Source organism: Mesorhizobium sp. M0029, assembly GCF_040323735.1.
Lineage (GTDB): Bacteria > Pseudomonadota > Alphaproteobacteria > Rhizobiales > Rhizobiaceae > Mesorhizobium.
This window is the reverse complement of sequence record NZ_JAMYVF010000003.1, coordinates 54,517-109,021: the sequence shown is the minus strand read 5'-3', so window position 1 is coordinate 109,021 and position 54,505 is coordinate 54,517. Positions and strand designations below refer to the sequence as shown.

The 54,505-nt window shown below is 64.0% G+C and carries 56 protein-coding genes, 1 tRNA gene and 2 pseudogenes (2 of these 59 running past the window's edge); 33 read left to right on the top strand and 26 right to left on the bottom strand.

Annotation, left to right across the window (positions count from 1 at the left end; translation table 11 throughout):
• Positions 1-30, bottom strand: a pseudogene (locus tag NKJ76_RS06590) (DMT family transporter); it reaches 860 nt to the left of the window's first position.
• 91 nt (positions 31-121) lie between these two features.
• On the opposite strand from NKJ76_RS06590, the gene NKJ76_RS06585 reads away from it, so the two are divergent.
• Positions 122-607 carry a MarR family winged helix-turn-helix transcriptional regulator gene (locus NKJ76_RS06585; protein WP_023672979.1) on the top strand — a complete coding sequence of 162 codons (486 nt, stop codon included), beginning with the start codon at positions 122-124 and terminating at the stop codon, positions 605-607.
• A gap of 4 nt (positions 608-611) precedes the next feature.
• On the opposite strand, the gene NKJ76_RS06580 is transcribed toward NKJ76_RS06585, so the two are convergent.
• The 4 genes from NKJ76_RS06580 to NKJ76_RS06565 form a co-directional block, all read right to left on the bottom strand.
• On the bottom strand, positions 612-1,037 hold the full coding sequence (locus NKJ76_RS06580) for a DUF1178 family protein (protein WP_023672980.1): 426 nt from the start codon (positions 1,035-1,037) through the stop codon (positions 612-614).
• Complete coding sequence (locus tag NKJ76_RS06575) at positions 1,034-1,900, bottom strand: carbon-nitrogen hydrolase family protein (protein ID WP_352537046.1); 867 nt, start codon at positions 1,898-1,900, stop codon at positions 1,034-1,036. Before NKJ76_RS06575 ends, NKJ76_RS06580 begins: the two co-directional genes overlap by 4 nt.
• Positions 1,901-1,986: 86 nt before the next feature.
• Complete coding sequence (gene grxC / locus NKJ76_RS06570) at positions 1,987-2,268, bottom strand: glutaredoxin 3 (protein WP_023672982.1); 282 nt, start codon at positions 2,266-2,268, stop codon at positions 1,987-1,989.
• Between the two features lie 22 nt (positions 2,269-2,290).
• Positions 2,291-3,076: a ComF family protein gene (locus NKJ76_RS06565; protein WP_196814130.1), complete on the bottom strand. Its 786-nt coding sequence runs from the start codon at positions 3,074-3,076 to the stop codon at positions 2,291-2,293.
• A 72-nt stretch (positions 3,077-3,148) separates the two neighbouring features.
• On the opposite strand from NKJ76_RS06565, the gene NKJ76_RS06560 reads away from it, so the two are divergent.
• Positions 3,149-4,021: a methyltransferase domain-containing protein gene (locus tag NKJ76_RS06560; protein ID WP_352537045.1), complete on the top strand. Its 873-nt coding sequence runs from the start codon at positions 3,149-3,151 to the stop codon at positions 4,019-4,021.
• A gap of 12 nt (positions 4,022-4,033) precedes the next feature.
• Here NKJ76_RS06560 and NKJ76_RS06555 read toward each other — a convergent pair whose 3' ends face one another.
• The 5 genes from NKJ76_RS06555 to argJ form a co-directional block, all read right to left on the bottom strand.
• A complete protein-coding gene (locus tag NKJ76_RS06555; RefSeq protein ID WP_023672984.1) occupies positions 4,034-4,216 on the bottom strand; it encodes a Flp family type IVb pilin in 183 nt (60 codons plus the stop codon).
• A 127-nt stretch (positions 4,217-4,343) separates the two neighbouring features.
• The gene (locus tag NKJ76_RS06550; RefSeq protein ID WP_023694000.1) at positions 4,344-4,652 is read right to left on the bottom strand and encodes a hypothetical protein; all 309 of its coding nucleotides are present in this window, start codon (positions 4,650-4,652) and stop codon (positions 4,344-4,346) included.
• A 97-nt stretch (positions 4,653-4,749) separates the two neighbouring features.
• Positions 4,750-5,166: an 8-oxo-dGTP diphosphatase MutT gene (gene mutT, locus NKJ76_RS06545; protein ID WP_023685791.1), complete on the bottom strand. Its 417-nt coding sequence runs from the start codon at positions 5,164-5,166 to the stop codon at positions 4,750-4,752.
• Complete coding sequence (locus tag NKJ76_RS06540; RefSeq protein ID WP_023713717.1) at positions 5,163-5,912, bottom strand: GNAT family N-acetyltransferase; 750 nt, start codon at positions 5,910-5,912, stop codon at positions 5,163-5,165. The genes mutT and NKJ76_RS06540 overlap by 4 nt, the downstream gene beginning before the upstream one ends.
• A gap of 29 nt (positions 5,913-5,941) precedes the next feature.
• The gene (gene argJ / locus NKJ76_RS06535; RefSeq protein ID WP_352537044.1) at positions 5,942-7,183 is read right to left on the bottom strand and encodes a bifunctional glutamate N-acetyltransferase/amino-acid acetyltransferase ArgJ; all 1,242 of its coding nucleotides are present in this window, start codon (positions 7,181-7,183) and stop codon (positions 5,942-5,944) included.
• Between the two features lie 169 nt (positions 7,184-7,352).
• Here argJ and NKJ76_RS06530 point away from each other — a divergent pair, with 169 nt between their 5' ends.
• Together NKJ76_RS06530 and NKJ76_RS06525 are read left to right on the top strand one after the other, a co-directional pair.
• Positions 7,353-8,582 (top strand): caspase family protein, encoded by a 1,230-nt coding sequence (locus tag NKJ76_RS06530; RefSeq protein ID WP_352537043.1) that lies wholly within the window; start codon positions 7,353-7,355, stop codon positions 8,580-8,582.
• Between the two features lie 114 nt (positions 8,583-8,696).
• The gene (locus NKJ76_RS06525) at positions 8,697-9,284 is read left to right on the top strand and encodes a TetR/AcrR family transcriptional regulator (protein ID WP_023704295.1); all 588 of its coding nucleotides are present in this window, start codon (positions 8,697-8,699) and stop codon (positions 9,282-9,284) included.
• 46 nt (positions 9,285-9,330) lie between these two features.
• On the opposite strand, the gene NKJ76_RS06520 is transcribed toward NKJ76_RS06525, so the two are convergent.
• Complete coding sequence (locus tag NKJ76_RS06520) at positions 9,331-10,251, bottom strand: peptidylprolyl isomerase (protein WP_352537042.1); 921 nt, start codon at positions 10,249-10,251, stop codon at positions 9,331-9,333.
• Between the two features lie 244 nt (positions 10,252-10,495).
• Between NKJ76_RS06520 and secA the strand changes: the two genes are divergently transcribed.
• Positions 10,496-13,228: a preprotein translocase subunit SecA gene (gene secA / locus NKJ76_RS06515; RefSeq protein ID WP_023714961.1), complete on the top strand. Its 2,733-nt coding sequence runs from the start codon at positions 10,496-10,498 to the stop codon at positions 13,226-13,228.
• A gap of 222 nt (positions 13,229-13,450) precedes the next feature.
• Here secA and NKJ76_RS06510 read toward each other — a convergent pair whose 3' ends face one another.
• Positions 13,451-16,039, bottom strand: coding sequence for a helix-turn-helix transcriptional regulator (locus NKJ76_RS06510; RefSeq protein ID WP_352537041.1), 2,589 nt, complete (start codon positions 16,037-16,039; stop codon positions 13,451-13,453).
• A gap of 244 nt (positions 16,040-16,283) precedes the next feature.
• Here NKJ76_RS06510 and NKJ76_RS06505 point away from each other — a divergent pair, with 244 nt between their 5' ends.
• The 7 genes and pseudogenes from NKJ76_RS06505 to NKJ76_RS06475 all read left to right on the top strand — a co-directional run bounded on the left by NKJ76_RS06505 (position 16,284) and on the right by NKJ76_RS06475 (position 22,385).
• Positions 16,284-16,556, top strand: a complete 273-nt coding sequence (locus NKJ76_RS06505; protein WP_023685308.1) for a DUF4242 domain-containing protein — start codon at positions 16,284-16,286, stop codon at positions 16,554-16,556.
• Positions 16,534-16,839 (top strand): hypothetical protein, encoded by a 306-nt coding sequence (locus NKJ76_RS06500; RefSeq protein ID WP_084630995.1) that lies wholly within the window; start codon positions 16,534-16,536, stop codon positions 16,837-16,839. Before NKJ76_RS06505 ends, NKJ76_RS06500 begins: the two co-directional genes overlap by 23 nt.
• Before the next feature lie 159 nt (positions 16,840-16,998).
• Positions 16,999-17,502, top strand: a complete 504-nt coding sequence (locus NKJ76_RS06495; RefSeq protein ID WP_023694007.1) for a hypothetical protein — start codon at positions 16,999-17,001, stop codon at positions 17,500-17,502.
• A gap of 258 nt (positions 17,503-17,760) precedes the next feature.
• Entirely contained in the window at positions 17,761-19,164 is a 1,404-nt protein-coding gene (locus tag NKJ76_RS06490; RefSeq protein WP_352537040.1) for a lipopolysaccharide biosynthesis protein, read from the top strand.
• Positions 19,164-20,444 carry a GNAT family N-acetyltransferase gene (locus tag NKJ76_RS06485; protein ID WP_023714964.1) on the top strand — a complete coding sequence of 427 codons (1,281 nt, stop codon included), beginning with the start codon at positions 19,164-19,166 and terminating at the stop codon, positions 20,442-20,444. The genes NKJ76_RS06490 and NKJ76_RS06485 overlap by 1 nt, the downstream gene beginning before the upstream one ends.
• A 75-nt stretch (positions 20,445-20,519) precedes the next feature.
• On the top strand, positions 20,520-21,671 hold the full coding sequence (locus NKJ76_RS06480; RefSeq protein ID WP_352537039.1) for a YncE family protein: 1,152 nt from the start codon (positions 20,520-20,522) through the stop codon (positions 21,669-21,671).
• A 139-nt stretch (positions 21,672-21,810) separates the two neighbouring features.
• A pseudogene (locus tag NKJ76_RS06475) lies at positions 21,811-22,385 on the top strand (cation efflux transmembrane domain-containing protein).
• A 188-nt stretch (positions 22,386-22,573) separates the two neighbouring features.
• On the opposite strand, the gene NKJ76_RS06470 reads toward NKJ76_RS06475, so the two are convergent.
• Positions 22,574-22,658, bottom strand: a tRNA-Leu gene (locus tag NKJ76_RS06470).
• Between the two features lie 206 nt (positions 22,659-22,864).
• Between NKJ76_RS06470 and NKJ76_RS06465 the strand changes: the two genes are divergently transcribed.
• A complete protein-coding gene (locus NKJ76_RS06465; RefSeq protein ID WP_023685316.1) occupies positions 22,865-23,449 on the top strand; it encodes a YqaA family protein in 585 nt (194 codons plus the stop codon).
• Between the two features lie 62 nt (positions 23,450-23,511).
• Complete coding sequence (locus NKJ76_RS06460) at positions 23,512-24,030, top strand: disulfide bond formation protein B (protein ID WP_023731053.1); 519 nt, start codon at positions 23,512-23,514, stop codon at positions 24,028-24,030.
• A gap of 266 nt (positions 24,031-24,296) precedes the next feature.
• Here NKJ76_RS06460 and NKJ76_RS06455 read toward each other — a convergent pair whose 3' ends face one another.
• Both NKJ76_RS06455 and NKJ76_RS06450 read right to left on the bottom strand, forming a co-directional pair.
• Positions 24,297-24,854: an HNH endonuclease gene (locus NKJ76_RS06455; protein ID WP_008874122.1), complete on the bottom strand. Its 558-nt coding sequence runs from the start codon at positions 24,852-24,854 to the stop codon at positions 24,297-24,299.
• A gap of 127 nt (positions 24,855-24,981) precedes the next feature.
• Positions 24,982-25,623, bottom strand: coding sequence for a DNA-3-methyladenine glycosylase family protein (locus tag NKJ76_RS06450; RefSeq protein ID WP_023685318.1), 642 nt, complete (start codon positions 25,621-25,623; stop codon positions 24,982-24,984).
• A gap of 74 nt (positions 25,624-25,697) precedes the next feature.
• Between NKJ76_RS06450 and gluQRS the strand changes: the two genes are divergently transcribed.
• Positions 25,698-26,573, top strand: coding sequence for a tRNA glutamyl-Q(34) synthetase GluQRS (gene gluQRS / locus NKJ76_RS06445; RefSeq protein ID WP_352533932.1), 876 nt, complete (start codon positions 25,698-25,700; stop codon positions 26,571-26,573).
• Here the strand turns inward: gluQRS and NKJ76_RS06440 are convergent, their stop codons facing one another.
• Entirely contained in the window at positions 26,574-26,861 is a 288-nt protein-coding gene (locus NKJ76_RS06440) for a hypothetical protein (protein ID WP_023671677.1), read from the bottom strand.
• Positions 26,862-27,079: 218 nt separating this feature from the next.
• Here NKJ76_RS06440 and NKJ76_RS06435 point away from each other — a divergent pair, with 218 nt between their 5' ends.
• Complete coding sequence (locus tag NKJ76_RS06435; RefSeq protein WP_352537038.1) at positions 27,080-27,955, top strand: DMT family transporter; 876 nt, start codon at positions 27,080-27,082, stop codon at positions 27,953-27,955.
• On the opposite strand, the gene NKJ76_RS06430 is transcribed toward NKJ76_RS06435, so the two are convergent.
• Complete coding sequence (locus tag NKJ76_RS06430; RefSeq protein ID WP_023671675.1) at positions 27,952-28,803, bottom strand: YihY/virulence factor BrkB family protein; 852 nt, start codon at positions 28,801-28,803, stop codon at positions 27,952-27,954. The genes NKJ76_RS06435 and NKJ76_RS06430 overlap by 4 nt on opposite strands.
• Positions 28,804-28,863: 60 nt before the next feature.
• Here NKJ76_RS06430 and NKJ76_RS06425 point away from each other — a divergent pair, with 60 nt between their 5' ends.
• The 7 genes from NKJ76_RS06425 (at position 28,864) to NKJ76_RS06395 (ending at position 34,292) form a co-directional block, all read left to right on the top strand.
• The gene (locus NKJ76_RS06425) at positions 28,864-29,730 is read left to right on the top strand and encodes an SDR family oxidoreductase (RefSeq protein ID WP_352537037.1); all 867 of its coding nucleotides are present in this window, start codon (positions 28,864-28,866) and stop codon (positions 29,728-29,730) included.
• A 24-nt stretch (positions 29,731-29,754) separates the two neighbouring features.
• Entirely contained in the window at positions 29,755-29,946 is a 192-nt protein-coding gene (locus NKJ76_RS06420; protein WP_023671673.1) for a twin transmembrane helix small protein, read from the top strand.
• A gap of 19 nt (positions 29,947-29,965) precedes the next feature.
• On the top strand, positions 29,966-30,547 hold the full coding sequence (locus tag NKJ76_RS06415) for a cob(I)yrinic acid a,c-diamide adenosyltransferase (protein WP_352537036.1): 582 nt from the start codon (positions 29,966-29,968) through the stop codon (positions 30,545-30,547).
• Positions 30,548-30,578: 31 nt separating this feature from the next.
• The gene (locus NKJ76_RS06410) at positions 30,579-31,379 is read left to right on the top strand and encodes a rhomboid family intramembrane serine protease (RefSeq protein ID WP_352537035.1); all 801 of its coding nucleotides are present in this window, start codon (positions 30,579-30,581) and stop codon (positions 31,377-31,379) included.
• A gap of 214 nt (positions 31,380-31,593) precedes the next feature.
• Positions 31,594-32,343 carry an electron transfer flavoprotein subunit beta/FixA family protein gene (locus NKJ76_RS06405; RefSeq protein WP_352537034.1) on the top strand — a complete coding sequence of 250 codons (750 nt, stop codon included), beginning with the start codon at positions 31,594-31,596 and terminating at the stop codon, positions 32,341-32,343.
• 20 nt (positions 32,344-32,363) lie between these two features.
• Positions 32,364-33,293, top strand: a complete 930-nt coding sequence (locus NKJ76_RS06400) for an electron transfer flavoprotein subunit alpha/FixB family protein (protein ID WP_352537033.1) — start codon at positions 32,364-32,366, stop codon at positions 33,291-33,293.
• Between the two features lie 120 nt (positions 33,294-33,413).
• Positions 33,414-34,292, top strand: a complete 879-nt coding sequence (locus NKJ76_RS06395; RefSeq protein ID WP_023671668.1) for a 3-hydroxybutyryl-CoA dehydrogenase — start codon at positions 33,414-33,416, stop codon at positions 34,290-34,292.
• 27 nt (positions 34,293-34,319) lie between these two features.
• Here NKJ76_RS06395 and NKJ76_RS06390 read toward each other — a convergent pair whose 3' ends face one another.
• The 3 genes from NKJ76_RS06390 to NKJ76_RS06380 form a co-directional block, all read right to left on the bottom strand.
• A complete protein-coding gene (locus NKJ76_RS06390; protein ID WP_352537032.1) occupies positions 34,320-36,254 on the bottom strand; it encodes a PAS domain S-box protein in 1,935 nt (644 codons plus the stop codon).
• A 202-nt stretch (positions 36,255-36,456) separates the two neighbouring features.
• The gene (locus NKJ76_RS06385; protein ID WP_023671666.1) at positions 36,457-37,095 is read right to left on the bottom strand and encodes an NrsF family protein; all 639 of its coding nucleotides are present in this window, start codon (positions 37,093-37,095) and stop codon (positions 36,457-36,459) included.
• A gap of 1 nt (position 37,096) precedes the next feature.
• Entirely contained in the window at positions 37,097-37,648 is a 552-nt protein-coding gene (locus NKJ76_RS06380; RefSeq protein WP_023671665.1) for a sigma-70 family RNA polymerase sigma factor, read from the bottom strand.
• Between the two features lie 204 nt (positions 37,649-37,852).
• Here NKJ76_RS06380 and NKJ76_RS06375 point away from each other — a divergent pair, with 204 nt between their 5' ends.
• The 3 genes from NKJ76_RS06375 to NKJ76_RS06365 all read left to right on the top strand — a co-directional run bounded on the left by NKJ76_RS06375 (position 37,853) and on the right by NKJ76_RS06365 (position 41,665).
• On the top strand, positions 37,853-38,860 hold the full coding sequence (locus tag NKJ76_RS06375; protein WP_023711730.1) for an iron ABC transporter substrate-binding protein: 1,008 nt from the start codon (positions 37,853-37,855) through the stop codon (positions 38,858-38,860).
• Positions 38,861-39,014: 154 nt separating this feature from the next.
• The gene (locus NKJ76_RS06370; protein WP_023818492.1) at positions 39,015-40,586 is read left to right on the top strand and encodes an ABC transporter permease; all 1,572 of its coding nucleotides are present in this window, start codon (positions 39,015-39,017) and stop codon (positions 40,584-40,586) included.
• Complete coding sequence (locus NKJ76_RS06365) at positions 40,583-41,665, top strand: ABC transporter ATP-binding protein (protein ID WP_023701410.1); 1,083 nt, start codon at positions 40,583-40,585, stop codon at positions 41,663-41,665. The genes NKJ76_RS06370 and NKJ76_RS06365 overlap by 4 nt, the downstream gene beginning before the upstream one ends.
• Positions 41,666-41,700: 35 nt before the next feature.
• On the opposite strand, the gene NKJ76_RS06360 is transcribed toward NKJ76_RS06365, so the two are convergent.
• The 4 genes from NKJ76_RS06360 to ugpB all read right to left on the bottom strand — a co-directional run bounded on the left by NKJ76_RS06360 (position 41,701) and on the right by ugpB (position 45,894).
• Positions 41,701-42,762, bottom strand: a complete 1,062-nt coding sequence (locus NKJ76_RS06360) for a sn-glycerol-3-phosphate import ATP-binding protein UgpC (protein WP_023726979.1) — start codon at positions 42,760-42,762, stop codon at positions 41,701-41,703.
• A gap of 7 nt (positions 42,763-42,769) precedes the next feature.
• A complete protein-coding gene (gene ugpE / locus NKJ76_RS06355) occupies positions 42,770-43,618 on the bottom strand; it encodes a sn-glycerol-3-phosphate ABC transporter permease UgpE (protein WP_023698704.1) in 849 nt (282 codons plus the stop codon).
• 9 nt (positions 43,619-43,627) lie between these two features.
• Positions 43,628-44,512 (bottom strand): sn-glycerol-3-phosphate ABC transporter permease UgpA, encoded by an 885-nt coding sequence (gene ugpA / locus NKJ76_RS06350; RefSeq protein ID WP_352537173.1) that lies wholly within the window; start codon positions 44,510-44,512, stop codon positions 43,628-43,630.
• Positions 44,513-44,583: 71 nt separating this feature from the next.
• The gene (gene ugpB, locus NKJ76_RS06345) at positions 44,584-45,894 is read right to left on the bottom strand and encodes a sn-glycerol-3-phosphate ABC transporter substrate-binding protein UgpB (RefSeq protein ID WP_023698705.1); all 1,311 of its coding nucleotides are present in this window, start codon (positions 45,892-45,894) and stop codon (positions 44,584-44,586) included.
• A gap of 185 nt (positions 45,895-46,079) precedes the next feature.
• On the opposite strand from ugpB, the gene NKJ76_RS06340 reads away from it, so the two are divergent.
• Together NKJ76_RS06340 and NKJ76_RS06335 are read left to right on the top strand one after the other, a co-directional pair.
• Positions 46,080-46,226 carry a hypothetical protein gene (locus tag NKJ76_RS06340; RefSeq protein ID WP_023685332.1) on the top strand — a complete coding sequence of 49 codons (147 nt, stop codon included), beginning with the start codon at positions 46,080-46,082 and terminating at the stop codon, positions 46,224-46,226.
• Positions 46,227-46,374: 148 nt separating this feature from the next.
• A complete protein-coding gene (locus NKJ76_RS06335; protein ID WP_352537031.1) occupies positions 46,375-48,822 on the top strand; it encodes a bifunctional diguanylate cyclase/phosphodiesterase in 2,448 nt (815 codons plus the stop codon).
• Here NKJ76_RS06335 and tlpA read toward each other — a convergent pair.
• The gene (gene tlpA / locus NKJ76_RS06330) at positions 48,819-49,511 is read right to left on the bottom strand and encodes a thiol:disulfide interchange protein TlpA (RefSeq protein WP_352537030.1); all 693 of its coding nucleotides are present in this window, start codon (positions 49,509-49,511) and stop codon (positions 48,819-48,821) included. The genes NKJ76_RS06335 and tlpA overlap by 4 nt on opposite strands.
• 35 nt (positions 49,512-49,546) lie before the next feature.
• On the opposite strand from tlpA, the gene argH reads away from it, so the two are divergent.
• The 3 genes from argH to lysA all read left to right on the top strand — a co-directional run bounded on the left by argH (position 49,547) and on the right by lysA (position 52,571).
• Entirely contained in the window at positions 49,547-50,947 is a 1,401-nt protein-coding gene (argH, locus tag NKJ76_RS06325; protein WP_352537029.1) for an argininosuccinate lyase, read from the top strand.
• Between the two features lie 68 nt (positions 50,948-51,015).
• Positions 51,016-51,222 carry a hypothetical protein gene (locus tag NKJ76_RS06320; protein WP_023673325.1) on the top strand — a complete coding sequence of 69 codons (207 nt, stop codon included), beginning with the start codon at positions 51,016-51,018 and terminating at the stop codon, positions 51,220-51,222.
• An 80-nt stretch (positions 51,223-51,302) separates the two neighbouring features.
• Entirely contained in the window at positions 51,303-52,571 is a 1,269-nt protein-coding gene (gene lysA, locus NKJ76_RS06315) for a diaminopimelate decarboxylase (RefSeq protein ID WP_352537028.1), read from the top strand.
• Positions 52,572-52,591: 20 nt separating this feature from the next.
• Here lysA and NKJ76_RS06310 read toward each other — a convergent pair whose 3' ends face one another.
• A complete protein-coding gene (locus NKJ76_RS06310; protein ID WP_023694025.1) occupies positions 52,592-52,894 on the bottom strand; it encodes an ArsR/SmtB family transcription factor in 303 nt (100 codons plus the stop codon).
• A 50-nt stretch (positions 52,895-52,944) separates the two neighbouring features.
• On the opposite strand from NKJ76_RS06310, the gene NKJ76_RS06305 reads away from it, so the two are divergent.
• Together NKJ76_RS06305 and NKJ76_RS06300 are read left to right on the top strand one after the other, a co-directional pair.
• Positions 52,945-53,886, top strand: coding sequence for a threonine/serine dehydratase (locus NKJ76_RS06305; protein ID WP_352537027.1), 942 nt, complete (start codon positions 52,945-52,947; stop codon positions 53,884-53,886).
• A 136-nt stretch (positions 53,887-54,022) separates the two neighbouring features.
• Positions 54,023-54,505: the 5' end (the start) of a TIGR02302 family protein gene (locus tag NKJ76_RS06300; RefSeq protein ID WP_352537026.1), read on the top strand. It continues 2,106 nt past the right edge of the window; only the first 483 of its 2,589 coding nucleotides appear in the window; the start codon lies at positions 54,023-54,025; its stop codon lies beyond the right edge, outside the window.

Genomic DNA, 54,505 nt, shown 5'->3' with positions numbered 1-54,505 from the left:
GCCAAGCGCCGATTCCCAGAGAAATTTCATCGGATGGTCCCGTCACTCACTTGCGGCACTGGGTCGAAACTGTATCTTGAGGTAGCATATCTTAACGTCAAGATACTTAGCGGTGAGACAAATGGATCGCGCGGCAAAGGCGGTGGAGCAATGGAAGCGGGAACGGCCGGACCTGGAGGTGTCGCCAATGCTGGTGCTTGGGCGGCTGAACGAAGCCTCGTCGCTAATCGCCCGCGAGCGCCTCGCCCCGCTGTTTGCCCGTTTCGGACTGCAGGCCGGCGAATTCGATGTGCTGGCGACGCTGCGCCGCTCCGGCCAGCCCTACGCGCTGACACCGACCGCTCTATACGAGGCGACGATGGTGACCTCTGGGGCCATGACCAACCGGCTCGACCGGCTTGAGAAGGCCGGACTGATCCTGCGCGGCCCGCACCCCAACGACCGGCGTGGCATTGTCGTGCAACTGACCGAAAAAGGTCTGGCCTTGATCGACGAAGCCCTGACCGCCCACGTCGCCAACGAGCATGAAATCCTCGCCGGGCTCACCGGCACGGAGCGGGGGGCACTGGCTCAGTTGCTTGGCAAATTGATCGATAGCGCCAGCTGATCGCTCAATTGCGCTCCTCGGGAAAACTCGGGATCGGCATGAAATCGATGCCATCCTCGGCCAAGCTCTTGGCTTCGTCCAACGTCGCCTCGCCATAGATGCCGCGCGCATCGCTCTCGCCGAAATGGATCTTGCGCGCTTCCTCGGCAAACTTGTCGCCGACATAGTCGGCATTCTCGCGCACCTTCTCGGCCATCGCCTTCAGTTGCGCCAAAGCCTGCTTCTGGGTTTCGCCCATGGCCAGCGCAATTGTTTCCTGCTTCCGCGCGGTGGAGACGGCTGGCGCCATCAGCGCCTTTTGCACCTTGTGCGAGCCGCAGCTCGGGCAATCGACGAAGCCGCGCTTCTTCTGCGTGTCGAAATCGTCATTGCTGCGAAACCAGCCCTCGAATTCGTGCTCGTGCTCGCAGATCAGGGCAAAGCGGATCACGAAGCCGCGCCCCTGAGCCGCGGCGCTTCCACTGCGCCGGCATTGACGGCAAAATCACGCGCGTTCTTGAGATTGGGGATTTTCTTACGCGCGGCCGACGACTGCGCCGTGTCGATCTCGGCGATGATCACCTCCGGATCGTCATGGTCGGCCTCGGCGAGAATTCGACCCCATGGGTCGACGATCAGCGAATGGCCATAGGTTTCGCGGCCATCCTCATGCAGGCCACCTTGTGCTGCAGCAACCACATAGGCGCCGTTCTCGATGGCACGGGCTCGCAGCAGCACATGCCAGTGCGCTTCGCCGGTCTGGCGAGTGAAGGCGGCAGGCACCGACAAGAGGTCGGCGCCGGCCATCGCCTCGGCGCGGAACAGCTGTGGAAAGCGTAGATCGTAGCAGACGGCAAAGCCCAGCCTGGCGCCGTCGATCTCGGTGACGACCGCTTCGGTGCCCGGCTCATAGGCGGCGGATTCGCGCCAGCTTTCGCCATTGTCGAGATCGACGTCGAACATGTGGATCTTGTCGTAGGTGGCGAGCGTCGCGCCGTCCGGCCCAAACAGCAGCGCCCGGTTGGCGAGCTTGCCGTCGGCGCGCAGGATGGCGGTAGAGCCAATATGCAAGAAGACGCCGAGTTCGCTGGCGAGCTTGCGCGCGGTCGCCACGACGATGTCCTTGTCTTCCGAGGTGAAGGAAGCAGCCCCGGCTTCCTTGTCGCGGATCAGCGCACCGGTCATTTCCGGGGTCTGGATGTAGGTTGCACCGAGGCCTGCCGCCTCGCGCACCAGCCGTTCGAGATCGATCGCGTTGCGCTCAGGGCTCTCGCCCGAACGCATCTGGATCGCCGCCGCCTTGAAAACACCCATCGTCACGTCCTCTTTGAGCAATTCCAGGAAAAGTGTGTAACGGTTTTCCGTCCGGAATTGCGTAAAAACAAAGACATAGAGCGGCGCTACGAACCGCTCTTTGTCGTCGAGCCGTTGGCAAGCAGCCTATCCAGCTGCCCCCGTGCCTCCAATTCGTGGAGGTCGTCGGAGCCGCCGACATGCGTGTCGCCGATGAAAATCTGCGGAAAGGTCGAGCGGCCATGCGCCCGCGAAATCATTTCCTGGCGCAATTCCGGCGAAAACGAAGCGTCATGCTCGGTGTAGGCGACGCCCTTGCGGTCGAGCAACCGCTTGGCCGCCGCGCAATAGCCGCACATCATACGGGTGTAAATCGTCACATCGAGCATCGGTCCGTGCCTTTCCTTGACCTTATATAGTCGCGGACTCGTCGGCCCGAAAGTCCCCCGGCAGGACACGCGCAAAGGTCAGCACATCGACCGCTCCGGCGCCGCCCTTCTTCAGCGCCTTGGCGACCGAGCGCACGGTAGCGCCGGTGGTGTAGACATCGTCGACCAGAAGCACGCGGCGCCCAGTGATCTCGATTTCGGCTTCCGCAGGCACACGGAAGGCGGCGCGCACATTGTCCTCTCGCTCCTGCCGCTCCAGCCCGACCTGCTGGCGCGTGAGCTTGACGCGCCGGACCGCCGAGGGCGAGAAAGGCAGCCCGCTAAGCTGCGCAACCGCCCTTGCCAACTCCGCCGACTGGTTGAACTGCCGTCGAAAGAAGCGCCGCCAGTGCAGCGGCACCGGCACGACGACATCGGCGTCTGCAACTAGCTCGGCCCCGGCGCGGAGCATCCAGCGCGCCATCCATGGCGCCAGATCGGTGCGGTCCTGGTATTTCAGCCCTTGCACCATCTGGCGGGCGACACCGGAATAGGCCACAGCCGCCCGCGCCCGCTCGAACGGCGGCGGATCGGCGATCGCCTCGGCCGACAGGAACCCCTCGCCCATATCGTGGGTGAATGGCGTGCCCATCACCGCGCACCATGGCCGCTCCAGCAGCCTCAGCTTCGGCCAGCAGGCACCGCACAAAACGCCGGGTTGCGAGACGTGCCTGCGACAGCCGGCACAGACCGGCGGGAACAGCATCCGCGCCGGCCAGTCCAACATGGCCAGTTTCAACATGATTTGAGCGAGGCTCTTGATCTCCATCACCGGATCGGCCACGTGGTTTTGTCGTCCGCGCCAGGATATCACTAGACAGACAAACAGGGATGTCTACCGTTGCAGCCGATCATCGATACTGAACTTTGGCTGGTGCGCAAGCGCAGGGCGCTGGCCCACCCCGTAGCCGGCGCGGATTTTCTGATGCGGCGGGCGGGGGAAGACCTTGCCGACCGGCTCGGCGCGGTCGAGCGGAAATTCGGCAAGGCCGCGGTGCTGTTTTGCCAGACGCCGGACGCAACGGACGTGGTCGCTGCAAGCGGCAAGGCAGCGGAGATCGTGCGCGTCGAGGCAGATCCAGCGTTTCTGGACGGCCGGCCAGGGCTGATAGCACCGCTGGAAACAGTGCCGTTCCAGCCGGAAAGCCTCGACCTCGTCGTTTCACTTCTGTCGTTGCAGGCGATGAACGACATTCCCGGCATGCTGGTGCAGATCCGCCGCGCTCTGCGGCCCGACGGGCTTTTCCTCGGCGCCTTTGCCGGCGCCGGCACGCTTTCCGAATTGCGCGAAAGCCTGCTCGCCGCCGAGACCGAACTCTATGGCGGCGCCAGCCCGCGTGTCATCCCCTTCACCGATGTTCGCGACGCCGGCGCACTGCTGCAGCGCGCCGGACTGGCGCTGCCGGTGGCCGACGTCGAAACGGTGACCGTCCGCTACGATACCCTCTTCGACCTCATTGCCGATCTCAGGGCGATGGGCGAAACCAGCGCGCTGACTGATCGCAGCCGGCGACCGGGAGCGCGAAAGCTTTTTACCCGTGCCGCCGAAATCTATGCCGAACGCTTTTCGGACGCTGATGGCCGCATCAGGGCAAGCTTTTCCATCGTCTGGATGTCGGGCTGGGCGCCCGATGCCTCGCAGCAAAAGCCCTTGAAACCGGGTTCGGCGAAGGTCTCGCTGAAGACGATACTGGAAAACCCCGGCGGGCGGTGACGGCGCTCCGGATCAGTGCTCGGCGAAGGCGTTTGCGAGCCTGCTGTTGTTGTCGCTGAACAGAAACTGGATCGCATTGCTGGCCTTGCCGACACCCCCGACGATGGCAAGCGACAGCACCGCAACGATCAGGCCATATTCAATGGCCGTGGCGCCTGTTTCGTCCTGCAAAAATCGGCGCAGCAATGGCTTCATGATCGTCGATCCCTCTCATCCCCGACCATATCGCCGACCTGTTAAGAAAGGTTAACGGCACAAGCTTAACAGGCTGTGAAATGGGCCTGCGTTGAGGAAGTTCTCAAGCTGGTGTCGACCTTGTTGGTCAGCAGTCGCCGCTGCGTTGGCCGTCGGCGCGGATGATGCAGACTGAGCTCGGTGAGGGCTGCAGCACGCTTCTGCGCAGCGTATAGGTGGCCCGCGAGCCGATCGAACCCGTGCTCATCGGGTCGAGACCGCCTGCAAGAGCATCGCGGCTGGATGATCGCGTCTGGTTGTCCAGCACGGGGACCGCGATCAGCGCCAGCGCCACTGCGGCAGAGCCGAACAACAGCGTGACGCGCAATAAGCCGACGCCGGCGGCGCGAAAGCTGCGATCTGGCCGGATCGAGTCCCATTCCCTGTCGAGGCTCATGCAATCGCTCCCCGCGAACCCGCTTTGCCGCAATTTTTCACGACGAGATAAATCTTCCATTAACGCTGGCTAGATCAGACCGCGAAATGGCTTTGTATCACAACAGGTCGATGAGGAACTGGATTAGCGGCGCGTCGGCCGGCGGCATGGGATAGTCGCGCATCTGCTTTGGCCGCACCCATTTCAACGCCTGCCCTTCCCTGGGCTGCGCGATGCCGCGGAAGCGGCGGCAGACGAACAGGGGCATCAGGAGATGGAAATCATCATAGGAATGGCTGGCGAAGGTGAGCGGCGCCAGGCAAGGAATGTCAGTCTCGATGCCGATTTCTTCCTGCAGTTCGCGGATCAGGCATTGTTCCGGCGTCTCGCCTGGCTCTACCTTGCCGCCGGGAAATTCCCACAGGCCGGCAAGCTGTTTGCCCTCGGGCCGCTGCGCCAGAAGCACCCGCCCATCGGTATCGACCAGCGCGCACGCGGCGACCAGCAGCAGGCGTTTGCCGGTGATCTCGCTCATGCGCCCGGCGGCCGGCGATAGTGGTAGCGATAGACTTCGTCGAAGCCCAGCGAGCGATAGAGCGCCAGCGCCGGCGCATTGCCGGCCTCGACCTGCAGCCAGGCTTCGCGAGCGCCACGCAGCCTCGCCCACTTCAGCGCCGACAGGATCAGGTTGCGGCCATGGCCCTGATTGCGCGCCGACTTGGCGGTGGCGATCTCGAACAGACCGGCAAGATCGCCGTCATGGACGCAGATCAGCACCGCCAGAGGGTCGGCCCCTTCCTCCAGCGCAAACAGCCCGACTTCGGGTTGGATAGCGCCGATGATTTCCGAAAGACCGGGCCGCAGCGATGCATCCGAGCCGCTGACCTTGAGCGACGCGCCGAGAAAGCGGCTGATATCCTTCAGCGGAATCTGGTCCATGGCCGGCGCCAGTTGCGCGTCCGCCAGCGGCAGCCGCATCACCAGGGATTCGTCGAATGTGCTCCAGCCCTCATTGTCGAGATGCTTGGCTAGGTCCGGCCCCGACAGCGGCGAGATGCGGAAGGTCAGCGGCCTGCCATAGGCGTCGAAGCGCCGGCTGGCGCGGCCGATGCGCTCGGCAATGTGCTGGGTGTCGCCGGGATCGAGCGGGTTGACCGAGTTCAGCCGCTTGGCCGGATGGCCGGCTGTCAGCCGCACCACCCAGGTGCCGTCATAATGCACGGCCGCCGCCGGCCAGGCGCGAAACCCCGCAGCCTCGTAGCGGCGCACGATGGCGAGCATGCTTGCCGGATGCCTGGAAGCCAACTCCATCAGCTCCGGTAATCGCCATTGATGGCGACATATTCCTTGGTGAGGTCGCAGGTCCACACCGTCGCCTTGCCGCGGCCGATACCGATATCGGCGCGGATGCGAATGTCGTCGCGCTTCATATAGGCCGAGGTCGCTTCCTCGGAGTAGCCCGGGTCGCGTTCGCCCTCATGCGCCAGACGGTTGTCGCCGAACCAGATCGACAGCCGGTCGCGATCGGCCGGCTCGCCGGCCTTGCCGACGGCCATGACGACGCGGCCCCAATTGGCGTCCTCGCCGGCAACCGCCGTCTTGACCAGCGGCGAATTGGCGATGGACAGGGCGATGCGCTTGGCCGAGCGCGCCGATTTGGCGCCGGTAACGGTGACTTCGACCTGCTTGCGGGCGCCCTCGCCGTCGCGCACCACTTGCAGCGCCAGCGATTTGAGCACCTTGCCCAGCGCCCGGCGGAACGCGCCGAGACGCGCATCCTTGGGATCGCTGATGGCGGGCGCGCCGCGCTTGGCAGCGGCTCCGGTGGCGAACAACAGCAGCGTGTCGCTGGTCGAGGTGTCGCTGTCGACGGTGACGGCGTTGAAGGTCTTGGCCGTGCCGCGCGACAACAAGTCCTGCAGCACGGGGGCGGCGATCGGCGCATCGGTGGCGATGAAGGACAGCATAGTCGCCATATCGGGCGCGATCATGCCGGCGCCCTTGGAGATGCCATTGATGATGACGTCGGTGTCGCCGAGCTTGACCGTCGCTGTCGCCACTTTCGGATAGGTGTCGGTGGTCATGATGGCCTTTGCCGCCTCGGCCCACAGATCCGGCTTGCCGTCCTTGACCAGTCCGGCGAGCAAATGGCTGAATTTGGTGGTGTCGAGCGGCTCGCCGATTACCCCGGTAGAAGCGAGGAACACTTCGCCTGGCGTGCAACCTGCGGCCTTGGCCGCGGCCTCGCCGGTCAGTTGGGTGGAGGCGCGGCCCTTCTTGCCGGTGAAGGCGTTGGCGTTGCCGGAATTGACGACCAGCACCCGCGCCTTGCCGGCGCCAAGGTTCTCGCGGCAGAAGTCGACCGGCGCCGAGGGGCATTTCGACTTCGTGAACACGCCGGCAACCGCTGTGCCGGCATCGAAGACCATGGCCAAGAGGTCGGTACGGTTCTTGTACTTGATCCCGGCCTCTGCGGTGGCGATGCGCACGCCCTCAATGGCAGGCATTTTGGGATATTTCTTCGGCGCGAGCGGCGAAATCGTTGCGGACATTGGAGACCTCGGGCGAGGGAAAAACGCTGTGCGAAGGCCGGTTTGCCCGATAGCACGGCCCGGCGCAAGGGCGTTTTCTTGGCCGCCGCTGTCGGCAAGCCACCAGGGATTAAGCTTGCATTTCAAATCCGTTGGCGTCACCGGGGCCTCTGGCGTTATGATATCGGCCATGGGCAGGCTGGTGATCTTGGCGGTGGCGTTTATGGGGCTTTTGCTCCTGAGCGCCGATGCGCAGCCGGAACGGCGCGTGGCGCTGGTCATCGGCAATGGCACCTATGCCGAAGCCGGCACGCTCACCAATCCGGTCAACGATGCGCTCGATATTGCCGGCAAGCTGCGCTCGATCGGCTTCGACGTCATCGAGGGCAACGATCTCGGCAAGCGCGAACTCGAGCGCAAGATCGGCGAATTTTCCGATGCGCTGGAAGGTGCGGGCGTCGGGCTTTTCTATTACGCCGGCCACGGCCTGCAGGTGGAAGGGCGCAACTACATCGTGCCGGTCGACGCCCGGCTCGACATGCCGGTCAAGCTGCAGCTCGAAGCCGTGCCGATTGACGAAGTCCTCGACATCATGGAGCAGCAGACCAAGGTCAGCCTGGTTTTCCTTGACGCCTGCCGCAACAATCCCTTTGCCCGCAGCCTGAGCCGCACCGCCACCACCCGCTCGGCAACGGCACTTGCCGGTCTGGCGCAGTTCGATTCGAAGCGCGGCTCCTTCATCGCCTTCTCGACGGCGCCAGGCGCTGTCGCCATGGACGGCACCGGACGCAATTCGCCGTTCGCCGCCGCCCTGCTGCGGCACATGGCCGAGCCCGGCCAGAGCATCAACGACATGATGATCGCGGTGCGCCGCGACGTGGTCTCCGAAACCCGCGAGGGACAGCGCCCATGGGAACAGGGTTCGCTGCTCGAACGGTTTGAGTTTGTGCCCGGCGGCGAAACGGTTGCACAGCCGAAGCCCGCCGTCCCCCCGGCGCCCGAAACAAAGGTTGCGGCACTCGAACGGTCTGTAGGCGACGACAAGACCGCAATCGAGAAATTCCTGCGCGACGACTATCTTGCGCCCGATGCCGCGGCCATCGGCGAGACCGTCAAGCGGCTCTATGCGCCTTCCGCCACCATCTTCGGCACGCGCTATGACAGCGACGCCGTCGTCAAGCTCAAGACCGACTGGTTCGCGCAATTTGCATCCTGGTCGTTCAGTCTCGAGCCCGGCAGCCTCGAGGTGACGCCGCAGGGCGAGAACCGCGCCGAAGCCGTGTTCGCGATGAGCTACGACTATGTGTCGAAAGACAAATCGGCGGCGCGCATGACCGGCAAGGCACGCGTCACGCTTGGGCTGGTGAAGAGCGACGGCCAGTGGCGGATCGCCTCGGAAACCTCGCAAGCGATGAACTGAAAATCCACGCGAAGGGCGAATGTGAGACCTGCTTCTACAAGCGCTGGAAACGGGCCGTTTCGTTTGCCTGCCAGCTCACCTATATTGCCGGCGAGATTGTTGGCGAGGACAGACATGGGCGAGGATCCGGCGCGCAGATCGATCGGGGCGCGGCGCAACCCAGACAGCGCCGAGGCCATTCTCGAGGCCGCGGAGGCGGTGCTGGTCGAGGCCGGCTATGCCGGCTTCTCCATAGAGGCCGTGGCGCGGCGGGCGCGCGCCGGCAAACCCACGATCTATCGCTGGTGGCCGAGCAAGGCGGCCCTGCTGTTAGAGGTCTACAAGCGGCAAAAGCGTGTCGACGTCCCCGATACCGGCAGTCTCGAAGACGACCTCGTCGGTTTCCTGAGGAACCTCTTCGCGCATTGGCGCGACACATCCTCGGGCAGCGTATTCCGCTCGCTGATCGCCGAGGCCCAGTCGGACGAAGCGGCGGCCGCGGCCCTGACTGGCTATGCCGATGGGCGCGTGTCCCACACCGCTCGGATCATCGAGCGCGCCAAGGCGCGCGGCGAGGTTGCGGCCGATGTCGACGCAGCGCTGGTCGCCGACCTCATCGCTTCCTATGCCTGGAAACACCTTTTGACCAACCGGCTGGACGAAGATGAGGCGACAATCCGTGCCACTGTCCGCTATGTGATGTCAGGCATCTCCCGCAATTGAAAAGGGCGCCGAACGGCGCCCTTTGCATGTTTTTTCGGTGCCGGCCTTACTTGCCGGCTTCCATCGTGTCGACGGCCTTCTTCAGATTGGCGTCGGGGATTTCAACCTTTGCGCCGCCGCGCAGCTGCTTGACCAGTGCGAAATACTTGTCGCGGATCACCGCCTGCTTGGCCTGGTCCTTGACGTCGTCGAAGGCCGGCGGCTGTTTGGTGCGCTTGTCCTCGAGCTTGATGACATGCCAGCCGAATTGCGTTTGCACCGGCTCCTTGGTGTATTTGCCGATTTCGAGCGCAACTGCCGCCTTGTCGAATTCCGGCACCATCTGCCCCGGGCCGAACCAGCCGAGATCGCCGCCATTGGTCTTGCCCGAGGGATCGCTGGTATGCTCGTTGGCGAGCTTCTGGAAGTCTGCACCGCCATCGAGCTGCTTGATGATCGCCTCGGCCTCTTCCTTCGTCTTCACGAGGATGTGACGGGCATGAATCTCATTGACCGGCGGCGTGCTGGCGATTTCCTGGTCGTAGCGGGCGCGCACCTCGGCATCGGTAACCTTGTCAACGACGCCCTTCTCGACCATCTCGCCATGCAGCGCGCGCTGCTGCAGGAACGCCATGCGGCGCTGGAATTCGGGATCCTTGTCGAGCCCAGTAGCGACCGCCTGGGCGGCCATGACGCGGATTTCGATGGCCGCCGAAAGGGCGGCGGCGCGGCGCTGCTCGGGTGGCAACTGCGAGAACTGCTGCGACAGCTCGCCCTCGGCAAGCCCAAGGTCCGCCTCGGTCAGCTTCTGGCCATTGACGGTAGCGATAACGGCGTCCGGATCGACGGGGGCTGCCGCCGGCGCTGCTGCGGCATCGGCCGGGGCGGGAGCGGCTTCCTGGGCCATCAGCGGAGACAGCGACAGGGCCAACAGGCCGAAAGCCAAGCCAAGGCTGGCGAGCGACGCACGGCGAAACAGTAAGGACATCAAGATTAACTCCAAGGGGGGATTGGTAGGGCTTGCAGATCAGCCGGATTGTGGCGGAATTTGGCGCTGCCCATAGGGCTAACGCGGCGTTGACATCAGTTGAGCCCCCTCTTATCTGTCCAACGACTTTGCGTCCAGAACCGTTTTCCGGGCGCTTTTTGTGTTTGTCCGCGTTTCACGCGGAATTGATGGGGCCGGCCGGCGCTCATCTCAAAATTGAGAATTCTATCGAAAGGACCATCGGATGGTCAGTCTCGGCGGTCTCGCCCGTAAGGTTTTCGGTTCCTCCAACGATCGTCGCGTAAAATCGACCCGGCCGCGTGTCGAGGCGATCAACGCCATGGAAAACGAGATGCGGGCGCTGTCCGACGCCGAGCTTCAGGCCCGCACGGAAAAATTCCGCCAGGATATCGCCAACGGCGCCACGCTCGATGACCTGCTGGTGCCGGCCTTCGCCACCGTCCGCGAGGCATCCCGCCGCGTGCTCGGCATGCGCCCGTTCGACGTGCAGCTGATCGGCGGCATGGTGCTGCACAATGGCGGCATCGCCGAAATGCGTACCGGCGAGGGCAAGACCCTGGTCGCCACCCTGCCCGTTTATCTCAACGCGCTTGCCGGCAAGGGCGTCCATGTCGTCACCGTCAACGACTACCTTGCCACCCGCGACTCCGAATGGATGGGCCGCGTCTACAAATTCCTCGGCCTCTCGGTCGGCGTCATCGTCCATGGCCTGTCCGACGAGGAACGCCGCGTCGCCTACGCGTCCGATGTTACCTATGCCACCAACAACGAGCTCGGCTTCGACTATTTGCGCGACAACATGAAGTATGAGCGCGCGCAGATGGTGCAGCGCGGCCACAATTACGCGATCGTCGACGAAGTCGATTCCATCCTGGTCGACGAGGCGCGCACGCCGCTGATCATTTCCGGTCCGCTCGAGGACCGTTCGGAAATGTACAACACCATCGATGCCTTCATGCTGCAGCTCGGCCCAGCCGACTACGAGATCGACGAGAAGCAGAAGACCTCGATCTTCACCGAGGAAGGCACCGAGAAGCTGGAAAACCTGCTGCGCGCGGCCGGCCTGCTCAAGGGCGAGTCGCTCTATGACGTCGAGAACGTCGCCATCGTCCACCACGTCAACAACGCGCTGAAGGCGCACCGGCTGTTCCAGAAGGACAAGGACTACATCGTCCGCAACGACGAGATCGTCATCATCGACGAATTCACCGGCCGCATGATGCCGGGCCGCCGCTATTCGGAAGGCCTGCACCAGGCGCTCGAAGCCAAGGAGCATGTGGCGATCCAGCCGGAAAACCAGACGCTGGCATCCGTCACCTTCCAGAACTATTTCCGTCTCTACAAGAAACTGTCCGGCATGACCGGCACGGCGCTGACCGAGGCCGAGGAGTTCGGCAACATTTACGGCCTCGAAGTCACCGAGATCCCGACCAATCTGCCGGTCATCCGCAAGGACGAGGACGACGAGGTCTACCGGACGGTCGAGGAGAAGTACAAGGCGATCGTCAAGGAGATCAAGGAAGCGCGCGCCAAGGGCCAGCCGACGCTGGTCGGCACCACCTCCATTGAAAAATCCGAGCAGCTGGCCGAGCGCCTGCGCAAGGAAGGGTTCAAGGATTTCGAGGTGTTGAACGCCCGCCACCACGAGCGCGAGGCCGCCATCGTCGCCCAGGCCGGCAAACCCGGCGCCATCACCATCGCCACCAACATGGCGGGACGCGGCACCGACATCAAGCTCGGCGGCAACGCCGAGATGCGCATCGAGGACGAACTGGGCGACATGCCTGCTGGTCCCGAGCGAGAGGCGCGCGAAAAGGAAATCATTGCCGATGTCGAGCGCCTGAAGGAAAAGGCGCTAGCCGCCGGCGGCCTCTACGTGCTCGCCACCGAGCGCCATGAATCGCGCCGCATCGACAACCAGCTCCGCGGCCGCTCCGGCCGCCAGGGCGACCCCGGCCGTTCGAAATTCTTCCTGTCGCTGCAGGACGATCTGATGCGCATCTTCGGCTCCGAGCGCATGGACGGCATGCTGCAGAAGCTTGGCCTCAAGGAAGACGAGGCCATCATCCATCCGTGGATCAACAAGGCGCTGGAAAAGGCGCAGAAGAAGGTCGAAGCGCGCAACTTCGACATCCGCAAGAACCTGTTGAAATACGACGACGTCTCGAACGACCAGCGCAAGGTGGTGTTCGAGCAGCGCATCGAATTGATGGACGGCGAAGGCCTGTCCGAGACGATCGCCGAGATGCGCGAAGGCGTCATCGAGGAGATCGTCACCAAGAACATCCCCGAAAACGCCTATGCCGAGCAGTGGAACGTCGCCGGCCTCAAGGCCGAGGTCGCCGAATTCCTCAATCTCGACCTGCCGGTCGAGGACTGGGTCAAGGAAGAAGGCATTGCCGAGGACGACATCCGCGAGCGCCTGACCAAGGCCGCCGACGACGCCGCCAAGGAGCGCGCCGAGCGCTTCGGCCCAGACGTGATGAGCTATGTCGAACGCTCGGTGGTGTTGCAGACGCTCGATCATCTGTGGCGCGAGCACATCGTCAACCTCGACCATCTGCGTTCGGTCGTCGGCTTCCGCGGCTACGCCCAGCGCGACCCGCTGCAGGAATACAAGAGCGAGGCGTTCGAGCTGTTTCAGGCGCTGCTCGGCAATCTGCGCCAGGCCGTCACCGCGCAATTGATGCGCGTCGAACTGGTCCGCCAGGCCGCCGAAGCGCCGCCGCCCGAAGCGCCTGAAATGTTCGGCAGCCACATTGACGGCACCACGGGCGAGGACGATTTCGAGGGTGGCGAGACCGCACTTCTGGTCCGCCAGGAGAGCAACGCCATCGTCGCTCCCGAAGACCGCGATCCGAACAACCAGGCGACCTGGGGCAAGATCGGCCGCAACGAAGCCTGCCCCTGCGGCTCCGGCAAGAAATACAAGCACTGCCACGGCGCGTTTGCCTGATTTCGAAGGCTAGGTCGGCGGGACAGCACCCCCCTCTGGCCTGCCGGCCATCTCCCCCTCAAGGGGGGAGATCAGCAGCTTCGGCGCCGTAACTTCTTTCAATTTCGACAATTGGCGAAAGCCACAGTGACAGCCAATCTCCCCCCTTCAGGGGGAGATGTCCGGCAGGACAGAGGGGGGTGCGAAGGATCGCGACCTCTCGGTCCAACCCTCGTCAAAACCTCACAACAACCCCGAATCGCGCGCGGTCGCTGTCGCCTCGCCGCGCGACACCGCATCCAGCTTGCCCAGCACCGCCGAGACATGGTGATCGACCGTCTTTGGCGAAATCGTCAATTGCTCGGCGATCCGCTTGTTGGAGAGGCCGCGTTCGATCAGCTGCAGCACCTGCATCTGGCGCAAGGTGAGGCCGGCGAGGTTGGCGCGCGTCGAGCGGCGCGGGCCGCGGGCGATGCCGCCAACGCCGTTCTTGCGCATGATATCGCGCAGGCGCTGGGCTGCCGGCCTTGCCCCCAGGCCGTCGAAAATATCCAATGCCAGCCGCTGCCCCTCGTCGTCGCCGAGGATGAGCGCCAGTCCGCGCTCGTATGGCGCATTCAATTCGGACCAGAGTGCCGAAGCCGAACGCCAGTCGCCGGTCAGGAGCAGCCGGTATGGTGTCGCCATCTCGGCGGTGTCGCCGGCCGGCATATCGGGAGAGAGCAATGTTCGCCACAGAGCCAGCTCACCGACATGGGCACGCGAGCGCACCGGCGTTTCGGCGCGGGTGATCAGCGCCAGCGCCTCTTGCCTGTCGGCCAGGCCCAGCCATGCCTGCTCCGCTATCAAGGCCGCATAGGAGCTCAGCATCTGCAGGTCGCCGCCGCTTCCGACCAGACGCGCCATTTCGGCGAACAGCGGCTCGGCCGAAGGATCGCCGCGCCTCAGGCGCAGTTTCGCCAATGCCAGCAGCGCCGGAAACCGGCCCACGGTGGTTGTCCGCTCATTGTCGATGACATCGCTTGCCGTCGCGGCGGCCTCATCCCATTGGCCCTGACGCAGTTGCACATCGGCCAGCATGCCCCTGAGATAGTCGCGCCAGGTGCCGAGGTCGTTCTCGGTGCAATAGTGGATGCCGCTCTCGAGCACCGGACGTGCCGCGTCGTAGCTCATCTGGGTGATCTCGAAACAGGCGCGGTTGGTGAAGGCGCGCGCGGCATGTTCCTGGAAATTGCCTTGGAGCGCAATTTCAAGGCTTTGGTCGAGGCGCAGGCGTCCGGCATCCGGATTGAGCCACTGCTCGACGCAGCCGACATTGTTGAGGGCATGCGAGGCGATGTCGGGACGGTTCATCCGCGCAGCCAGCGCCGCTGCCTTCTCGCCATAGAACAGCGTGTCCTCCACCCTCTCCGACAGCATCGCCAGATGCGAAAGGTTCGAATAGGCCATGGCGAGTTCGGGACCGGCGGGAGCCGCTTCCAGCATCGCCACAGCCTCGGCGCCGAAGGCGGCCGCCGCCTCGCGGTCATCGCCCATTTCGCTCAGCCGGGAGAGCCATCTCAGGCTGTCGCCCTCCTTCAGCCTGTTGCCGTCTGCCTGATGCAACCGGCGCGCCTGTCCCTGCGCTGCAAGCGCATCATCGATCTTGCCGATGAGATGGCACTCGAAGGCATGACTTTCGTAGAGCGCGGCGCGCTCGATCACCGGCAGGCTGTCGGCCTGCTGCAGGGCGATCTCGTAATAGCCGGCGGCATCGCGATGGGCGCCGACGCGCGACGCCTCGCGCGCGGCGATTGGCGCAAGTTCGCGCACCGCCGCCAGATTATGCGCCTCGACCGCATGATGCACCAGGCGGCCTGTGGAGACGTCGCCATTTTCGAGCAGTGCCGCCAGCGCACGCTGGTTGAATTGCCGCCTGTGCGACGTCGTCAGCATCATCTCGATGGCGCGCCGCGCGATGTCGTGCCGGAAGGCGTAGCCGTCGCCCAGATCGTCGAGCAGGCCGTTGGCGACACACTCGGCCAGCTGGCCGGCGCTGGCGACGCCGCACAGGCCCTGCAGAGCCCAGACGTCGGCGCGGCGCGGAAACACCGACACCGCGTCGAGCATTGCGCGGGCGCCTGGCGACAGCCGTTCAGCCCGCGCCAACACGGCGTCGCGCACGCTTGCCGGCAGCGCCGTTTCGTTTTCCGCCGACAGCAATTCGGTGACGAAGAAGGCATTGCCGGCGGTCGCCCGGTAGATGGCGTCGCCGTCGCGTCCGGCCGCATCGGCGAGCGACAGCACGGCCGCCTCGCTGAGCAGCGGCACGTCCATGCGCGCCACGCTGCCGGTCGGGATTTCGCCAAGGGCGCGGCGCACGCGCATCTGTCCTTCGCTGCGGTCGGTGCGCGCCGTGAGCAACAGCAGGATGTGGGTGTTGGCGATACGCCGGCCGAGGAAGCGCACGAAATCGAGTGTCGCATCGTCGGCCCAGTGCAGGTCTTCGATCACCAGCAGGCTCGGTCCCTTGGCCGCAAAGGCGTCGAGCGCGTCGGAAAACAGCGGCAGTCTCTGCCCATGCCGGGCATCGATGGCGCGCGGCAGCGCCCATTGCGCCTCACGGGCCAGATCGTAGAGCGGCCCCAGCGGATCTGGGATCGACAGGTCCTCGCAAGCGCTGCGCAACATTGCCGCGCTTTGCCCGACACGGGCCGCGAATGCCTCAACAAGCGCCGTCTTGCCGGCGCCGGCCTCCCCGGCCAGCACGGCGATGCGGCCATGGCCGCGTATTGCATCGCCAAGCAGTGTCTCCAGCTGCTGCAGCTGCATCTGCCGTTCCAGAAGCATCATTGTCATCGTCTCACAGGATCGGAGTTTTCCCACTATGGCGGGCCGCTCACGATTAGCCCGTGAAGAAAGCGCCGCAATGTGACTTTGCACACATTGCCTTGCCTCTTTCCACAAAGAACGACGCCAATATAGGGAATCGTCCCGCCAAATATGGGGAATCGTTCCGATGCGCGGGCCGGGCCGGCGTGGTCAACGTCCAGCAGCGCTCCGATCGAGCGTGAATCAATGGAAAAGGAAACCTTCCATGCCTCGCTACCTGATTGAACGCACATTTCCGGACGGCCTCAACATACCGATGACCGACATCGGCGCCACTGCGGTCGGCGGCGTCGTCATGCGCAATGCCGAAAAGGGCGTCACCTGGATCCAGTCCTTCGTCACGCCCGACAAGAAGCACAGCTTCTGCATCTACGACGCGCCGACGCCCGAAGCTATCCGCAGCACCGCTCAGAAAAACTCGCTGCCGGTCGACAAGATCACGGAGGTGCGGGTTCTTGACCCTTACTTTTACCTCTGATCCTGCGTTCGGTCGCCACGATGATGAGCATCAAACTGTCCTTCGCGGCCATGGCGAACTGCCTGATGGCCTGCCGCTCGGTGGAATCGGGCCTGTGCTGGGAAAGACCGGCCGGCCAACCTCCGTGCTCGACCGTCTATGGCGGTTCGCGTCGAAGCTGCCGGCGTATCTGTCTGAAAGGCGGCGCTTGCCCCCGGAAGGCGACTATCTGAGGCGCGACATCGGGCTATCGGAGCGGGACGTCCCGCAGGAATATTGGCAATATTACTTTTGGGATCGTTGATTTTGCACGGTTTTTAAGGGCTGCGGCCAAAAGCCCGGCAACGGAAGCCGCATCGCATGAACCGGGACGGACAAACCAAATCCTAAACCAACGCCGCAGCGTTTCGGGCAGCCTGATCGGCCGCCGTCGCCTCGAGCGTCAACAAACGGACGGAAGACCATGACCATAACTCTTTGGACGACACGCTTCGCGGCTTTCGCCGCCATCTCGATCGCGGCGGGTGCGGCCGCCCAGGCGCACGACGCCAATCCGCTGGCCGAAAAGGTGCGCGCAGCCAACAGCCGCTTCGAAAATGTGGCAGCCGCCACCGCCGAAGGCTATGCCCCCATCCCTTGCGCCAGCGGCATCACCGGCGGCGCCATGGGCATCCACTATGTCAACGGCGCCTATCTCAAGGACGATGCCGTCGATGTCGCCAAGCCCGAAGCGGTGATGTACGAGCCGACGGCCGACGGCAGCCTGAAGCTAATAGCGGTCGAATACATCACCTCGAAAGGCCCGGCCTCGCTCGAAGGCCAGCTGTTCAACTTCAACAGCGCCCCCAATCGCTACGGCCTCGGCCCGTTCTACGAACTGCACGTCTGGGCATGGAAACAGAACCCGACGGGCGCCTTCGCCGACATGAACCCGAACGTGTCCTGCGACGCGATGAAGGGGATGTAACCTTCCGACACTTCTGGCACCGGACACCCGGTGCCTGGCCATCCCCCTTGGCGGGGGAGGGGCGAGCGAAACGCCGACCGGCTCCCCAGTCTTCCCCGGCGTTCGCTCGCCTTCTATTATGCCCCGGTATACGATGACGCACCTTGCACACGCGGCCGTCCTTGGCCCCTCGGCGCACCCGCACCTGCCCACCCTTTCTTAAGGTGTTTCGGATACATCGAAAGCTTGAAAAGAGGCGGAAAACGGAGAGACATCGGGGTGCGGTTTTCCGCGGCGACGACGGCCGGGCGGTTCTTGCCGCAGCGCTTGGCGCTGCGCATGGGGCCGCTGCTTGGCCGGATCGATGCGGTGCTGTTCACCGCCGACGAACGCGGCGAAGCCGGCCGCATGTCGCTGATCGCCTTTGCCATCCGCATCGTCAGCGCCGTCATCGCCTTCATCAGCCAGGTGCTGATGGCGCGCTGGATGGGCTCGTTCGAATACGGCATCTTCGTCCTCGTCTGGGTGACGATGGTCATCGTCGGCAACCTCGCCTGCCTCGGCTTCCACACCTCGGTCATCCGCTTCATCCCCGAATATCGCGAACGCAACATGCTGGCCGAGCTGCGCGGCATCGTGGTCGCCAGCCGCTTGTTCGTGCTGATTGCCTCGACCGCGATCGCCGGACTTGGCGCACTGGGCGTCTGGCTGTGCGCGAACTGGATCGAGAGCTACTATGTGATGCCCTTCATCCTCGGCCTGTTCTGCCTGCCGATGATCGCCATGGGCGATCTGCTGCAAGGCCAGTCACGCGCCAATTCCTGGGCGTTGTTTGCGTTGTCGCCGACATATCTGGTGCGGCCGGTGCTGATCCTGGCGCTGATGGCGCTGATGCTGGCAATGGGCTATGCGCCCGACGCCAGGACAGCCATCTTCGCTTCGATCGCCGCCACCTACGCCACCACGCTCGGCCAGCTCATCGGCGTGACCACACGCATGGGCAGGAATATCCCGGCCGGGCCGATGAAGGTGCATTTCGCCGAGTGGTTCATCGTCTCGCTGCCGATCTTCCTGGTCGAGAGCTTCTTCTTCCTGCTCACCAACGCCGACGTGCTGATGGTCGGCGCCTATCTCCAGCCCAATGACGTCGCCGTCTATTTCGCCACCGTCAAGACGCTGGCGCTGGTGCATTTCGTCTATTTCTCCGTCAAGGCCGGCGTCGCCCAGCGTTATGCGCAGTTCACCCATGGCGAACCGGAAAAGCTCGCCGCCTTCGCCCGCGAGACCGTGTCGTGGACGTTCTGGCCGTCGCTGCTGATGGCGCTGCTGGTGCTGGCGCTCGGCGAACCGATGCTGGTGCTGTTCGGCCCCGAATTCACCGCCGGCTATCCGCTGCTGTTCCTGCTGGTGTTCGGCGTCGTGGCGCGCGCCGCCGTCGGCCCTTGCGAAAGCCTTCTGACGATGAGCGGCAACCAGAACATCTGCGCCGCCGTCTATGCCATGACGCTGGCCTTCAACATCGGCCTCAACGTGGTGCTGATCCCGCTCTTTGGCCTGTGGGGGGCGGCGATCGCCACCAGCCTCGCCATGGTCTTCGAGGCCAGCGCCCTGTCCTTCACCGTCTGGCGCAAGCTCGGCATCGTCATGCTGATCTTCGTGCCCGCTGCCGGGGGAGCCGCCTGATGGCCGCCATCCCGCTGATCGAGGAAACCAGCGGCGGTCCGGCCGGCGCCATGGTGTCGGGCCTTGCCGGCCTGGCGCGCGACGCCGATCCGGCGCATCTCGAGATCCTCGCCAACAACCGGCCGCTGCGCAAGCTGGCGATCTATCCGGCTTCGGCCGGCTTCGAACTGGTCGAGGAACTCGACTATCTGTGCACCCGCACGATCGAGCCCAACGTCTTCTTCAACCCGCGCTTTCTGGCGCCGGCCATGCCCCGGCTGGAAGATCGCGAGGTCAAGCTGGCGGTGATCCGCGACGGCGACGAATACCGCAACCGGCTGCGCCTGCTGGTGCCGTTCTCGGTCGAAAGGCCGGCCGTGCCGCTCGGCGTTCCGGTGATGCGCACCTGGTCGAGCCCGTTCGGCCCGATCGGCACGCCGCTGGTCGACCATGACGACCCGATCGGCGTCGTCGAGGATTTCTTCGGCATGCTGTCGCGGCCGCATCTCAAGTTGCCGAAGGTCTTCGTGCTGCCCGACATGCGCCTCGACGGCCCGTTGGCCAGCGTGCTGGCCACCGTTGCCGAGACGCGCGGCCTGACAATGGTCACCACCGGCAAGGCGGACCGGCCGGTGCTCGAAAGCACCCTCGACGGCGAGGCCTATTTGAAAGCATCGCTGCGCGCGCACCACTACCGCGAATTCCGCCGCCTGAAACGGCGCCTGGAGGATCTCGGCAGGCTGGAGCATGTCGTGGCGCGGGGACCGGACGAAATCCGCCACGCCATCGAAAGTTTCCTGACGCTGGAGGCGGCCGGCTGGAAGGGCCGCGAGCGCACCGCCATGGCCATCGACCGCTACCGCGCCGCCTTTGCCCGCGAAGCCGTGCACCGGCTGGCCGAGCACGACATGTGCCGCATCCATTCGCTGACGCTGGACGGCCGCACGATCGCCTGCCTGGTCGTCTTCGTCGAGGCCGGCGTCGCCTACACCTGGAAGACCGCCTATGACGAGACCATGGCGACCTATTCGCCGGGCACGCTGCTGATGATCGAGGTGACCAGGCAGCATCTCGACGACCCCAACATCATGATGACCGATTCCTGCGCCGTGCCCGACCACCCGGTGATGAGCCGGCTGTGGAGCGAGCGCAAGCCGATGGGCTCGCTGGTGATCGGGCTGACGCCGGATGCCGATCGGCTGACCCGCCAGGCCGCCTCGCAGTTGCATCTCTACCGCGAGACCCGCAACATGGCCCGCCTGCTGCGCAACCGCGTGAAGAGTTTGCTGGGACGGCGATAGCCACTGGATCAACGGCAAGACACCAGCTATGGGTCGCGCGGCAATTTCGGCCGGCCTTCACGACAAGCCATCCTGATGATCAGAACCTTTTTGCGTCACGCCGGTCCCCGTGCGGCCTTTTCGCTGCTTGCACTGCTGCCTGTCCGCGCCCGGGCCGATAGCTGCCCCGAGGATTGCAGCGAGCCCGCGCCGTCCATCAACATCTACAGCCACACCGCCGCCGGCCATCTCAGCCCGGCCACGCTGGGTGCACTGCCGCGCGTCTATGTGCCGAACCGCTCCTCCAACAGCGTCACGGTGATCGACACCATGACACTCAAGGAAGTCGACAGGTTCCCGGTCGGCAGCAAACCGCAGCACGTCGTGCCGTCCTGGGACCTGAAGACGCTCTGGGTCGCCAACAATGGCACCGGCAAGAACGGCAGCCTGACGCCGATCGACCCGATGACCGGCAAGCCCGGCCCGCAGATCGCCGTGGACGATCCCTACAATTTGTATTTCATGCCGGGCGCGGCCATCGTCGTCGACGAAGCCCTGGAGCGGGTCGATTTCCGCGATCCTCACACCATGGCGCTGAAGTCGGCCCTGCCGACGCCCACTTGTCCCGGCATCAACCACGCCGATTTCTCCGTCGACGGCGCCTACGCGATCTTCACCTGCGAATACGGCAATGGCGGGTTGGCCAAGATCGACCTGAAGAACCAGAAGGTGCTTGGCCATCTCGACTTCTCGAAAATGGGCATGCCGCAGGATATCCGCCTCTCGCCCGACGGCAAGGTTTTTTACGTCGCCGACATGATGAATGACGGCGTGTTCCTCGTCGATGGCGACAGTTTCAAGGAGATCGGCTTCATCCCGACCGGCATCGGCGCCCATGGCTTCGTCGTCAGCCGCGACGGCAAGCGGCTCTATGTCTCGAACCGGGGCTCGCACAAGATGGAGCAGGGCAAGGCAAAGGGACCGGGCAGCGTGAGCGTGATCGACTTCGCCAACCGCGCGGTCGTAGCACTTTGGCCGATCCCCGGCGGCGGCAGCCCCGACATGGGCAATGTCAGCGCCGACGGCAAACAACTATGGCTGTCCGGCCGCTTCGACAGTGCCGCCTACATGATCGATACGACATCGGGCGCCGTGACCAAGTTTCGGGTTGGCTCAGAGCCGCACGGCCTGACGGTGTGGCCGCAGCCGGGACGGTATTCGCAAGGGCATACGGGGAATATGCGCTAAGTCCGTGTTCGAGGCGCGGCTCGAACGCAAAAGGTCGCAAGGGCAACCGCCCATCGGCCGGGACCCGGAACGAGCAGGGGCTTTCCTTGGACACCGCGAAGCTGTAGCTCCACACACTGGTTTCGGATACCGCCAGAAGATGAACCTCCGCCGCATCGTCCTCACCGTCGCGCTTCTCAATCTTGCCTATTTCGGGATCGAGTTCGCTGTGGCGCTCGCCATTGGATCAGTGTCCCTGTTCGCCGACAGCATCGACTTTCTTGAAGATGCTTCCGTGAACCTCCTCATCCTGCTCGCACTTGGCTGGTCTGTGCGTTCCCGTGCGCGGGTGGGGATGGCATTGGCGCTCATCCTTCTCATGCCGGGTCTGGCAACGCTCTGGACGGCTTGGGAAAAGTTCAACGTGCCGGTGCCGCCGCAGCCCATCGCCTTGACCTTGGCGGGACTTGGCGCTCTCGCCGTCAACCTGTCCTGTGCCTACATGCTGGCCGCGCACGGCATCGTGGCGGCAGCCTCTCAAAGGCGGCCTTCCTGTCGGCCCGCAACGACGCCTTGGCCAACATCGCCATTATTGCCGCAGGGTTGGTCACGGCCTTGCTCTGGCATTCCGCGTGGCCCGATTTGGCGGTGGGATTGGGGATCGCGGTCATGAACGCCGACGCGGCCCGCGAAGTGTGGGAAGCTGCCCGTGAAGAACACCGTGCGGCGGCCTGAGAGCACGTAGAGCTGGGCTACCGGCCGCCGCTGATTGGCGCTATCGCTGTCATTCGCAGCAGCCGCGGTTGGCTCTGTGTTCAAGGCACTGTTCGAACCCGGAGGGTTCGCAAGGGCGACCGCCCGTCGGCGGGTCAGGCCGCCCCATCGGAGCCCATGAGCGAAGCGAACTGGCGTGAGATCAAAAATGGTGCCCCTAGCCGGAATCGAACCAGCACTCCTTGCGGAACTCGATTTTGAGTCGAGCGCGTCTACCAATTCCGCCATAGGGGCTCAGGCCCAAAGGCCTGGATGGGCGCGGACTATACGGTTGGAGGCCTGTTCGTCAACTGGCCAAATGCGCCGCCGTGCCCTGCTTGCGGCAAAAGCCCGCCTTTCTGTTTCATGACGCTCCTGCCATTGTGCGGCGCGGAAAATCTTTCTAGACAGATGCGCATCAAAGCGCGTTGCGTCTGGGCAACCTGCATCCAGGAGAGCCGATGCTTCGCGGACTTTACGACTGGACCTTGTCGCTGGCGGCCCGCAAATCCGCCGAATGGTGGCTGGCCTTCATCGCCTTCGTCGAAAGCTCGGTGTTTTTCATACCTGCCGACGTCTTGTACCTGCCCATGGCGTTGGCGCGGCCCGAACGCGCCTATCGGTACGCGCTGACCGCCACCGTTGCGTCCGTGCTGGGCGGCATTGCCGGCTGGCTGATCGGCTACTATGCCTACGACACGATAGCACGGCCGATGCTGGAGCACTTTGGCGGCCTTGACGCGTTCGAGAGGTGGCAGTCGGCCGGCACCGGGCTGATGCTGGTGCTGCTCGTCACATCGGGTGCCGCCCACCTGCCGCCGATCAAGGTGGTCACCATTCTGGCAGGCGCCCTCCACGTCAATCTTGTCGTCTTCATCGTCTCCGCGATCCTGGCGCGTGGCGCTCGTTTCCTGCTTCTTGCCTGGCTGCTGCGCCGCTATGGCGAGGAGATCAAGGAATTCATCGAGAAGCGTTTGGGATTGATCGTCGGCGCCGGCGCCGCCGCCCTGATTTTGCTCTATATCGTCGTCAAATACGCCTTCTAACCGCCCAAGGCGGGCGGTGGGTCAGGACTATGCCGGCGGACGGCGAATTCAACGGACGAAACATGACAGCCACGATGACAGCCGATACCGGACGCCAGCGGACGCGCACCGCTTTGTTTCTCGCCGTCGCCATGGCCGCCACGGTCGGCTCCGCGCTCGCCTTCCAGCACATAGGCGGCTACATCCCCTGCCATCTGTGCCTGGAGCAGCGCACGCCCTATTATATCGGCGCCCCGCTGATGCTGCTGGCGGTGATTGCCTCGATGCTTAGCGCGCCCGCATGGCTGACGCGCGGCCTGCTTGCCGTCGGCGGCCTGCTGATGCTCTATGGCCTCTATCTCGGCGTCTATCATTCGGGCGTCGAATGGGCCTGGTGGCAGGGCCCGGCCGATTGCACGGCCGGCGCCGGCCCGGTCGACACCGGCGGCAAGGGCGTGCTCGACGCGCTCGACAAATTCGTGCCGCCATCCTGCGACAAGGCAGCCCTTCGTATCCTCGGCCTGTCGCTGGCCGGCTGGAACGCCATCGCCAGCTTCATCCTCGCCGCCATCGCCTTCCGCGGCGCGCTGGCGCGCGACTAATCAAGTGCGAGGTCGCGCCATGCGGCCAGTCTCTAAATGTTGGCACCGCCCCTCATTGCCCTGCCGGGCATTTCTCCCCGTGTAGTGACGGGGAGAAAGACGCAGTCATCGATGGTTTCGCCAATCCCGAACGCTGAAAAAAGGGCGCCAGATTTGCAGCCAATTGCCTTCTCCCCGTCACAATACGGGGAGAAGGTGGCGGCAGCCGGATGAGGGGCAGCACCTGACATCGGCGATTGCCCTGGCAAGGCCGATCGGGCCAATCCCTACGGCTCCAACTCCACATCCCAGTAGAGATAATCCATCCAGCTTTCATGCAGATGGTTGGGCGGGAACAGCCGGCCATTGTTGTGCAGGTCGTGCACGGTCGGCTGGTAGGGCTTCTGCAGCGGCCACATCTTGGCGTGCGCCGGCATCATGCCACCCTTCCTCAGATTGCAGGGTGAACAGGCGGCCACGACATTCTCCCACGTCGTCGCCCCGCCGCGATGGCGCGGGATGACGTGGTCGAAGGTCAGATCCTCGGGCGTGCCGCAATACTGGCACTGGAAGCGGTCGCGCAGGAACACGTTGAAGCGGGTGAATGCCGGGTGCCTCGACGGCTTCACATAGGCCTTCAGGCTGACGACGCTGGGCAGCTTCATCGAAAAGGTCGGCGAAGACACCGCATGCTCGTATTCGGCGACGATGTTGACCCGGTCGAGGAACACCGCCTTGATGGCGTCCTGCCAGGACCAGAGCGACAAGGGGTAATAGCTGAGCGGACGGTAATCCGCATTCAGCACCAGCGCAGGAAGCCCATCCGGAGATACGGCAACCGTCACTTGTTGACCTCCTCGTTCTAGAACCGATCGGCGCGGATACTGTAAGCCCGACATGACAGGGATGTGAAGCGGATTGTCATCAGCCAAAAGCGGCAAAAATGCAGGATTTTCATGCTTTTTTACGGTTTCAGGCCGGAGGTGCTGCGTCCCGGCCCCTGGTTTCGCGATAATAGGACCAGAAAAGCCGCGATGCGACACCTCGCCACGGGCTCCATGATTCGGCCAGGGCGATCAGCGTTTTCTCCGGCGGACGCGGCTCGATGCCGAGCGCGTGGCCAACCGCGCTCTGCAGCGCGACGTCGCGCGCGGGGAAAATATCGGGGTGGCCGGCGGCAAACAGGAGATAGACTTCCGCCGTCCACGGGCCGATGCCCGGCACCGCGATCATAGCCGCGATCGCCTCTTCGGCGTCGAGCGAACAGAGGTGATGCAGGTCGAGCCCCTCAACCACGGCCTGCGCAACCGCGATCAGACCGCGCTGCTTCGGCCGCGACAGCCCAGCCTCACGAAACATGTCCTCGCCGGCGGCAAGGATCGCCTGCGGCGTTAGCGGATCGACCAGTTTCACCAGCCGGCCGAAAATGGCATCGGCGCTCGCACGGGATACTTGTTGCGAAACGATAATGGAGGCCAGGCTTCGAAAGCCGGGCTCCGACAGCCGCAGCGGCACCTCGCCGGCCATGCCGCGCACCTTTTCCAGGCGCGGATCGATTGCGCAAAGCGCATCCAGCCCGCGCGCAATATCGTCCAGTGTCGCGATGCGTTGCATGTTTTCTTGTTCCTGAACCGACCTCACGGTAGCAATTGGCAAAACCGCTGCACAACCCGATTGCCGCTTGTGAGATGACGCTCCTGACATTCCGCTTCGCGCCGAGCCCGAATGGCGAACTGCATCTCGGCCATGCCTATTCGGCACTGCTCAACCAGCAACTGGCGCGTGCGGCCGGCGGCCGCCTGCTGCTGCGCATCGAGGACATCGACACGATCCGCTGCACGCCTGAATTCGAGGCCGGCATCTTTCGCGACCTCGAATGGTTAGGTCTCGAATGGGAACAGCCGGTGCGGCGCCAGGCCGAGCATTTCTCCGACTATCAGGCCGTGCTCGACCGGCTGGTCCGCGAAGAACTCGTCTACCCTGCCTTTATGAGCCGTGGCGAGATCAGGGCCTTCATCGCCGACAGCGAAAAGCGCGGCCGCGGCTGGCCGCGCGACCCGGACGGCGTGCCGCTTTATCCCGCCGCCGACAAGGCGCTGCCGGTCAGCGAACGCAACCGCCGCATCGCCGAAAATGCGCCCTTCGCCTGGCGCCTCGACATTGATGCAGCGCTGGCGCGCGTCGGCACGGATTTGTCCTGGCGCGAATTCACCAACGAGACGCTTTCGGCGACGCAGCGTGTCGAGGCGCGTCCGCAGGACTGGGGCGACGTCATTCTGGCGCGCCGCGACATCCCGACCAGCTATCACCTGGCCGTCGTCGTCGACGACGCTCTGCAAGGCGTCAGCCATGTCGTGCGTGGCCGCGACCTCTATTCCGCGACCGGCATCCAGCGCCTGCTGCAGGAATTGCTCGGCCTCGGCCAGCCGCAGTATTTCCACCACCGTCTCATACTCGGTCCGGATGGGCGCAAACTGTCGAAGAGTTTTGCTGATACCGGCCTTGCCGCGCTGAGGCAGGCAGGCATGTCGCCGGACGAAGTCAGGCGGCTGGCCGGGCTATGACTAAAGCCGGGCCAGCCCCGCCTTGAGCAGCGCCAACGCGCCGATAAACGCGAAGGCGCCGCCCAGTCCCCAGGCAACCGCGAGCTTCAGATCTCTCAGGACGATGCCATGTTCGTTCGCGGCCATGACCGCGGCGAAAAAGCCGAGCGTGAACAGCAGCGTGTTGCCGGTCGACCCAAAACCGTCCTCCTGCATGATGGCGTCGAGCGCTGAGCCGAAGAAGAAGCCGAACACGGCCACACTGGCCACCGTCATCAACAGCCAGCTTGTATCGAGATGCAACAGCATGCGCGCTCCCTGTCGAAGCCAAAACGCCATGTCGCCGGATCGATCGACAGAAGTCGATTGCCCTGACGCCGCCCTTTGAATTCGGCCACCTCCTACATCAGGATGAGCTTATGTACCAATTGTTTCACTTTGCTTGCCGGATTGAACCGCATTAGAGCAATTGCCGTATTTGTCTCTTCACCGAATCGGACCTCTCCACCGGAAACGGCTTCCCCGAAATGCACAGTCTCAAGCGGTTCATCCCCGCCTCGTTTGTCGTCCTGTGGGCGACAGGTTTCATCGGCGCGCGCTACGCCATGCCCTGGGCGGAGCCCTTCACCTTTCTGGCAGCCCGCTTTGTCATCGCCGCCTTGCTGCTTGCCGGGCTGATGCTCGTGCTTGGCTCGAAGCGAGCCACAAGGGCAGAAGCGCTTCACGCCACGGTCTCTGGCATCCTCATGCATGGCATCTATCTCGGCGCCGTGTTCTGGGCGATCCACAGGGGCATGCCCGCCGGGCTTTCGGCGCTGATCGTCGGCCTGCAACCGCTGATCACCGCCGTGCTTGCCGGCCGGTTCCTCGGCGAGGACATCCTGCCGCGCCACTGGGCCGGCCTTGCCGTCGGGCTTGTGGGGGTGATCATCGTGCTGTGGCCGAAGCTCGGCGCGCTCGGCGGCGGCGTTACGCCCGAAACCCTGGCGGCGTCGCTGGTCTCGGTGCTGGGCATGAGCGCCGGGACCATCTGGCAGAAGCGCTATGCCTCGGGCGGCGACCTGGTGGCGGCGACGATGTGGCAATATATCGGCGGCGGCTCGCTGATGATCCTGGCTTCGCTGGCACTGGAGACCCACACGGTGATCATCAACGGCGAACTGATCTTCGCCATGGCCTGGCTGGTCCTGGTGCTGTCGATCGGCGCCATCTTCCTGCTGATGGTGATGATTCGCGACGGCGAGATGTCGAAGGTCGCGTCGCTGTTCTACCTGGTGCCGGCCGTCACCGCAGTCATCGCCTGGGTGCTGTTCGGCGAACAGCTCAGCCTCGTGCAGATCGTCGGCATGGCAATCGCGACGCTCGGCGTCGGGCTGGCCACGGCTCGGCCAGCCAGAACCTAGCTGCCGACCCGTGCGCGCGCTTCGAGAAAGCGGCTGATCGCCGCATTGAGTTCGCCGCCGAGGATGAAGATCGCCGACAGCATATAGAGGAAAACCACGGCGATCATGATCGAGGCGAGGCCGGCATAGGTCGTCACATAGGACGAGAAATGGTCGAGGTAGGTCGCGAACATCGTCGAGCCGACAAGCCACGCAGCCAGAGTGAAGATGATGCCAGGCACCAGCGAGACAAAGCGGCGCTTGCCCGCCGGCAGCCAGTAGTGGACGGCAAACAAGCCACCGATGATGACGGTTGAGGCGATGACGTAACGCCATAGCGTGATCGTGCCCGTATAGGGTTTGATCCACTCGAAATGAGCTTCCGCCAGCCGCGCCAGCAAAGGCGCAAAGACCAGGAGCACGCTGATCGCCAGGAAACCGGCCGTCGCGATCAGCACGAAGAAAATGCTCTGCACCCGGCGGTAGATGATGCCGCGCGTTTCGGCGACGCGGTAGGCGCGGTTGAGCGAGGTGCGCAGCGCCTCGATGCCGTTGGAGGCGAAATAGGCCGCCAGCAGCACGCCGTAGGTCAAAAGATCGGTGCGCCGCACGGTCAGCACATTGAGCACCTCGCGCGCGATCGGCTTGGCGATCTGTTCGGGCCAGGTGTCGAAGACCAGGTGCACGGCAGTATCGGCGAACGCCTGCGCGCCGAGGAAGCTCGCCAGCGTGGTGGCGAAGATCAGGAACGGGAACAGCGCCATCAGCGAAGTGATCGCCAGATGGCTGGCCATGGCCCAGCCGTCATCGGTGTTGAAATGGCCAAGCGCGTCATAGAGCACGCGGCGCAGCACGACGATATTCCGCATCAAGAGCCGCGTTCCCTTCGATTGTCTCGACGCCGCGAATATGGGAAGGGATTGTGGCAAATGGCAACCCTTGCTCAAACCACGACGCCGCCTGCCAAAGAGTTGCGCACCATCATCGTCACCGGCGCCTCGTCCGGGATAGGCGCCTACTGCGCCCGTGCGCTGAAGGCGGATGGCTGGCGCGTGTTTGCAACGGCGCGCAAGCCTGAAGACATCGCCGCACTCGAAGCGGACGGCATCAAGGCGTTTTACCTCGATTACCGTGAGCCGGACTCTATCGAAGCCCTTGTGGGCTCGGTGCTGGAGCGGACAGGCGGACGCCTCGACGCCCTGTTCAACAACGGCGCCCATGCACAGCCCGGCGCCGTGGAAGACCTGCCGGTTGCGGCATTGCGCGAGCAGTTCGAGGCCAATTTCTTCGGCTGGCACGACCTCACCCGACGCATCGTACCGGTAATGCGTCGCCAGGGACATGGCCGCCTCGTTCATTGTTCCTCGATCCTTGGGCTAGCGCCGGTGCCTTTCCGCGGCGCCTACTCAGCCTCCAAGCACGCGCTCGAAGGCCTGATGCTGTGCATGCAGCAGGAACTCAGGGGCAGCGGCATCCATGTCTCGCTGATCGAACCGGGCCCGGTGACCTCGAAAATCGCCAGCAACGGGCTGTTCTGGTTCCTGAAAAACATCGACCACGAGAATTCCGTCCACCACGTCGCCTATGCCACGCAGCTGGCGCGGCTTCGGGCCGGCGGCAGCTCATCACGGCTGAGAAAGGGGCCGGAGGTGGTCTATGCGGCCTTGCGCCATGCACTTCTGTCGCGGCGCCCGCGCCCGCACTATGTGGTAACAGTGCCGGCCAGGATCGGCGTGATGCTCAAGCGCATCCTGCCGGCATCGATGCTCTACCGCGTTCTGGCCAGACGCGCCTGACCGCAACAGAACTGGGAACAGATCATGGCAACCGTCATCAAAGTCCTCCTCGTCCTCGTCATGGTCGCCGTGGTGATCGTGCTTGTCCGCGGCCTCATCAACATGATGCGCGGCGGCTCCGGTGTGAGCTCGAACAAGCTGATGCAGGCGCGCGTGCTGTTGCAGGCGCTGGCGTTGGCACTGATCCTGCTGGTGGTGTACTTCACCCGCAAGTGACGGCCGTTCGGGAGGCGACGTGGTCAAGCTCAACAAGATCTACACCCGCACCGGCGATGACGGCACCACTGGCCTCGGCACCGGTGAACGCAGGCTGAAATCCGACCTGCGCGTCGATGCCTACGGCACCGTCGATGAAGCCAATGCCTGCATCGGCATCGCCCGCCTGCACACAGCGGCAGGTTATCCCGCCATCGACGCCATGCTGTCCCGCATCCAGAACGATTTGTTCGACCTCGGCGCCGATCTCGCCGTGCCCGACGACGGCAAGCCGCTTGGCTACGAGCCGCTGCGCATCATCGCCTCGCAGACCGACCGCGTCGAAAAGGATATCGATCTTCTCAACAAGGATCTGCAGCCGCTCAAATCCTTCGTGCTCAATGGCGGCACGCCGGCGGCGGCAGCACTTCATCTTGCCCGCACCGTGGCGCGACGGGCCGAGCGGATCATGGTGGCACTGGCGCAGGACCCGGCCGAACATGTCAATCGCGAGGGGCTGAAATACATAAACCGCGTCTCCGACTTTCTGTTCGTCGCCGCTCGTGCGGTCAATGACAACGGAAATGCCGACGTGTTATGGGTGCCCGGCAAGAACCGCTGAATTTTCTCGAAGGCGGGAAAGGGCTTGGGGCATGTTCATCCCGCTTTACGACTCCAACAGGTTGCGCCACATCCGGCTGCAATATGTGACGATCGGCCTGATCGCGGCCAACGCGTTGGTCTTTCTCATCACCACGATCGGCGGCGAAAATTTCAACAATGCCGCCGTGCTCGGCCTCGGCTTTATTCCTTCCGTTGTCCACGATACGGCAGAACTCTCGCCCCAATTCGTCGTCATTCCGGAGAGCCTGAGTTACCTCACCTATGCCTTCCTGCATGCCGATATCTTTCATCTCGGCGGCAACATGCTGTTCCTGTGGGTGTTCGGGGATAATGTCGAGGACGCACTCGGCCACATCCGCTACCTCATCTTCTACCTGCTTTGCGCCATCGCCGGCGCCGTCTTGCAGGGGCTCGTCGCCTGGAGTTCGGAGGTTCCGCTGATCGGCGCCTCCGGCGCCATTGCCGGCGTCGTCGCCGCCTATCTGGTCCTCTACCCCCGGGTGAAAGTGTGGGTGCTGGTCTTTGCCCGGATTCCGCTGCGTATCCCGGCCTTCATCCCGCTGATCCTGTGGATAGGCTTCCAGGTGGTGATGTTTGCCGCCGGAGGCGAAAACCAGATATCCTGGGCCTGCCATATTGGCGGCATCATTGCCGGTGGCGTGCTGGTGCTCATTATGCGCAGCCGCGGCGTGCCGCTGCTCGCCGGTGGCGACGGCGAGCCGGAACCCGACGATCAGCCAGCCGCTTCTACTGGGCCGGCGCCAGCCGGTCCCGCTCCCGTGCAACCTGAGACGCGTTGGGGCCGGGGTGGTGCTTCCGGTCACAACTGAACCGATTTGGGTGGTTTGGCCGCTGCCGTGGCATATTGACGTGTTGCGTCGCCACAACTACGGAGAGCGCCACCGCTAGGCGGCAGAAGACAAGAATTCGTCCGGCCAGGATTCCGTTTGGCCGGAATTCAGTCAGGAATGTCGGCTTTCGACAACTCTGTGGAGGCGCACGCTGCTATAGCGCGCCCGGATATCTCAGGAGAGGTGACAGACAATGAAGATCCTTGTGCCCGTGAAGCGGGTTGTGGATGCGAACGTCAAGGTTCGCGTCAAGGCCGATGGTTCGGCGGTGGAACTCGCCAACGTCAAGATGGCGATGAACCCGTTCGACGAGATCGCGGTGGAAGAGGCGCTCCGGCTGAAGGAAGCCGGCAAGGCCGAAGAGATCATCGTCGTTTCGGTCGGCCCGCAGCAGGCGCAGGAAACGCTCCGCACCGCGCTCGCCATGGGCGCCGACCGCGCCATCCTGGTCAAGACAGATGAACAGACCGAGCCGCTCGGCGTCGCCAAGGTGCTGAAGGGCGTCGTCGACGCCGAGCAGCCCGGCCTCGTGATCCTCGGCAAGCAGGCGATCGATGATGACTCGAACCAGACCGGCCAGATGCTGGCCGCCCTGCTCGGCTGGGCACAGGGCACCTTCGCCTCCAAGGTCGTGCTCGACGGCGATAAGGCCAAGGTGACGCGCGAAGTCGATGGCGGCCTGCAGACGGTGGAACTGAAGATGCCGGCGATCATCACCGCCGATCTTCGCCTCAACCAGCCGCGCTACGCCTCGCTGCCCAACATCATGAAGGCCAAGAAGAAGCCGCTCGACGAAAAGAGCCCGGCCGATTACGGCGCCGACGTCAAGCCGCGCCTGAAGGTGCTCAAGACCGAGGAGCCCAGCGGCCGCAAGGCGGGCGTGAAGGTCAAGAGCGTCGCCGAACTGGTCGACAAGCTGAAGAACGAAGCCGGCGTGCTCTGAGACTGGAAGGAACAGATAAAATGACCATTCTCCTCATCGCAGAACACGACAACGCAACTCTTTCCGACCAGACCGCCAAAGGGCTCTCGGCGGCGCTGCAGATCGGTTCGGACGTGCATGTGCTGGTGGCCGGCAAAGGCGCCAAAGGCGCTGCCGACGCCGCCGCCAAGCTCAAGGGCGTGAGCAAGGTGCTGCTGGCCGAGGCCGACGAACTGGCCGAGCGCCTCGCCGAACCGCTCGCCGCACTCGTTGTCTCACTGGCCGGCGCCTACGACACCATAATCGGGCCGGCGACCTCGTCTGGCAAGAACGTCTCGCCGCGCGTGGCGGCCCTGCTCGATGTCGCGCAGGTCTCCGAGATCATCGAAGTGGTATCACCAGACACGTTCAAGCGGCCGATCTATGCTGGCAATGCGATCCAGACGGTGCAGTCTACCGACGCCAAGAGGGTCATCACTGTGCGCACCGCCTCCTTCCAGGCTGCCCCCGAGGGCGGCTCGGCAGCTGTCGAGACGGTGAAGGCCGCGGCCAATCCCGGCCTCTCCACTTTCGTCGAGAACAAACTCTCGGAAACCGACCGTCCGGAACTGACCTCGGCCAAGATCATCATTTCGGGCGGCCGCGCGCTCGGCTCCTCGGAAAAGTTCCAGGAAGTCATCCTGCCGGTCGCCGACAAGCTCGGTGCAGCCGTCGGCGCCTCACGCGCTGCCGTCGACGCCGGCTACGCCCCGAATGACTGGCAGGTCGGCCAGACCGGCAAGGTCGTGGCGCCTGACCTCTATATTGCCGTCGGTATTTCCGGCGCCATCCAGCACCTTGCCGGCATGAAGGATTCGAAGGTCATCGTCGCCATCAACAAGGACGAAGAGGCGCCGATCTTCCAGGTTGCCGATTATGGCCTGGTCGGCGACCTGTTCGTCATCCTGCCGGAACTGCAAAAGGCGCTTTGACGCTTTCTGCCAAAGCGTATTAAATTGTGAAAGGGTGGGGTAGACGAAGCTGCCCCGCCCTTTTAGTTTGCACTGCACAAAAAGCAGGCCGCAAAGGCCTTTTCGACGGGATCGCTGCAAATGGCCAAGATCGAGACGATCGGCATCATCGGCGCCGGCCAGATGGGCGGCGGCATCGCGCATGTATCAGCACTTTCGGGTTTCAAGGTGCTGATCTACGACGTCTCGCCCGACCGTATCGAGAAGGGCATTGCCACGGTCAGCGGCAACATGGCCCGCCAGGTCGGCTCCGGCAAGCTTGAGGAAAAGCTGCGTAACGAAGCGATGGCGCGCATTTCCGCAGCCCCCACCATGGCTGATCTCGCCGGTGCCGATCTGGTGATCGAGGCGGCGACCGAGGACGAGACGGTCAAGCGCAAGATTTACGCGCAGCTCTGTCCCCAGCTCAACCCGGAAGCCATTCTGGCGACCAACACCTCGTCGATTTCGATCACCCGGCTTGCGGCGCAGACCGACCGTCCCGAGCGTTTTATCGGCATACATTTCATGAACCCGGTGCCGCTGATGAAGCTGGTCGAACTGGTGCGCGGCATCGCTACCGAGGATCAGACCTTCGAGGCGGCCAAGGCCTATGTGAAACAGCTCGACAAGACGATCACCGTCTCTGAAGATTTTCCGGCCTTCATCGTCAACCGCATTCTGTTGCCGATGATCAACGAGGCGATCTACACGCTCTATGAGGGGGTAGGCTCGGTCGATGCCATCGACACCGCCATGCGGCTCGGCGCCAACCATCCGATGGGACCGCTGCAGCTCGCCGATTTCATCGGCCTCGACACCTGCCTCTCGATCATGCAGGTGCTGCATGACGGCCTGTCGGATTCGAAATATCGCCCCTGCCCGCTGCTGGTGAAATATGTCGAGGCCGGCTGGCTCGGCCGCAAGACCGGGCGCGGCTTCTACGATTATCGCGGCGAGCATCCGGTTCCGACGCGCTAACCACCAGAACGAAAGTTCCGTGCTCCCTCAGGACGCCGCTGCAAGCGGCGGCTCTGCTTGGCCTCTTGACCCGGTATCGTCAGGCGCCACGGAAACACAGCCGCGGCCGGCGCCCTTGGCCGCATAGCAGGCAGCATCGGCCCGGGCGATGATCTCGTCGACTTCACCGCTGTTGCTGTGGATTGGCGCCAGCCCGATGCTGGCATCGATCGCATGCAGCCGGCCGTCCCAGCTGAACTGCAGGCCGCGGATGGCGTCGATGACCGAGCGTGCGGCAATCCTGGCGCCGGCGCTCGACCCGGCTTTCAGGATGACCGCGAATTCGTCGCCGCCGAGGCGGGCCACGATATCCTCCGGCCCAAGCGCACCGCGAATGGCCTCGGCAACCCGCTTCAGCAAGGCGTCGCCGGCGGCGTGCCCGCCAGTGTCGTTGACCAGCTTGAAATGGTCTAGATCGATGAACATGAAATGATGTTCGCCCGCCGGCCTGGCTGTGCCGGCCTTGCGGCTCCGGTCGACCAGTTCCTCCATGGTGCGGATAAAGCTCGAACGGTTGGCAAGGCCAGTCAGCGCATCATGCGCGGCGGCATAGGCGAGCTGGCGCTGCAAGGCGCGCGCATCGGTGAAGTCCTGGAAGACAATGACAAGACCGCAGAACTCCTGGCGGTCGTTCATGATCGGCGACACCACCTGGCGGATGCTGCAGCGTGTGTCGTCGCGACGGATGAGGACGGCGCGACTGTTCTGGTCGACAGGGCTGGCGCTGCCGAGCGCCGGCCGCGTCATGCCGATCCTTTGCCCGGTTTCTTCGTCCACCGCCCAGTAGACATGGCCAAGCGTCTTGCCGAGCGCCTCCGCGCCAACAACGCCGGTGAGCTTTTCGGCGACCGGGTTCATGAAGGTGATGCGGTTGGCGGCATCGGTGCAGATGACGGCGTCGCCGATCGACTGCAGCGTCACCCTCAGCCGCTCCTTCTCGTCGGCCAGCATTGCCGCCGATACGATGAGGCTTTCCTCGGTTTGCTTGCGCTGGGTGATGTCGGTCAGGCTGCCGATGGCCCTGACCAGCCGTCCGTCCTTGTCGCGTTCGAGCGTCTTGCCGCGGTCGAGGATCCAGACCCAGTGGCCATCCTTGTGGCGCATCCGGAACTCGGCTTCGAAGAACGGTGTCCTGCCCTCCAGATGGGCACGATCGGCTTCGGCGACGTTTTCGCGATCGTCGGGGTGGATCATCGCCAGCCAGCGGTCGGGGTCGCCGTCCAGTTCGCCATCGGCATAGCCCAGCATCTTCACCCAGGTGGCGGAGTAGGTGGTGCCGCCCTTCCGCATATCAAGATCCCAGACGCCTTGTCCGGCGCTGGCCAGGGCAAAATTCCAGCGCGTTTCGGCTTCGGCTATGCGCGCCTCGGATTGCTTGCGCGCATCGATATCCTCGATCTGGGAGACCAGGTAGAGCGGGCTCCCGCTCTTCTCGTCGCGAATGACGGAACCGGCAAGATGGGCCCATACCGGCGTGCCGTCCTTCCTGAGGTAGCGCTTTTCGAAGTGGAAGGCGTTGACGGTGCCCGCCCACATGCCGTCCATCGTCTCACGGCCGATCTGCACATCGTCGGGATGGGTGATCTGGAAGAAGGTCAGCGCCTCGATCTCCTGCTTGCTATAGCCGAGCATGGCGGCGAAGGCCGGGTTGGTTTCATGGATGCGGCCGTCGAGGCCGACAATGGCGATGCCGATCGCCGAATCCTCCATGGCGCGGCGGAAACGCTGCTCGCTTTCGGCGATCTGCCGGCGGTCGTCCAGTATCCGGTAAATGAACAGGGCGGCGAGAATCAGCGCAACGGCGGCGACCGGCACCGATATCTGCAGGCAGAGTTTCAGCACTTCGGCGCTGACATCGAGCCGCGACAGCAGGAGCGCGACCACGGCAGCGCAAAGCCCTCCGGCCGCAAGCACCAAAGCCACGTGACTGTCAGCCCGCAGGCTTTTTCGCTCTCGTCGCATCACTGTGCATGCCACCCCATGCGCAACACATTTCTGCAAAAAACACTGGATGATCGATTTTAAGGAAAGGTTGCGCCGGAGCCACCGGCAACACGGTGAACCCGCAAACAATTCCCGGCATGATTAAGGATCGGTGATTATTGGGCGATCTTGGACGGCCCGGTCACCAGCGCACGAAGAACCGTCCCCCGAGCGCGCCCAGACCGGCGAGGACGGCGATGGCGAGCGTGTACCAGGTGGCGACGAAAAGCGGCGAATCGTCGAAGCAGTGCGCGGCGTAGAAGGTTGCCGCCAGGCCGCCGGCGAGCAGTCCCGCGACCGCCCCGGCCAACACCGGCCGCGTCGGCGCGCCATAGCGCAGCATCCACAGGAAGACGGCAAGCGGGCCGATTCCGATCAGCGGGATGAAGCCCATGCAGATCATCATGTTGGAGCCGACCATGCGCGTGCTCCACATCGGCTCCGGCACCATGAACAGTTCGAGAGCCACCGCCACGGCCACCAGCAGCGGCGCCGCCAGCATCCAGGCCGCGGCTCTTGCCGTCGAAGCGCCCGGCGTCGACAACGCCCGGACCAGGCCAAAGGCGGTGACGGCTAGCACGATGGTGAACACGAACTTCGCCAGGAACCGCATCGTGTGCATGGCGGTCATGATGTCGGGACGCGGGCCGATGGTGAGAAAGAAGACCAGAGCCGCGATCACCGCCGCGGCTGCCGCCGCCATCAACCAGGCCGAGCGCAGCGGCATCGCCTTGCTGCTTGTGTCGGCGTCGAGTGCCTTGATGAGATCCTCCGTCCTCATGTCACTGCCGCCCGAAGCGCCCCTGCCCAAATCGCTTGGCGATCGCGGCAAGCCCGCGATGCAGCGACACCCGCACCGCCGTCTCGCTGACGCCGAGCCTGGCCGCCGTCTCGCCGATGGAGCGGCCGTCGACCGAGATCGAAGAAACGACGGAACGCTGCGCAGCCGGCAGTCCGTCCAGCGCCCGGTTGATGTCGCGTTCGCTGACGGTCTCGGTTTCCGGCTCGGCAAAGGTCTCGGCGATCTCGTCGATCTCGATTTCGATGCGCCGTCCGCGCCGCCGGAAAGCATCGATCAGCTTGAAGCGGGCTATCGCATAGATCCATGGCAACACCGGCGCGTCCTGGCGCCAGGTATGCCGTTTCACATGAATGGCCAGCAAGGTTTCCTGCACGACATCCTCGGGATCGACCCCGCCCTGTACGATCTTGCGCCTCGCAAAGCCGCGAACCAGCGCGGCGATCCGGTGCAAAAAGTCGGCGTAGGCCCTTTCATCTCCCGCGATCGCGGCCCGCATCAGCCGGGAAAGCTCGGCCTCATCCTTGCCGCTCACAAGAGTTCACTCCCCGATCTTCGCGCCTCGGCACCGATTTGTTACGTGTCCGGCGAAATGATGTCCAAGCCAAAGTGCCGCAAAATCACGAAAGTTTGCGGGAGCGGCGACCGATTGAAGCAGCCGAGCAATGTTGACTACTGCTGTCAGGTATCGATAGGTGCAGCCTGCGAAACCAGAACCACCGAGATTGAGGATGACGCCATGAGATACACGCTCTCCACCCTAGCGGGGGCCACAGCGCTGGCCGTGAGCATGATCGCCGGGCCGGCGATGGCCGCGGATGCCGGCATCATCGTCTACAACGCCCAGCATGAGAGCCTGGCCAAGGAATGGGTCGAAGGTTTCACCAAGGAAACCGGCATCAAGGTCACGCTGCGCAATGGCGGCGACAGCGATTTCTCCAACCAGATCGTCGCCGAGGGCGCTTCTTCGCCGGCCGACGTGTTCCTGACCGAAAACTCGCCGGCGATGACCCTGGTCGAAGCGGCGGGCCTTTTCGCGCCGGTCGACGCCGACACGCTGGCGCAAGTCCCGGCCGAATTCCAGCCGAGCAGCGGCAGATGGGTGGGTGTCGCGGCGCGCAGCACCGTCTTTGCCTACAACAAAACCAAGCTCACGGCCGAAAAGCTGCCCAAATCGATGCTCGATCTCGCCGATCCGAGCTGGAAAGGCCGCTGGGCAGCCTCGCCTTCCGGCGCCGATTTTCAGGCCATCGTCAGCGCGTTGCTTGAGCTCAAGGGCGAAGCCGCAACCGCCGACTGGCTGAAGGCCATGAAGGAGAATTTCACCGCCTACAAGGGCAACGGCACGGTGATGAAGGCGGTCAATGCCGGCGAGATCGAAGGCGGAATCATCTACCACTATTACTATTTCGGCGATCAGGCAAAGACCGGCGAAAACAGCAAGAACGTCGAACTGCATTATTTCAAGAACCAGGATCCCGGCGCTTTCGTCTCGATCTCCGGCGGCGGCGTGCTCGCCTCGAGCAAACACCCGAAGGAAGCCCAGGCGTTCCTCAAATGGGTGACCGGGAAAGGCGGCCAGGACGTGCTGAAGACCGGCACGTCCTTCGAATACGCTATCGGCAAGGACGCGCAGTCCAATCCCAGGCTGGTGCCGCTGGCCGACCTGCAGGCGCCGAAGGTCGATCCGGCGACACTGAACTCCAAAAAGGTGACGGACCTGATGACGGCAGCCGGCTTGCTTTAGGCTGGGTTCGTCCTAAAAGGGCAACGATTGCGCTCCTGCCGGACTTTCCGCAGGAGCGCTCTGTTTTCGAGATGGCATTGTCCATGACAACACATTGCGTTTCCGGCCGCGCCTGCGGCGCCCCCGCCCCGGCAGCAGTGGCGCGGTCGAGCTGATGCAAACTGCGGTCGATCTCGCACGTTCAGGCCAGACAGTCGGGCGGTCCCGCCGGAAGCCCATGTCCTGGATCGCGCTTGCCGCCATAATTGTCTCGCTGCTGTCGCTGCTGCCGCTGGCGTTCATCATCTGGATCGGTGTGCAGATCGGCTGGGACACTGCTTCGGCCCTGGTCTTCCGGCCGCGCGTCGGCGAACTTCTGGTCAACACCGTGCTTCTGGTGGCGCTCACCGTGCCGATCGCCACCGTGCTGTCGGTGACGCTGGCATGGCTGACCGAGCGCAGCGACCTGCCCGGCGCCGGCCTGTGGGCTTGGCTGTCGGTGGCGCCGCTCGCCATCCCCGCCTTCGTGCATTCCTACGCCTGGATCACCATGGTGCCGACCTTGCACGGCCTGTGGGCCGGCGTGCTGGTCTCGGTTCTCGCCTATTTCCCGTTCCTCTATCTGCCGCTGGCGGCGGCTCTGCGCCGGCTCGATCCTGCTTTGGAGGACGCAGCCGCAGCACTCGGCCTTGGACCATGGCGGGTGTTTTGGCGTGTCGTGCTGCCGCAGCTGAGACTGGCCATTTGCGGCGGCGCGCTGCTGGTCGGCCTGCATCTGCTGGCCGAATACGGCCTCTACGTCTTCATCCGCTTCGACACTTTCACCACGGCGATCGTCGACCAGTTCCAGTCGACCTTCAACGGTCCCGCCGCCAACATGCTGGCCGGCGTCCTGGTGACTTGCTGCTTCGTGCTGCTCGCGCTGGAGGTGCTGGTGCGCGGCGAGGAACGCTATGCCCGCGTAGGCTCGGGTGCCGCGCGCCGCCAGCAGCGCACCAGGCTCGGTCGCGCCACCCTGCCCTGCCTGGCTCTGCCTGCCATCGCCACGCTTCTCGCCATCGGCGTGCCCTTCGTCACCATCGGCCGCTGGCTGGTCGCCGGCGGCGCCGATGTCTGGCGTTTGGACGAGATCGGCCTGGCGCTTGGCCAGACGCTGTTCCTGGCGCTGGCCGGCGCCTTGCTTGCGACCATCGCCGCCATGCCGATGGCCTGGATCTCGATCCGCGCGCCGGGACCGCTGCAGCGGCTGCTCGAAGGCTGCAACTACATTGTCGGTTCGCTGCCTGGCGTGGTCATCGCGCTGGCCTTGGTCACCATTACCGTGCGCATCGCCATGCCGCTCTACCAGACGCTGTTCACAATCCTGGTCGCCTATGCCCTGATGTTCCTGCCGCGCGCCTTGATCAGCCTCAGAGCCTCGATCGCACAGGCGCCGGTCGAGCTCGAACGCGCCGCCGCCAGCCTTGGCCGGCCGCCGCTGAAGGCGCTTTGGTCGACAACGATTCGCCTGTCGGCGCCGGGGGCTGCGGCCGGCATGGCGCTGGTCGCGCTCGGCATCATGAACGAGCTGACCGCCACCCAGATGCTGGCGCCCAACGGCACGCGCACGCTGGCCATGGCGTTCTGGTCCTATAGCGGCGAGATCGACTATGCCTCCGCCGCCCCTTACGCCTTCATCATGGTGGCGATGTCGCTGCCGCTGACCTGGCTGCTCTATGTCCAGTCGAAACGGATGGCCGGGCGATGAGCTTTCTCGAAATCAATGGCCTCACCAAGCACTACGGCCCGGTCGCAGCCCTTGCCGGCATCGAGCTCAGCGCCGCAAGCGGCAGTCGCACCGCGATCGTCGGCCCGTCCGGCTGCGGCAAGACGACGTTGCTGCGGCTGATCGCCGGCTTCGAGGCGCCCGACCAGGGCCGCGTCGTGCTCGACGGCGAGGTGCTGGCCAATGGCGGCCATGCGGTGCCGGCGCACCGCCGCGGCATTGGCCTGGTGGCGCAGGACGGCGCCCTGTTCCCGCATCTCAGCATCGGCGACAATATCGGCTTTGGCATGGCCCGCGGCGAGGACCAGCGCGCCGAGCGCATCGCCGAGCTCGCCTATACCGTCGGGCTCGACAAGGCGATCCTCAAGCGCCGCCCGCACCAGCTCTCCGGCGGCCAGCAGCAGCGTGTGGCGCTGGCCCGCGCCATGGCGATGAAGCCCAGGCTGATGCTTCTCGACGAACCGTTCTCGGCGCTCGACACCGGTCTGCGCGCCTCGATGCGCAAGGCGGTCGCCGAACTACTCGAAGCCGCCGGCATCACCACCATCCTGGTCACCCACGACCAGGCCGAGGCGCTGTCCTTCGCCAGCCAGGTGGCGGTCATGCGCGACGGAAAGTTCTCTCAGATCGGCACACCGCGAGAACTCTATCTGCAGCCGAAAGACCGCATGGTTGCCGAGTTTCTTGGCGACGCCATCATCTTGCCGGCAAAGATTTCAGGCGGCTTCGCCACCTCCTCGCTTGGTCGCATAGCCGTCGACTCGAAGGAGCGGCGCGACATCGCCCGCATCATGCTGCGACCGGAGCAGGTGCAGGTAAAGCGCACGTCGCGCGAAGGCATGTCGGGTCCTGCGGGCACGATATTCGCCGAGGTGACGGACTCGGAATTCGCAGGCTCGATGTGCACCATTGCCGTGCGGCTGTTGAACAACCCCGATCCGCCGGACGCCGCGGCAATAGGCAGCACGCCGCTGATCCTGCGCAAACCGGGTATCGACGCGCCTTCCGTCGGCGAGATCGTGCGCCTGACCGTCTCCGGCAAGGCGCATGTCTTCGCCTGAACTGCCGATGCGTCGGATTGGCGCGAGCGGCTGCGTCAATCGACTCGTTTCCCAGCATTGTCGAACCAATGCAGCTTCTCGGCCCTGGCCACGACGCGCAGTTGATCGCCGGGTTTGGCCGTGGCGCGGCCGGCCACACGCACGACGATGCGGTTGCCGCCGGCGGCACAGTGAAGAAAGCTTTCGGCTCCCACAGGTTCGACCGCCTCGACCGCCGCAGGCAGAATAAGCGCGCCGGATGATGCCTCGGCACTGAAGGTGACGTCGGCATCCTCAGGGCGGAAGCCAAGCGTGGCGGCGTTCGTGGGCGCAAAGTCAATCGTCTTGCCATCAATCAGCGCTGGACCAGCCGATGCTTGCAAAAGAGGCAAAAGGTTCATCGGCGGCGCGCCGATGAAGGAGGCGACGAAGGTCGAGGCCGGCTTCTCGTAAATGTCAAGCGGCGCGCCCGTCTGCTCGACCAATCCGCCATTCATGACGACGAGAATATCGGCCAGCGTCATCGCCTCAAGCTGATCGTGGGTGACGTAGACCGAGGTGACACCGAGCGAGCGCTGCAAATTCTTGATTTCAACCCGCATCTGGCCGCGCAGTTTGGCGTCGAGGTTGGAAAGCGGTTCGTCGAACAGGAAGACTTTTGGATTGCGCACGATTGCGCGACCCATGGCCACGCGCTGGCGCTGGCCGCCGGAAAGCTCGCGCGGGCGCCGGTCGAGCAGCGCCGTGAGCTCCAGCACCTTGGCGGTCGAGCGAACCCTGCTGTCGATCTCGTCCTTGGGAGTACCCCGGTTGCGCAACCCGTAGGCCATGTTGTCGTAGACCTTCATATGTGGATAGAGCGCATAGTTCTGGAACACCATGGCGATGTCGCGCTCGGTCGGACCGATCGTGTTGACGATCTTGCCGTCGATGGCGACGGTGCCGGAAGAAATGGTCTCAAGCCCGGCGATCATCCGCAGCAGCGTGGACTTGCCGCAGCCGGACGGCCCAACCAGCACGCAAAGCTCCTTGTCGGGAATGGCGATGGAGACACCCCTCACCGCCTCGACGCCGCTGGGATAGACCTTCTTCACATCCTTCAGATCGACGGTCGCCATCGGCTTCTCACTTTTCGGAATCGACAAGTCCGCGCACGAACCAGCGTTGCATCAGCACCACGATCAGGATCGGCGGCAGTATGGCCAGCATCGCGGTGACCATGACCAGATGCCATTGGGTATCGGCATCGGCGAAGGAAACCATCTTTCTAAGTGCGATGACGATGGTGTTCATGTCGTTGCTGTTGGTGACGAGCAGCGGCCACAGGTACTGCGTCCAGCCATAGATGAAGAGGATGACGAACAGTGCTGCGATGTTGGTGCGCGACAGCGGCAGCAGGATGTCGAAAAAGAAGCGCCATGGTCCGGCGCCGTCGACACGCGCCGCTTCCACCAACTCACCTGGGATGGTCATAAAGAACTGGCGAAACAGAAGCGTGGCGGTGGCCGAGGCGATCAGCGGAATGATCAGGCCGGCATAGGTGTCGATCATGCCGAGATCGACCATCACCTTGTAGGTCGGCAGGATGCGCACCTCGACGGGAAGCATCAGTGTGATGAAGATCAGCCAGAAGAAGACCATCCGAAGCGGAAAACGGAAGAACACGATCGCATAGGCCGAAAGGATCGAGATGAAAATCTTCCCCACCGCGATGCCGAGCGCCATGATCGTGGTGTTGAGCAGCAATCGGCCGACACTGACGCCGCCGATGCGGCCGACACCGCCGAACAGCGCCTCGCTGTAATTGTTCCAGACCTGGTCGCCGGGCAAAAGAGGCAATGGCGGCTTGAGGATGGTCTGCAGCGTCTGCGTGGAGGCAACGAAGGTGTAGTAGATCGGGAAAGCGACGATCAGGATGCCCAGGATGAGCACGGCGTGGGCGATGAGGGCGCGAAGCGGGGACTGACCAATCATCGCTCGCGCTCAACCGTAGTGGACTTTGCGTTCCACATAGCGGAACTGGATGGCCGTGAGTGAGATGACGATGACCATCAGGATGACCGACTGCGCGGCCGAATCGCCGAGGATCAAATTGACGAAACCGTCATTGTAGACCTTGTAGACCAGCGTCTCGGTGGCCTTGCCTGGCCCGCCGCCGGTGACGGCATGAACGATACCGAAAGTGTCGAACAGCGCATAGACAGTGTTGACGACCAGCAGGAAGAAGGTCGTCGGTGCGAGCAGCGGCAAGACGATGGTCCAGAAGCGCTTCGTCTCCCCGGCGCCGTCCATGGCCGCCGCCTCTATCAACGTCTTCGGCACCGCCTGCAGCCCGGCGACGAAGAACAGGAAATTGTAGCTGATCTGCTTCCAGGCAGCCGCAGATACCAGCAGGATCATGGCTTGGTTTCCGTTAAGCAAGGGATCCCAGGCGATGCCGAGACCTCTCAAGGCGTAGGCCAGCGAACCGATCGAGGGGTTGAACAGAAACAGCCACAACATGCCGGCAATCGCCGGCGCCACCGCATACGGCCAGATCAGCAGCGTGCGATAAAGGCCTCTGCCGCGCACCACCTTCTCGGCCATGACGGCAAGCAACAGGGCCACACCCATGGCGACGATCGCGGTCGCCAGAGAGAACACCAGCGTGACTTTGATCGAGTTGAGGTAGGCCGGGTCGGCCAGCACCTTGCGAAAGTTGGCGAGCCCGACGAACTTGCTCTTCAGCCCGAACGGGTCTTCCCTAAGCATCGACTGGTAGAGCGCCTGCCCGGTCGGCCAGTAGAAAAAGATCAGCGTAATGGCGAGTTGCGGCGCCACCAGCAGGTAAGGCAGGGTCTTGTTGGGGAAGACGACGCGTGGAGACAGGGTGATTCCCTCGCTATTCAGGAAATCGTCCACGCGGGTCCGCGTGGACGAGGTTCAACTGACAAATCGCTTCAGTTTCCGATCGCTTCCTGAATCGCCTTGTTGCCGCGTGCGACCGCGTTGTCGAGCGCCTGCTGCGCAGTCTGCTGGCCGGCCAGCATCTTCTCGAACTCCTCATTCTCGATGTCGCGCACCTGCGGCAGGTTGACGAGGCGCACGCCCTTCGAGTTCTCGGTCGGCGCCTTGCCCAGCATCTGCAGGATCGGCGTCTCACGGCCCGGGTTCTTGTCATAGAAGCCGGACTTCTTGGTCGCCTCATAGGCAGCGAGCGTCACCGGCAGATAACCCGACTTCTGATGCAGATACTCCTGCACTTCGGTCTTGGACAGGTGGGAGAAGAACGCCGCGACGCCCTTGTATTCCTCGTCCGATTTGTTGCCGAACACCCACAGGCTGGCGCCGCCCGGCGTGGTGTTCTGGGGCGCGCCCTTGGCGTCACTATCATAGGGAAGCTGGCCGATGCCGTAGTTCATGCCCGACTTGACGATGTCACCGAGACCCCCCGACGATTCGGTGAAGATGCCGCATTCTCCGGCAAGAAAGATCTGCTTGGCTTCGGATGTACGGCCGCCATATTTGAAGGTGCCGTCCTTGGCCAGGTCGGCGAGCGCCTGGAAATGATTGACGAAGATCGGCGCATTGATCTTGAGCTCGACGTCGGTTCCGGCAAGTCCGTTCTGGTTGGTGCCATAGGAAACGTCATTCCAGGCAGCGAAGGCCTCAAGGTGGATCCAGGTCAACCAGGTCGAGGTATAGCCGCAGGAAGCGGCGCCGCTCGCCTTGATCTTCTTGGCGGCTTCCCACACCTCGTTCCAGGTCTTTGGCGGATTGTTCACATCAAGCCCGGCCTTCTGGAAGATATCCTTGTTGTAGTAGAGGATGGGCGACGAGGAATTATAGGGGAAGGACAGCATGGTCCCGTCCGGCTTCGAATAGTAGCCGACGATGCCGGGCAAATACTGGCTCTTGTCGAAGGTCACGCCGGCGCTGGTCAGCACATCGGCCACCGGCTTGATCGCACCTTCGGCGGCCATCATGACGCCGGTACCCACGTCGAACACCTGGATGATGTCGGGCGCTTGCCCCGCACGAAAGGCAGCGATGCCGGCATTCAGCGTTTCGGGATAGGTGCCCTTGAAAACAGGGAGAATTTCATAGTCGCTCTGGCTGGCATTGAAATCCTTGGCGATCTTGTCGACCACCTCGGCATTGGCGCCGGTCATTGCATGCCACCAACTGATCTGGGTGGCGGTGAAGGCGGAGGTGGTGGAAAGCAGGGTCAAGGTGGCGGCAACACCGGCCGCAAAGCCGAACAACTTCATGTTTCATCTCCCGTTTGTCATTGGCGAAAGGGGCGCTCCCGCGAACGCAATATGTGTCGCTGATGACAATCGGACAACGGATTTGTTGCTGTTTCGTGAATTTCATACCCGGCTAACTTCGCGCCCCCTCGCCTTGCAACGAGGACAGAGAGAAATGCCAAGCCGGCTCAGCGATAGAATGGGGCATGGTGGGCCTGCAAGGATCGCCGACCGCCCAGCGATGCGTGAAGGGCCCGCGTGACAGCGCCACGCACCTGCACCGTGCGGCCGCCAAACCGGCGCTCGGCCAGATCGAGATCGGCCGAGCGGCATCGCGCCAGGCGCTGCTGTAACCGTGCGTCTGGAATGAGAACAGGATCGCCGCAACGTACAACCCGAAAAACCCGCTGTAGTTGTAGTTCGCATAACCGATTCTTCGTCAAGCGTGGCATACTAATCAAGTGGACGGCTTGATTGCTGTGGGAGAGCAGGTGGGGCGAGATGCTGACGGTCTATAATTGTATCGTGCATGAGCACGATCTGAGACTGGTCGCACTGGCAGCGCTCATTTGCGGTATTTCTTCCTTCTCGGCGGTCAACCTGCTTCGCCATGTCGACCGCTCGAGCGAGCGCAACCGCTATACCTGGCTGATGATAGCAGCCACTTCCACCGGCTTCGGTATCTGGGCGACGCATTTCATCGCAATGCTTGCCTTTTCTCCCGGAATCCCCAACGCCTACAATACGGAAATGTCGGCGCTTTCGCTCGCCGGTTCCGTCGCCCTGACCGCTGCGGGCATGTGGATCGCCACCTTGCGCCGGGGCATCGACTACCCTCTGGTCGGCGGCGCGGTCCTCGGCGCTGGTATCGCCGCCATGCACTATATCGGCATGGCCGCCTTCGAGGTCGAAGGGCGCATCGTCTGGAACCCGCTGCTGGTCGGCGTCTCGGTGCTGACAGGCGTCACCCTCGCCGCGCTGGCGCTGCTGGTCGTGTTGCGACGGCCGTCCATGAAGGCCACAATCGCCGCCGCCATCCTGTTGACGCTGGCGATCTGCAGCCTGCACTTCATCGCCATGGGCGCGGTGTCGATCTTCCCGGACTCCTCCATCGAGATATCGCAGTTCACGGTCGAACCGGTGTCGCAGGCCTTCGCCGCCGCTGCAGTCAGCATGGCTATCCTGGTGCTTTCAGCCGCAGCATTGTGGATCGACCTTCGCTTCCGGCGTCACAAGCTCGAGGCCGAGCGCATGCACGGCCTCGCCAACGCCGCCGTCGAGGGGCTGATCGTCTGCGACGGCGCCCGCATCGTCAGCGCCAATGACAGCATCGCGGCACTCACCGGCATTGCGCCGGAAGTGCTGAACGCGATGCTGCTTGGCGACCTCTTCGGCGAACGCACCGCGGCCGGCATGTCCGACTGCAGCGGACAGGCACAGGAAGCCGAACTCAGAGCCCATGACGGCGCCACCATCCCCGTCGAACTTATCGCCAGAAGCATCGACTATTGCGGCAAGCGGCACAGCGTGGTCGCCGTGCGCGACATCCGCGAACGCAGGAAGGCCGAGCAGGAGATCCTGCGCCTCGCCCATTTCGACCCGCTGACCGGGCTCCCCAACCGCCGCAGTTTCTCCGGCCGGCTCGAGGCCGAAATTGCCGCAATGGACCGCGGCGGCAAGGGTGGGCATCTTGCGCTGCTGCTGCTAGACCTCGACCGCTTCAAGGAAGTGAACGACCTGTTCGGGCACGGCGCCGGCGATGCCATGTTGCAGAAGGTGGCGCTATGCGCCTCCGCCGTGCTCCGCCACGGACAGATGCTGGCGCGTCTCGGCGGCGACGAGTTCGCCATCATCGCTCCGAACCTTCCCGATCCGCAGGCGGCCGGCCGCATCGCCGAGGCGGTGCTGGCGGCCATGCGCGAGGAAAACCGGCTGTCGGTCGGTGGCGGGCTGGTGTCGGCCAGCATCGGCATTGCACTTTATCCGCTCGACGCCGATGAGCCGACACTCCTGGTCAGCCACGCCGACACCGCGCTCTACCGCGCCAAGGCCGAGGGCAAGGACACCTACCGTTACTTCGAGGCCTCGATGGGCGCCGAGGCGCGAGACCGGCGCGTGATGGAGCACGAACTGCGCCAGGCCATGGCGCGCGATGAGTTTCGCCTCGTCTACCAGCCACAAAAGGAGATCAGCAGCGGGCGGATGGTCGGGTTCGAAGCGCTGATCCGCTGGCGCCATCCGCAGCGCGGCGACGTGTCGCCGGCGACCTTCATCCCGGTGGCCGAAGACAGCGGCGTCATCATCCAGATCGGCGAATGGGTGCTGGCGACGGCCTGCGCCGAGGCTGCGCGCTGGAAGAACCCTCTCACCGTCGCGGTCAATGTCTCGGCGGTGCAGCTCCACAATCCGAATTTCAGCCGCAAGGTGCATGAAGTCCTGCTCGGCTCCGGCCTGACGCCCGGCAGGCTCGAACTCGAGATCACCGAAACGGCGCTGGTCAAGGACATGCCGCGCGCGCTGGCGACCTTGCGCCAGGTGAAGGCGCTTGGCGTGCGTGTGGCGATGGACGATTTCGGCACCGGCTACTCCTCGCTATCCAATCTCCGCGCCTTCCCCTTCGACAAGATCAAGATCGACGGCTCATTCATCAAATCAGTCGACAGCAACGGCCAGGTGGCAGCCATCGTGCGCGCCGTTCTGGGGCTTGGCCGCGGTCTCGGCCTGCCGGTTCTGGCCGAGGGCGTCGAGACGCTGGGCGAGCTGAAATTCCTCGACGCCGAGGCCTGCGAGATCGGCCAGGGCTATTATCTAGGCCGGCCGAGCCCGATCGAGGCGTTCAGCGAACTGACCGGCGTCGCGGCGCCGGCGGCACAAGAGGACGCCAGCGTCAAACAACGGGGCGGCAGCATCTTGATGCTGCCGCCGGCGGCGGCCCTGCGCTCATCCTAAGGGGCGAGTGCGGCCTCGACCAGGCGCTTGGCATCCGGTCCCGACCATTCGGCCGGTCCGTTCATATGCGCGACCAGGCAGCCTTCGCCATCGATCAGCATGGTGACGGGGAGGCCTAGCGCCAAGCCACGCGTCTTGACGTCGTTGAACAGCGCCAGCGTCGAATCGCGGTAGTAGCCGAGCGACCCGATGCCGATACCGGCGAGGAACTTCTTCGGCTTCACATCGTCGCCGGCATCGACATTGACCGCGACCACTTCGAAGGCATCGCTGCCCTTTTCCTTCTGCAGCGTATCGAGCGCCGGCATTTCGGCGCGGCAGGGCGCGCACCACGTCGCCCACAAGTTGAGCAGCACGGTCTTGCCGACATGATCGGCGATCGTCATCGGCTTGCCGTCTGGGCCGTTGAAGGCGAGGCTTTTCAGCGATTGCGGCGGATCGGCGGGCAGCAATGCCGCCACCTGGCCGGTGGCTGCGGCGGCAACCTTTTTGGCGCGGTCGCTCTTGGCGGCGCAGGCGACATCGTCCTTGCTGTTGCCCGCGCCGGCCGCAGGTGCGCTGCCGGTGGCTGCGTTGTTGCCAGACCCGCTCTCGCTGACATATACCGCGACCGCGCCGGCCAGCACGCCCGCCAGCAAAGCGGCGAGGATCAGGCGCGGGGCCGGGAAGTATCTGTTACCGTCTGCCATTTTTCTAAGACTGCTCCGGAGCACGGGTTATAGCGATGAGCGACAAGAAGGCCAGCAACCAGATGTGGGGCGGACGTTTTGCCTCGGGTCCGGCCGCGATCATGGAAGCGATCAACGCATCGATCTCGTTCGACCGCAAACTCTATGCCCAAGACATAAGAGGTTCGGTCGCCCACAGCGAGATGTTGGCTGAAACGGGCATTATTTCGGCGGCCGATCAAGAAAAAATCGCTCACGGGCTGAACACGATCCTAAAAGAGATCGAGGCCGGCACGTTCGAGTTCTCGACCCGGCTGGAAGACATTCACATGAACATCGAGGCCCGCCTTGCCGATCTGATCGGCCCGGCCGCCGGCCGCCTGCACACGGCGCGGTCACGCAACGACCAGGTGGCGGTGGATCTCCGGCTCTGGGTCAAGGACGAGTGCTTTCGCGTCGCCGAGGCGCTGAAGGGGCTGATCTCAGCCTTGCTCGATCGCGCCGAGGAGCATGCGGCGACCGTGATGCCCGGCTTCACCCACATGCAGGCGGCGCAGCCGGTGACCTTCGGCCACCATTGCATGGCCTATGTCGAGATGTTTTCGCGCGACCTGTCGCGCGTCCGCGACGCCATCGAGCGGATGGATGAAAGCCCGCTCGGCGCGGCAGCGCTTGCCGGCACCAGTTTTCCGATCGATCGCCACAAGACCGCCAAGGCGCTCGGCTTCCGCGAGCCGATGCGCAATTCGTTGGACAGCGTCTCCGACCGCGATTTCGCGCTGGAGTTTTTGAGCCTGGTGGCGATCTCCGCCACGCATCTGTCGCGGCTCGCCGAAGAAATCATCATCTGGTCGACGCCGCAATTCGGCTTTGTCAGACTGTCGGACAGTTTCTCCACCGGCTCCTCAATCATGCCGCAGAAGAAGAACCCGGACGCCGCCGAACTGGTGCGCGGCAAGACCGGCCGCGTCACCGGCCATCTCGTCGGGCTGCTGACGGTGATGAAGGGCATGCCGCTGACCTATGGCAAGGACATGCAGGAAGACAAGGAATCGGTCTTCGACGCCGCCGAGACGCTCGATCTGATGCTGGCGGCGATGACCGGCATGGTGCGCGACATGACGGTCAATGCCGCCGCCATGAAGAAGGCCGCCAGCTCGGGCCACGCGACCGCGACCGACCTCGCCGACTGGCTGGTGCGAACGCTGGGCCTGCCCTTCCGTGAGGCACACCATGTCACCGGCGGCGCAGTGGCGTTGGCCGAAGAGAAGAAGGTGAGCCTTGAAAAGCTGTCGCTGGAGGATCTGCAGTCGATCAACCCCGGCATCACGGCAGACATCTTCTCGGTTCTGGCGGTGCAGAATTCGGTGAAGAGCCGCACCAGTTTCGGCGGCACGGCGCCGTCGGAGGTCAGGAAGCAGATCCGCAGCTGGAAAAAGCGCATCGCCAAGGCATGATGCCGGGGTGCAATGCGCCTAAAACTCGGTTAAAAGCGCAGCACATAAAGTTTCGGACGGATGGATCGATGACCGCAAGCAGGATTTTGGTGACGCTGACGCTGCTGACGGCGATGGCTGCCGTGACCGCTTGCGGCCGTAAGGCTGGTCTCGACACGCCCTATGAAGCGGCCGTCCAGGCCCGCAAGGACGCCGAGCGCGCCAAACAGCCGGTGCCGCCGGAGCCGGAAAAACCGGTCGTGGACAAGAAATTCATCCTCGACCCGCTGATCTAGGGCCGATGAGACCGGCTTGGTCTTTCTGACCAGGTCTCGTGCTAACCAGGTCTCGTGCTCCAACTTCCGGAAACACTCTCGTGAACCATTTCGATTACCGCGACGGCGTGCTCCATGCCGAGGACGTGGCGATACCAGACATCGCCGCAAGCGTCGGCACGCCGTTCTATTGTTATTCGACGGCAACCTTGACCAGACACTACCGGGTGTTCGCCGGGGCCTTTGCCGGGCTCGACACGCTGGTCTGTTACGCCTTGAAGGCGAATTCCAACCAGGCGGTGCTGCGGACGCTGGCAAAGCTCGGCGCCGGCGCCGATACCGTCTCGGAAGGCGAAATGCGCCGCGCGCTCGCCGCCGGAATCCCGGCCAACAAGATCGTGTTTTCCGGTGTCGGCAAGACCGCGCGCGAGATGGATTTCGCGCTCGAGGCCGGCATTCTCTGCTTCAATGTCGAATCCGAGCCGGAGCTTGAATTGCTGTCGGCCCGCGCCACCGCGCTCGGCAAGGTGGCGCCGGTGTCGCTGCGCATCAACCCGGATGTCGACGCCAGGACGCACAGGAAGATCTCCACCGGCAAGGCCGAGAACAAGTTCGGCATTCCCTGGCAACGGGCGCGCCAGGTCTATGCCCGCGCGGCCGGGCTGCCGGGCACCAAGCCCATCGGCATCGATACCCATATCGGCAGCCAGATCACCGAGTTGCAGCCCTTTGACGATGCTTTCGCGCTTCTGGCGGAACTGGTCGGCGCGCTGCGCGCCGATGGCCACGCCGTCGAGCATGTCGATCTCGGCGGCGGCCTCGGCATCCCCTACCGCACCGACAACAGCCCGCCGCCTTTGCCCGATGCCTATGCCGAGATCGTCAGGAAGCATCTGACAAAGCTTGGAGTGAAGGTGATGTTCGAGCCGGGCCGGCTGATCGTCGGCAATGCCGGCATCCTGGTCTCGGAAGTGATCTTCGTGAAGGAAGGCGACGCCAAGAACTTCCTCGTCGTCGACGCCGCCATGAACGATCTGATCCGGCCGACGCTCTACGATGCCTTCCACGACATCAAGCCGGTGGTGCAGCCGCCGGCCGACACGCCGCGCATGGCGGTCGATGTCGTCGGCCCGGTCTGCGAGACAGGCGACTATCTCGGCCTCGACCGTGACCTGCCCCGGCTCAAGTCTGGCGACCTAATTGCCGTCACCACCGCCGGCGCCTATGGCGCGGTGCAATCCGGCACCTACAACACCCGCCTACTTGTGCCTGAGGTTCTGGTCGACGGCGACCGTTTCCACGTCGTGCGCCGGCGCCAGACCTATGACGAGCTGATCGGCCTGGATTCGGTGCCCGACTGGCTGAAATAGAAGCCGCAGCGCCGGCTGCGCTACAGCCGGTTCTGGATGAGCATCCTTGTGTCGGCGATCCTGTCCTCGTCGCGGCGGTAGAACGTCCATTGCTTGATGCGCTTGGGGCGCAGCAGGCCGGCCTGGGTAAGCACGCGCATATGTTCGGAGAGCGTCGCCTGTGTAATGCCGAGCTTCTCCGCGATCAGCAGCGCGCAAACGCCGTCCTCGACCAGATCGCCATCTGCCTGGGCCGGGAAATGGGCCTGCGGATCCTTCAGCCAGTCGAGGATCTGCAGCCTGCGTTCGTTGGCGATCGCCTTGAAGACATCAACCTCTTGCATTTAGCCATTTTGCCAAGTTACTAATTGCTGTCAATCCCAAGGAGATGGTCATGACGAACGGCAACACCGTCACGCGCGAACGCATCGCCGCGATGGAACCGCGCATCCGCCCCTATATCAGGCACACGCCGGTGCTGCGCGTCGACATGGCCGATTTCGACCGGCCGCCGCAGGCGGTTGACCTCAAGCTCGAATGCCTGCAGCATTCCGGCTCGTTCAAGGCGCGCGGCGCCTTCACCAATCTGCTCGAACGGCCGGTGCCTGCGGCCGGCGTGGTTGCGGCTTCGGGCGGCAATCATGGTGCTGCGGTCGCCTATGCCGCCATGCGGCTTGGCCACAAGGCGACGATCTTCGTTCCCGAAGTCAGCCCGGCGGCCAAGCTGCAGCGCATCCGCGGCTACGGCGCCGAACTGATCGTCGGCGGCGCCCGCTATGCCGAGGCGCTGGCCGCCAGCGAGGCTTTTGCCGAAAAGACCGGCGCGCTGCAGATCCATGCCTTCAACCAGGAGGAAACATTGGTCGGCCAAGGCACGCTCGGCCTCGAAATCGAAAACGATCTGCCCGACATCGACACGCTGCTGGTCGCTGTCGGCGGCGGCGGCCTGATCGGCGGCATCGCCGCCTGGTTTGCCGGCCGCATCAGGATCATCGCCATCGAGCCCGAAGGCGCGCCGACGCTGCATCGCGCCTTCGAAGCCGGCCACCCCGTCGATGCGCCGGCCGAAGGCGTCGCCGCCGATTCGCTGGCGCCCAAACGCGTCGGCGAGATGATGTTCCCGATCGCCGAGGCCTTCGTCGAACGCTCCATCCTGGTCACCGACGACGCCATCATCGCCGCGCAAAAGGCGCTGTGGGAGCGGGTGCGGATCATCGCCGAGCCGGGCGGCGCAGCGGCCTTCGCAGCGCTGCTGTCCGGCCGCTACACGCCGGCGCCGGGCGAGCGGATCGCCGTCCTTGTCTGCGGCTCGAATACCGATCCGGCGAAATTCTAAACCTTGCTTCGACTGAAGTGGGACGCAAACCCGTCAAAGCTTTTCAAGTTTTCCGGAACCGCCTCGCCTTTGCCGTGTTTGCTGGTAAACTTCTGCTTGTTGAGTCCGGGCTATCCCGCCCGGGCAGGAAGGGCCGATGACGGAACGCCCCATTTCCAGTGGCGATCGCAGCCTGGCCGGGCGGCTTGCCCTGAGCCGGCTGGCGACACGGGTCTCGATGACGGTCGAGCGCGGCTGGCCGCTGCTTCTGCCGCTGCTCATCGTCGCCAGCCTGTTTCTCAGCCTCTCCTGGCTCGGCCTTTTCCCCCGGCTGCCTGACATTGCGCGCATTATCCTGGTCACGGCGTTCGGTATTGCCACGCTGGCGGCGCTCTATCCGCTGCGTTTCTTCAAGCTTCCATCCGCCGCTGAAATCGACCGCCGTGTCGAGGCCGCCAACCAGTTGCAGCACAGCCCGGTGCTGGTGCAGACCGACCGTCCCAGCGGCAAGGAAAGCATCTTTTCCCAGGCGTTGTGGCGCGAACACCAAAAGCGCATGGCCGACAAGCTCGGCAGCCTTGGCGCCGACCTGCCGCGTACCCGCGTGCCGGAGCGCGATCCGTGGGCATTGCGTGCCGTG

Coding starts and splice junctions, on each gene's coding strand:
- NKJ76_RS06585 (WP_023672979.1), top strand. CDS start 122: ATGGATCGCGCGGCAAAGGCGGTGGAGCAATGGAAGCGGGAACGGCCG.
- NKJ76_RS06575 (WP_352537046.1), bottom strand. CDS start 1,900: ATGGGTGTTTTCAAGGCGGCGGCGATCCAGATGCGTTCGGGCGAGAGC.
- grxC (WP_023672982.1), bottom strand. CDS start 2,268: ATGCTCGATGTGACGATTTACACCCGTATGATGTGCGGCTATTGCGCG.
- NKJ76_RS06565 (WP_196814130.1), bottom strand. CDS start 3,076: ATGGAGATCAAGAGCCTCGCTCAAATCATGTTGAAACTGGCCATGTTG.
- NKJ76_RS06555 (WP_023672984.1), bottom strand. CDS start 4,216: ATGAAGCCATTGCTGCGCCGATTTTTGCAGGACGAAACAGGCGCCACG.
- NKJ76_RS06550 (WP_023694000.1), bottom strand. CDS start 4,652: ATGAGCCTCGACAGGGAATGGGACTCGATCCGGCCAGATCGCAGCTTT.
- mutT (WP_023685791.1), bottom strand. CDS start 5,166: ATGAGCGAGATCACCGGCAAACGCCTGCTGCTGGTCGCCGCGTGCGCG.
- NKJ76_RS06540 (WP_023713717.1), bottom strand. CDS start 5,912: ATGCTCGCCATCGTGCGCCGCTACGAGGCTGCGGGGTTTCGCGCCTGG.
- argJ (WP_352537044.1), bottom strand. CDS start 7,183: ATGTCCGCAACGATTTCGCCGCTCGCGCCGAAGAAATATCCCAAAATG.
- NKJ76_RS06530 (WP_352537043.1), top strand. CDS start 7,353: ATGGGCAGGCTGGTGATCTTGGCGGTGGCGTTTATGGGGCTTTTGCTC.
- NKJ76_RS06525 (WP_023704295.1), top strand. CDS start 8,697: ATGGGCGAGGATCCGGCGCGCAGATCGATCGGGGCGCGGCGCAACCCA.
- NKJ76_RS06520 (WP_352537042.1), bottom strand. CDS start 10,251: ATGTCCTTACTGTTTCGCCGTGCGTCGCTCGCCAGCCTTGGCTTGGCT.
- secA (WP_023714961.1), top strand. CDS start 10,496: ATGGTCAGTCTCGGCGGTCTCGCCCGTAAGGTTTTCGGTTCCTCCAAC.
- NKJ76_RS06510 (WP_352537041.1), bottom strand. CDS start 16,039: ATGATGCTTCTGGAACGGCAGATGCAGCTGCAGCAGCTGGAGACACTG.
- NKJ76_RS06505 (WP_023685308.1), top strand. CDS start 16,284: ATGCCTCGCTACCTGATTGAACGCACATTTCCGGACGGCCTCAACATA.
- NKJ76_RS06495 (WP_023694007.1), top strand. CDS start 16,999: ATGACCATAACTCTTTGGACGACACGCTTCGCGGCTTTCGCCGCCATC.
- NKJ76_RS06485 (WP_023714964.1), top strand. CDS start 19,164: ATGGCCGCCATCCCGCTGATCGAGGAAACCAGCGGCGGTCCGGCCGGC.
- NKJ76_RS06480 (WP_352537039.1), top strand. CDS start 20,520: ATGATCAGAACCTTTTTGCGTCACGCCGGTCCCCGTGCGGCCTTTTCG.
- NKJ76_RS06465 (WP_023685316.1), top strand. CDS start 22,865: ATGCTTCGCGGACTTTACGACTGGACCTTGTCGCTGGCGGCCCGCAAA.
- NKJ76_RS06460 (WP_023731053.1), top strand. CDS start 23,512: ATGACAGCCACGATGACAGCCGATACCGGACGCCAGCGGACGCGCACC.
- NKJ76_RS06450 (WP_023685318.1), bottom strand. CDS start 25,623: ATGCAACGCATCGCGACACTGGACGATATTGCGCGCGGGCTGGATGCG.
- gluQRS (WP_352533932.1), top strand. CDS start 25,698: ATGACGCTCCTGACATTCCGCTTCGCGCCGAGCCCGAATGGCGAACTG.
- NKJ76_RS06440 (WP_023671677.1), bottom strand. CDS start 26,861: ATGCTGTTGCATCTCGATACAAGCTGGCTGTTGATGACGGTGGCCAGT.
- NKJ76_RS06435 (WP_352537038.1), top strand. CDS start 27,080: ATGCACAGTCTCAAGCGGTTCATCCCCGCCTCGTTTGTCGTCCTGTGG.
- NKJ76_RS06430 (WP_023671675.1), bottom strand. CDS start 28,803: ATGCGGAATATCGTCGTGCTGCGCCGCGTGCTCTATGACGCGCTTGGC.
- NKJ76_RS06425 (WP_352537037.1), top strand. CDS start 28,864: ATGGCAACCCTTGCTCAAACCACGACGCCGCCTGCCAAAGAGTTGCGC.
- NKJ76_RS06420 (WP_023671673.1), top strand. CDS start 29,755: ATGGCAACCGTCATCAAAGTCCTCCTCGTCCTCGTCATGGTCGCCGTG.
- NKJ76_RS06410 (WP_352537035.1), top strand. CDS start 30,579: ATGTTCATCCCGCTTTACGACTCCAACAGGTTGCGCCACATCCGGCTG.
- NKJ76_RS06405 (WP_352537034.1), top strand. CDS start 31,594: ATGAAGATCCTTGTGCCCGTGAAGCGGGTTGTGGATGCGAACGTCAAG.
- NKJ76_RS06400 (WP_352537033.1), top strand. CDS start 32,364: ATGACCATTCTCCTCATCGCAGAACACGACAACGCAACTCTTTCCGAC.
- NKJ76_RS06395 (WP_023671668.1), top strand. CDS start 33,414: ATGGCCAAGATCGAGACGATCGGCATCATCGGCGCCGGCCAGATGGGC.
- NKJ76_RS06385 (WP_023671666.1), bottom strand. CDS start 37,095: ATGAGGACGGAGGATCTCATCAAGGCACTCGACGCCGACACAAGCAGC.
- NKJ76_RS06375 (WP_023711730.1), top strand. CDS start 37,853: ATGAGATACACGCTCTCCACCCTAGCGGGGGCCACAGCGCTGGCCGTG.
- NKJ76_RS06370 (WP_023818492.1), top strand. CDS start 39,015: ATGCAAACTGCGGTCGATCTCGCACGTTCAGGCCAGACAGTCGGGCGG.
- NKJ76_RS06365 (WP_023701410.1), top strand. CDS start 40,583: ATGAGCTTTCTCGAAATCAATGGCCTCACCAAGCACTACGGCCCGGTC.
- NKJ76_RS06360 (WP_023726979.1), bottom strand. CDS start 42,762: ATGGCGACCGTCGATCTGAAGGATGTGAAGAAGGTCTATCCCAGCGGC.
- ugpE (WP_023698704.1), bottom strand. CDS start 43,618: ATGATTGGTCAGTCCCCGCTTCGCGCCCTCATCGCCCACGCCGTGCTC.
- ugpB (WP_023698705.1), bottom strand. CDS start 45,894: ATGAAGTTGTTCGGCTTTGCGGCCGGTGTTGCCGCCACCTTGACCCTG.
- NKJ76_RS06340 (WP_023685332.1), top strand. CDS start 46,080: ATGGTGGGCCTGCAAGGATCGCCGACCGCCCAGCGATGCGTGAAGGGC.
- NKJ76_RS06335 (WP_352537031.1), top strand. CDS start 46,375: ATGCTGACGGTCTATAATTGTATCGTGCATGAGCACGATCTGAGACTG.
- tlpA (WP_352537030.1), bottom strand. CDS start 49,511: ATGGCAGACGGTAACAGATACTTCCCGGCCCCGCGCCTGATCCTCGCC.
- argH (WP_352537029.1), top strand. CDS start 49,547: ATGAGCGACAAGAAGGCCAGCAACCAGATGTGGGGCGGACGTTTTGCC.
- NKJ76_RS06320 (WP_023673325.1), top strand. CDS start 51,016: ATGACCGCAAGCAGGATTTTGGTGACGCTGACGCTGCTGACGGCGATG.
- NKJ76_RS06310 (WP_023694025.1), bottom strand. CDS start 52,894: ATGCAAGAGGTTGATGTCTTCAAGGCGATCGCCAACGAACGCAGGCTG.
- NKJ76_RS06305 (WP_352537027.1), top strand. CDS start 52,945: ATGACGAACGGCAACACCGTCACGCGCGAACGCATCGCCGCGATGGAA.